At 71.6% G+C, this 56,655-nt stretch carries 53 protein-coding genes, 2 pseudogenes and 1 riboswitch (1 of these 56 only partly in view); of the genes and pseudogenes, 37 read left to right on the plus strand and 18 right to left on the minus strand.

Annotated elements, in window-relative coordinates; all coding sequences use genetic code 11:
- Positions 1-748, plus strand: a 748-nt coding sequence (locus RBJ65_RS20905) for a hypothetical protein (RefSeq protein WP_306332160.1), incomplete at its 5' end; no start/stop codon positions are given.
- Between the two features lie 10 nt (positions 749-758).
- Here the strand turns inward: RBJ65_RS20905 and RBJ65_RS20910 are convergent.
- From RBJ65_RS20910 to RBJ65_RS20925, 4 genes and pseudogenes are all read right to left on the minus strand, one after another.
- Positions 759-1,211, minus strand: a pseudogene (locus RBJ65_RS20910) (proton-conducting transporter membrane subunit); the annotation flags it as partial.
- Positions 1,186-2,127 (minus strand): aldo/keto reductase, encoded by a 942-nt coding sequence (locus RBJ65_RS20915; protein WP_306316971.1) that lies wholly within the window; start codon positions 2,125-2,127, stop codon positions 1,186-1,188. The pseudogene RBJ65_RS20910 and the gene RBJ65_RS20915, both read right to left, overlap by 26 nt.
- 104 nt (positions 2,128-2,231) lie before the next feature.
- Entirely contained in the window at positions 2,232-2,765 is a 534-nt protein-coding gene (locus RBJ65_RS20920; protein ID WP_306316970.1) for an SRPBCC family protein, read from the minus strand.
- A 49-nt stretch (positions 2,766-2,814) separates the two neighbouring features.
- The gene (locus tag RBJ65_RS20925; protein ID WP_306316969.1) at positions 2,815-3,402 is read right to left on the minus strand and encodes a TetR/AcrR family transcriptional regulator; all 588 of its coding nucleotides are present in this window, start codon (positions 3,400-3,402) and stop codon (positions 2,815-2,817) included.
- 184 nt (positions 3,403-3,586) lie between these two features.
- Between RBJ65_RS20925 and RBJ65_RS20930 the strand changes: the two genes are divergently transcribed.
- From RBJ65_RS20930 to RBJ65_RS20940, 3 genes are all read left to right on the plus strand, one after another.
- A complete protein-coding gene (locus RBJ65_RS20930; RefSeq protein ID WP_306316968.1) occupies positions 3,587-4,441 on the plus strand; it encodes an NAD(P)H-binding protein in 855 nt (284 codons plus the stop codon).
- A gap of 147 nt (positions 4,442-4,588) precedes the next feature.
- Positions 4,589-5,176: a SigE family RNA polymerase sigma factor gene (locus RBJ65_RS20935; RefSeq protein ID WP_306316967.1), complete on the plus strand. Its 588-nt coding sequence runs from the start codon at positions 4,589-4,591 to the stop codon at positions 5,174-5,176.
- Positions 5,169-5,882: a hypothetical protein gene (locus tag RBJ65_RS20940; RefSeq protein WP_306316966.1), complete on the plus strand. Its 714-nt coding sequence runs from the start codon at positions 5,169-5,171 to the stop codon at positions 5,880-5,882. Before RBJ65_RS20935 ends, RBJ65_RS20940 begins: the two co-directional genes overlap by 8 nt.
- Before the next feature lie 484 nt (positions 5,883-6,366).
- Here the strand turns inward: RBJ65_RS20940 and RBJ65_RS20945 are convergent, their stop codons facing one another.
- Positions 6,367-7,248 carry an SDR family NAD(P)-dependent oxidoreductase gene (locus RBJ65_RS20945; protein ID WP_306317159.1) on the minus strand — a complete coding sequence of 294 codons (882 nt, stop codon included), beginning with the start codon at positions 7,246-7,248 and terminating at the stop codon, positions 6,367-6,369.
- Between the two features lie 240 nt (positions 7,249-7,488).
- Here RBJ65_RS20945 and RBJ65_RS20950 point away from each other — a divergent pair, with 240 nt between their 5' ends.
- Positions 7,489-8,844, plus strand: coding sequence for a rhodanese-like domain-containing protein (locus RBJ65_RS20950; RefSeq protein ID WP_306316965.1), 1,356 nt, complete (start codon positions 7,489-7,491; stop codon positions 8,842-8,844).
- A gap of 35 nt (positions 8,845-8,879) precedes the next feature.
- On the opposite strand, the gene RBJ65_RS20955 is transcribed toward RBJ65_RS20950, so the two are convergent.
- A complete protein-coding gene (locus tag RBJ65_RS20955; RefSeq protein WP_306316964.1) occupies positions 8,880-9,167 on the minus strand; it encodes a metal-sensitive transcriptional regulator in 288 nt (95 codons plus the stop codon).
- Between the two features lie 143 nt (positions 9,168-9,310).
- Between RBJ65_RS20955 and RBJ65_RS20960 the strand changes: the two genes are divergently transcribed.
- Entirely contained in the window at positions 9,311-10,096 is a 786-nt protein-coding gene (locus RBJ65_RS20960; RefSeq protein ID WP_306316963.1) for an IclR family transcriptional regulator, read from the plus strand.
- Positions 10,097-10,165: 69 nt separating this feature from the next.
- Here the strand turns inward: RBJ65_RS20960 and RBJ65_RS20965 are convergent, their stop codons facing one another.
- From RBJ65_RS20965 to RBJ65_RS20980, 4 genes are all read right to left on the minus strand, one after another.
- On the minus strand, positions 10,166-11,290 hold the full coding sequence (locus RBJ65_RS20965; RefSeq protein ID WP_306316962.1) for a mandelate racemase/muconate lactonizing enzyme family protein: 1,125 nt from the start codon (positions 11,288-11,290) through the stop codon (positions 10,166-10,168).
- Between the two features lie 68 nt (positions 11,291-11,358).
- Positions 11,359-12,465, minus strand: a complete 1,107-nt coding sequence (locus RBJ65_RS20970; RefSeq protein WP_306316961.1) for an alcohol dehydrogenase family protein — start codon at positions 12,463-12,465, stop codon at positions 11,359-11,361.
- Between the two features lie 209 nt (positions 12,466-12,674).
- Entirely contained in the window at positions 12,675-13,448 is a 774-nt protein-coding gene (locus RBJ65_RS20975) for a CbtA family protein (RefSeq protein ID WP_306316960.1), read from the minus strand.
- A gap of 15 nt (positions 13,449-13,463) precedes the next feature.
- Positions 13,464-13,712 (minus strand): CbtB-domain containing protein, encoded by a 249-nt coding sequence (locus RBJ65_RS20980; protein ID WP_306316959.1) that lies wholly within the window; start codon positions 13,710-13,712, stop codon positions 13,464-13,466.
- 62 nt (positions 13,713-13,774) lie between these two features.
- Positions 13,775-13,857: riboswitch (cobalamin riboswitch) on the minus strand.
- Positions 13,858-13,980: 123 nt separating this feature from the next.
- Here RBJ65_RS20980 and RBJ65_RS20985 point away from each other — a divergent pair.
- Positions 13,981-14,541 (plus strand): histidine phosphatase family protein, encoded by a 561-nt coding sequence (locus RBJ65_RS20985; protein ID WP_306316958.1) that lies wholly within the window; start codon positions 13,981-13,983, stop codon positions 14,539-14,541.
- A gap of 55 nt (positions 14,542-14,596) precedes the next feature.
- Here the strand turns inward: RBJ65_RS20985 and RBJ65_RS20990 are convergent, their stop codons facing one another.
- Genes RBJ65_RS20990 through RBJ65_RS42135 form a run of 3 tightly spaced genes read right to left on the minus strand, consistent with a single transcriptional unit; the run spans position 14,597 to position 17,216 of the window.
- Complete coding sequence (locus RBJ65_RS20990; protein ID WP_306316957.1) at positions 14,597-15,853, minus strand: Xaa-Pro peptidase family protein; 1,257 nt, start codon at positions 15,851-15,853, stop codon at positions 14,597-14,599.
- Complete coding sequence (locus tag RBJ65_RS20995) at positions 15,780-16,637, minus strand: MFS transporter (RefSeq protein ID WP_306316956.1); 858 nt, start codon at positions 16,635-16,637, stop codon at positions 15,780-15,782. The genes RBJ65_RS20990 and RBJ65_RS20995 overlap by 74 nt, the downstream gene beginning before the upstream one ends.
- 45 nt (positions 16,638-16,682) lie before the next feature.
- Complete coding sequence (locus tag RBJ65_RS42135; protein WP_372341187.1) at positions 16,683-17,216, minus strand: MFS transporter; 534 nt, start codon at positions 17,214-17,216, stop codon at positions 16,683-16,685.
- Positions 17,217-17,525: 309 nt separating this feature from the next.
- Between RBJ65_RS42135 and RBJ65_RS21010 the strand changes: the two genes are divergently transcribed.
- A complete protein-coding gene (locus RBJ65_RS21010) occupies positions 17,526-18,347 on the plus strand; it encodes an SAM-dependent methyltransferase (protein WP_306316955.1) in 822 nt (273 codons plus the stop codon).
- 85 nt (positions 18,348-18,432) lie between these two features.
- On the plus strand, positions 18,433-19,407 hold the full coding sequence (locus RBJ65_RS21015; RefSeq protein ID WP_306316954.1) for an epimerase: 975 nt from the start codon (positions 18,433-18,435) through the stop codon (positions 19,405-19,407).
- Between the two features lie 17 nt (positions 19,408-19,424).
- On the opposite strand, the gene RBJ65_RS21020 is transcribed toward RBJ65_RS21015, so the two are convergent.
- Positions 19,425-20,609: a cytochrome P450 gene (locus RBJ65_RS21020; RefSeq protein WP_306316953.1), complete on the minus strand. Its 1,185-nt coding sequence runs from the start codon at positions 20,607-20,609 to the stop codon at positions 19,425-19,427.
- Between the two features lie 158 nt (positions 20,610-20,767).
- Between RBJ65_RS21020 and RBJ65_RS21025 the strand changes: the two genes are divergently transcribed.
- The 17 genes and pseudogenes from RBJ65_RS21025 to RBJ65_RS21105 all read left to right on the plus strand — a co-directional run bounded on the left by RBJ65_RS21025 (position 20,768) and on the right by RBJ65_RS21105 (position 41,109).
- Positions 20,768-20,902, plus strand: a complete 135-nt coding sequence (locus RBJ65_RS21025; RefSeq protein WP_306316952.1) for a hypothetical protein — start codon at positions 20,768-20,770, stop codon at positions 20,900-20,902.
- 188 nt (positions 20,903-21,090) lie between these two features.
- Positions 21,091-21,525: pseudogene (locus RBJ65_RS21030) on the plus strand (protein translocase subunit SecD); the annotation flags it as partial.
- Between the two features lie 116 nt (positions 21,526-21,641).
- On the plus strand, positions 21,642-22,868 hold the full coding sequence (locus tag RBJ65_RS21035; RefSeq protein ID WP_306316951.1) for a cupin domain-containing protein: 1,227 nt from the start codon (positions 21,642-21,644) through the stop codon (positions 22,866-22,868).
- Between the two features lie 2 nt (positions 22,869-22,870).
- Complete coding sequence (locus RBJ65_RS21040; protein ID WP_306316950.1) at positions 22,871-23,707, plus strand: fumarylacetoacetate hydrolase family protein; 837 nt, start codon at positions 22,871-22,873, stop codon at positions 23,705-23,707.
- A complete protein-coding gene (locus RBJ65_RS21045) occupies positions 23,704-24,348 on the plus strand; it encodes a maleylpyruvate isomerase family mycothiol-dependent enzyme (RefSeq protein WP_306316949.1) in 645 nt (214 codons plus the stop codon). The genes RBJ65_RS21040 and RBJ65_RS21045 overlap by 4 nt, the downstream gene beginning before the upstream one ends.
- A gap of 27 nt (positions 24,349-24,375) precedes the next feature.
- Positions 24,376-25,632, plus strand: a complete 1,257-nt coding sequence (locus tag RBJ65_RS21050; protein ID WP_306317157.1) for an FAD-dependent monooxygenase — start codon at positions 24,376-24,378, stop codon at positions 25,630-25,632.
- 16 nt (positions 25,633-25,648) lie between these two features.
- On the plus strand, positions 25,649-26,257 hold the full coding sequence (locus RBJ65_RS21055) for a TetR/AcrR family transcriptional regulator (protein WP_306316948.1): 609 nt from the start codon (positions 25,649-25,651) through the stop codon (positions 26,255-26,257).
- A 213-nt stretch (positions 26,258-26,470) separates the two neighbouring features.
- Positions 26,471-27,442, plus strand: a complete 972-nt coding sequence (locus tag RBJ65_RS21060) for a phosphotriesterase (RefSeq protein WP_306316947.1) — start codon at positions 26,471-26,473, stop codon at positions 27,440-27,442.
- A gap of 58 nt (positions 27,443-27,500) precedes the next feature.
- The gene (locus tag RBJ65_RS21065) at positions 27,501-28,457 is read left to right on the plus strand and encodes a phosphotriesterase (RefSeq protein ID WP_306316946.1); all 957 of its coding nucleotides are present in this window, start codon (positions 27,501-27,503) and stop codon (positions 28,455-28,457) included.
- 15 nt (positions 28,458-28,472) lie between these two features.
- On the plus strand, positions 28,473-29,666 hold the full coding sequence (locus RBJ65_RS21070; RefSeq protein ID WP_306316945.1) for an NAD(P)/FAD-dependent oxidoreductase: 1,194 nt from the start codon (positions 28,473-28,475) through the stop codon (positions 29,664-29,666).
- 5 nt (positions 29,667-29,671) lie between these two features.
- Entirely contained in the window at positions 29,672-30,598 is a 927-nt protein-coding gene (locus RBJ65_RS21075) for an alpha/beta hydrolase (protein ID WP_306316944.1), read from the plus strand.
- 5 nt (positions 30,599-30,603) lie between these two features.
- Positions 30,604-31,575 carry an MBL fold metallo-hydrolase gene (locus RBJ65_RS21080; protein WP_306316943.1) on the plus strand — a complete coding sequence of 324 codons (972 nt, stop codon included), beginning with the start codon at positions 30,604-30,606 and terminating at the stop codon, positions 31,573-31,575.
- Positions 31,572-33,305 (plus strand): CocE/NonD family hydrolase, encoded by a 1,734-nt coding sequence (locus RBJ65_RS21085; protein WP_306316942.1) that lies wholly within the window; start codon positions 31,572-31,574, stop codon positions 33,303-33,305. Before RBJ65_RS21080 ends, RBJ65_RS21085 begins: the two co-directional genes overlap by 4 nt.
- 160 nt (positions 33,306-33,465) lie before the next feature.
- Positions 33,466-35,106, plus strand: a complete 1,641-nt coding sequence (locus RBJ65_RS21090; RefSeq protein WP_306316941.1) for an alpha-L-fucosidase — start codon at positions 33,466-33,468, stop codon at positions 35,104-35,106.
- A gap of 95 nt (positions 35,107-35,201) precedes the next feature.
- Positions 35,202-36,626 carry a triacylglycerol lipase gene (locus RBJ65_RS21095; protein WP_306316940.1) on the plus strand — a complete coding sequence of 475 codons (1,425 nt, stop codon included), beginning with the start codon at positions 35,202-35,204 and terminating at the stop codon, positions 36,624-36,626.
- The gene (locus RBJ65_RS21100) at positions 36,623-38,623 is read left to right on the plus strand and encodes an ATP-binding protein (RefSeq protein ID WP_306316939.1); all 2,001 of its coding nucleotides are present in this window, start codon (positions 36,623-36,625) and stop codon (positions 38,621-38,623) included. The genes RBJ65_RS21095 and RBJ65_RS21100 overlap by 4 nt, the downstream gene beginning before the upstream one ends.
- Positions 38,620-41,109, plus strand: coding sequence for a WD40 repeat domain-containing protein (locus RBJ65_RS21105; RefSeq protein WP_306316938.1), 2,490 nt, complete (start codon positions 38,620-38,622; stop codon positions 41,107-41,109). The genes RBJ65_RS21100 and RBJ65_RS21105 overlap by 4 nt, the downstream gene beginning before the upstream one ends.
- Before the next feature lie 61 nt (positions 41,110-41,170).
- Here the strand turns inward: RBJ65_RS21105 and RBJ65_RS21110 are convergent, their stop codons facing one another.
- A complete protein-coding gene (locus RBJ65_RS21110; protein WP_306316937.1) occupies positions 41,171-41,656 on the minus strand; it encodes a MarR family winged helix-turn-helix transcriptional regulator in 486 nt (161 codons plus the stop codon).
- A 93-nt stretch (positions 41,657-41,749) separates the two neighbouring features.
- Between RBJ65_RS21110 and RBJ65_RS21115 the strand changes: the two genes are divergently transcribed.
- From RBJ65_RS21115 to RBJ65_RS21130, 4 genes are all read left to right on the plus strand, one after another.
- Positions 41,750-42,505: an SDR family NAD(P)-dependent oxidoreductase gene (locus tag RBJ65_RS21115; RefSeq protein ID WP_306316936.1), complete on the plus strand. Its 756-nt coding sequence runs from the start codon at positions 41,750-41,752 to the stop codon at positions 42,503-42,505.
- 44 nt (positions 42,506-42,549) lie between these two features.
- Positions 42,550-43,356 (plus strand): SDR family oxidoreductase, encoded by an 807-nt coding sequence (locus tag RBJ65_RS21120; protein ID WP_306316935.1) that lies wholly within the window; start codon positions 42,550-42,552, stop codon positions 43,354-43,356.
- A 108-nt stretch (positions 43,357-43,464) separates the two neighbouring features.
- A complete protein-coding gene (locus RBJ65_RS21125; RefSeq protein ID WP_306316934.1) occupies positions 43,465-44,877 on the plus strand; it encodes an amidase in 1,413 nt (470 codons plus the stop codon).
- A 101-nt stretch (positions 44,878-44,978) separates the two neighbouring features.
- Complete coding sequence (locus RBJ65_RS21130; protein WP_306316933.1) at positions 44,979-46,490, plus strand: MFS transporter; 1,512 nt, start codon at positions 44,979-44,981, stop codon at positions 46,488-46,490.
- Positions 46,491-46,556: 66 nt separating this feature from the next.
- On the opposite strand, the gene RBJ65_RS21135 is transcribed toward RBJ65_RS21130, so the two are convergent.
- Both RBJ65_RS21135 and RBJ65_RS21140 read right to left on the minus strand, forming a co-directional pair.
- The gene (locus RBJ65_RS21135; protein WP_306316932.1) at positions 46,557-47,069 is read right to left on the minus strand and encodes a nuclear transport factor 2 family protein; all 513 of its coding nucleotides are present in this window, start codon (positions 47,067-47,069) and stop codon (positions 46,557-46,559) included.
- A 58-nt stretch (positions 47,070-47,127) separates the two neighbouring features.
- Positions 47,128-47,982 carry an LLM class F420-dependent oxidoreductase gene (locus tag RBJ65_RS21140; protein ID WP_306316931.1) on the minus strand — a complete coding sequence of 285 codons (855 nt, stop codon included), beginning with the start codon at positions 47,980-47,982 and terminating at the stop codon, positions 47,128-47,130.
- A gap of 322 nt (positions 47,983-48,304) precedes the next feature.
- Here RBJ65_RS21140 and RBJ65_RS21145 point away from each other — a divergent pair, with 322 nt between their 5' ends.
- Positions 48,305-49,141 (plus strand): IclR family transcriptional regulator, encoded by an 837-nt coding sequence (locus RBJ65_RS21145; protein ID WP_306317156.1) that lies wholly within the window; start codon positions 48,305-48,307, stop codon positions 49,139-49,141.
- A 4-nt stretch (positions 49,142-49,145) separates the two neighbouring features.
- Here the strand turns inward: RBJ65_RS21145 and RBJ65_RS21150 are convergent, their stop codons facing one another.
- Positions 49,146-49,775 carry a flavin reductase family protein gene (locus RBJ65_RS21150; protein ID WP_306332161.1) on the minus strand — a complete coding sequence of 210 codons (630 nt, stop codon included), beginning with the start codon at positions 49,773-49,775 and terminating at the stop codon, positions 49,146-49,148.
- A gap of 287 nt (positions 49,776-50,062) precedes the next feature.
- Here RBJ65_RS21150 and RBJ65_RS21155 point away from each other — a divergent pair, with 287 nt between their 5' ends.
- The 6 genes in view from RBJ65_RS21155 to RBJ65_RS21180 are tightly spaced (at most 47 nt apart) and all read left to right on the plus strand, a layout consistent with a single transcriptional unit that may run on beyond the window.
- Entirely contained in the window at positions 50,063-50,929 is an 867-nt protein-coding gene (locus RBJ65_RS21155) for an alpha/beta fold hydrolase (protein WP_306316929.1), read from the plus strand.
- On the plus strand, positions 50,926-52,620 hold the full coding sequence (locus RBJ65_RS21160; protein ID WP_306316928.1) for an FAD-binding protein: 1,695 nt from the start codon (positions 50,926-50,928) through the stop codon (positions 52,618-52,620). Before RBJ65_RS21155 ends, RBJ65_RS21160 begins: the two co-directional genes overlap by 4 nt.
- Positions 52,617-53,657, plus strand: a complete 1,041-nt coding sequence (locus RBJ65_RS21165; RefSeq protein ID WP_306316927.1) for a ferredoxin--NADP reductase — start codon at positions 52,617-52,619, stop codon at positions 53,655-53,657. The genes RBJ65_RS21160 and RBJ65_RS21165 overlap by 4 nt, the downstream gene beginning before the upstream one ends.
- Before the next feature lie 47 nt (positions 53,658-53,704).
- Positions 53,705-54,622: an acetaldehyde dehydrogenase (acetylating) gene (locus tag RBJ65_RS21170; RefSeq protein ID WP_306317155.1), complete on the plus strand. Its 918-nt coding sequence runs from the start codon at positions 53,705-53,707 to the stop codon at positions 54,620-54,622.
- Positions 54,623-54,654: 32 nt separating this feature from the next.
- A complete protein-coding gene (dmpG, locus tag RBJ65_RS21175) occupies positions 54,655-55,719 on the plus strand; it encodes a 4-hydroxy-2-oxovalerate aldolase (protein WP_306316926.1) in 1,065 nt (354 codons plus the stop codon).
- A gap of 8 nt (positions 55,720-55,727) precedes the next feature.
- Positions 55,728-56,655 carry the 5' portion of an acyl-CoA dehydrogenase family protein gene (locus tag RBJ65_RS21180; protein ID WP_306316925.1) on the plus strand. The gene runs 257 nt beyond the window's last position, so 928 of the gene's 1,185 nt are visible here — the first part of the coding sequence; the start codon lies at positions 55,728-55,730; the stop codon falls past the right edge of the window.

The following is a 56,655-nucleotide window of genomic DNA, read 5'->3' on the forward strand; positions in this document are numbered from 1 at the left end:
TGTCACCTACGCCGACCTCGCCTCGTACTCGGGCGGAGGCAAGGACGAGGATCCGGTGATCCTGGACTGGCTGGCCGTCCTACGGGCCCTGCGGGATGCCTGCATGGATCCGCGCCAACCTGATCCGATGCTCCCGAAGGATTTCGCCGAGTTCAACCAGGTGCTCAACCTCGCCGCCCGGGGCGGGCGTCGGTGGGCCGAGCGGATGCCGTCGTCCGAGGTGGACTCTGGTGACTCCTTCCACATGGATGCCGACCGCCACGCGGAGGCCCGCATGGGCGAGATCTTCCAGACTTTCCTGCGCACTCTCCGCTCCCGGGCGCGGACTCGCCGTCGCTCTCGCCTCCTCGCGATCGACCACGCAGAAGGAATCATCGAGAACGACTTCCAGGCGGTGTTGTCACCACTGCTGCTGCGCTCCGTACAGGAGAACGACGACGAGTTTCCGCTACGGGTCTTGATGGTGACGCCGCAGAACTGGCCGGGGTTCAGGCATCTGAAGATGCTCATGGACAGCGCCCCGGTGGTCCTGACCGACTTGCCGGGGCACGAGTACAGGAGGCTCCGCCGGGAGTTCTGGGCGCGCCAGGTCCATGCCGGTCGGGTGCCCGCGGACGTGACGTTCAGCAGCTTCGAGGAAGTGCTCGACGCCATGTATCGAGGCGGTTCTGATTTCTTCACCGTCGGGGTGTACCAGCGGGTGCTGGACCTGTTGCTCCGCATGGACGGCACCACGCGATCGCCCTAGCCTCGCTCCCTCAGCGGGCCAACGCCCCGTCGAGGACACCAAGAACCGGCCCTCCCGCCACCCCCAGGACCACCGAAAGCGCCGCCGCCCCGTACGCCGTGCCCGCCGCCGTACGGGTCAGGCGCGGCGGCCGAGCCCCGGTCGTACGGGGTGTGGTGACCGTCGGGGCGATCCAGCGCAGGTAGTAGAAGAGGGAGGCGACCGTGTTCACGGCGGCGACGGCGGCGAGCCACGCGTAACCGCCGTCGAACGCGGCGCTGAACACCTCCAGTTTGCCGAGGAAGACGGCGGTCGGCGGGGTGCCGACGAGGCCGAGGAGGCAGACGATGAGCGCGGCGGCGAGGACGGGTTCGGTGCGGGCGAGGCCGCGGTAGTCGTGCCGGACGGGTTCGCGCGCCCCGCGTGCCCCGCGCGCCCCGCGCGGTGCGGCGCAGGTGTCAGCCCAGGCGTCCGCCGAGGCCACCGTCCGGGGCGATCTTGTTGATGTGGGCGAGGTCGGCGGCGGTGAGGGTGAGGTCGGCGGCGGTGGTGTTCTCGGTGACGCGGCCGGCGTCGCGGGAGCCGGGGATGGGGACGATGTAGTCCTTCCTGGCCAGCAGCCACGCGAGCGCCAGCTGGGCGAGGGTGGCGCCCTTGCTCCTCGCGAACTCGGTCAGCTCGCCGACGATGGCGAGATTCGTTTCGAAGTTCTCGGGCCGCCACCAGGCCATGTCCCGGCGCCAGTCGTCGGCGGCGAAGTGCTCGCGGGACTTGACCGCGCCGCTGAGGAAACCGCGGGCCAGCGGAGAGTAGGCGACGAACCCGATGCCGAGTTCCTCCAGGGCGGGGAACAAGGGATCGACGTCGTGCGGAGCGAAGATCGAGTACTCGTCCTGCAGCGCCGAGACCGGGTGGACCGCGTGGGCCCTGCGGATGGCGTCCTCGCCGGTGTTGGACAACCCCAGGTACTTGACCTTGCCGGCGTCGACGAACTCCTTCATGGTGCCGATGACGTCCTCGATCGGCACGTTCGGGTCGGGCGCGTGCTGGTAGAGCAGATCGATCGATTCGACGTTCAGGTGGCGCAGGCTGTTGTCGACGACCTCGCGGATGTGGTCGGGCCGTGAGTCCTGGCCCTGGGTGGGGGTGAGGCCGAACTTGGTGGCGATCGTCACCTCGTCGCGGATGGGGGCGAGCGCCTTGCCGAGCAGTTCCTCGCCCTCGCCCCAGCCGTAGAGCTCCGCGGTGTCGAAGTGGGTCACGCCGAGTTCGTGCGCGTGCCGGATCGCGGCGACGGACCGGGTGTCGTCGGAGGGGCCGTAGCCGATGGCGGTGCCCATCGCGCCGTAGCCGATCTCCGAGACGGTCAGACCCTGGCTTCCCAGGTGCCGCTGCTTCATGGAGGCCCCCTTTGCGCAGCCGAGCTGTTTGGTCTCAACGTACGCCCGCCCGGGGGAGTTGGACGCGGGCCGTGCGCGGCTCAGCGTGCGGATCAGTGCCCGGCTCAGTGCGCGGTGTCGTTTTCGCGTTCGGGTTCCTGTCCGCGTTCGAGCTCGCGCTTGAGGTTGCGCAGCGTCACCTCGATATTGCGCTTCTGGAACGTGGCGAAGGTCTTCCCCGACGTGGCGACACGGTCGAAGGCGTTCGCCACGAACGTCGGCCAGGCGCGCCGGTCGTCGGTCCAGGTCTCCGTCACGCGCGTGCCGCCTCCGGCCCGCTCGAACCGGTACTCCCAGGTGGCGATGGGGCCGCGCAGCAACGGCCGGTTGAGGCCGATCGCATGGACGCGGAACGCGAACCGCCGCCCCGGCTCGGCCGCCGTGACCGTGCACCGGGTGGACCACCGGAACCCACCGCGCTTGTTGCGGCCGACGAACGTGGTGCCGAGACCGGCGGGCCCGGCGGGTGACCCGCCCGACGTGCCGAGGTTCTCCGGGCTCCAACGCCCCATGTCGGCGGGGCGGCTGACGGCCTCGTACGCGGTGTCCGCCGATACGTCGATGGTGATGCTGTCGCTCACGGTGAAGACGCGGGCCACGGGATTCCTCCAACTGACCATTGCTGGCTGGCGACTTATGACGTACGGATCATGACGCGCGCCCTCGGATTCCGTCCAGGACGTACATGGTGCGGCGCTCGTAATCGTCCCGGGCGGGCCGCTCGCCGTGCTTGAGGGCAAGGGCGTTGTCGACGACGAGCGCGTGGAGGTCGTCCGCCGTGAACTCCGGCCGCAGCGCGCCGCGGGTCCGCGCCGCCGCGACGAACTCCTCGTTGGCCTCGCCTCCGACCCGGCAGATCTCCATGAGCTGCCGCGAGTGCGGATACGTCTGCAACAGGACGTCGTTGAAGGCGGGCTGGCGGTACTGGAGGTCGCGGATCGCGGTGAGGTAGTACGTGATCCGCTCGCCGGCGTCGTCGATGGTCCGCGTGTGGTCGATGACAGCGAACAGCTCCCTCGCCACGACCTCCTCGATGACGGCCTCGATGAGGCCGACGCGCCCGCCGAACCGGTTGAAGATCGTGGCCTTGCTGACCCCCGCCGCCTTGGCGACCTCCTCCAGCGGCACCGTCAGGCCCTGCCCCTGGAACGCGCCGATCGCGGCGGAGCGGATCTGTTCGGAATTGCGCCGGGCGTCGGCCCGCAGCCGGGTCCTCGAAGGCGCCGCACCGCCCATGCCTCTCACCGTCACTCTCTGTCGTCCACGTAATTTGACTCGCTGGGTCAGTTTACCTACGGTCGTCGACCGATGAGAAACTGACCTGCATGGTCAATTTACGGCTAGGTGCGCGGAACGCGCTCAGTAAGCACTCAGTAAGCACTCAGTAAGTACTCAGTAAGCGTTCAGAAAGGTCGAGAACATGATCGTTGTCACTGGCGCCACCGGTGCTCTCGGCGGCGCCACCGTCGAGCACCTCCTCAAGCGCATGCCCGCCGACCGGATCTGCGTCAGCGTCCGCGACACCGTCAAGGCACGGCACTTCGCCGACCGAGGTGTGCGCGTACGGCAGGGCTCCTACGAGGATCCGGCCGCGCTGCGCGACTCCTTCGCCGGAGCCGAGCAGGTGCTCCTGGTGTCCGGAAACGACCCGGCGGCCGACATGGTCGGCCTGCACCGCAATGCCATCGAGGCCGCCGTGGCGGCCGGTGCCCGGCGGATCCTCTACACGAGCCAGCAGGGCGCCGTCCCCGGCAACCCGTACCGGCCGTCGGACATCCACATCGCCACCGAGGCGATGCTCGACGCGTCCGGAGTGGCCTGGACCGCCCTGCGCAACGCCGCCTACGGGCCGCTCGACATGGTTCTCGGCCCGTGGCGGCGGACCGGCGAGGTCGCCCAGCCGGCAGACGGCCCCGTCCCGTACACCGACCGCGCCGACGTGGCCGAGGGCACCGCTGCGATCCTCGCCGCCGACCGCCCCTTCGACGGCCCCGTCACCCTGACCGCGCCGACCGCCGTCACCCTCGACGACCTCACCAAGATCGCCTCCGACCTCACCGGTCGCGCCGTCCGACGCGTCGTCCTGGACGACGAACAGTGGGTGGCCGACCAGATCGCGACCGGAGTCCCGGAGCAGGCGGCCCGTCTCATGCTCGGCTGGTACGAGGCGGCCCGTGCGGGCTACTTCGCCGAGGCAGACCCCCTGCTGACCCGACTCCTCGGCCGCGAGCCCCGCACCGTCGCCGACCGGCTCGCGGCCGACATCAGCGGCTGAGGCCGAGCGCCTTCTGGCCCCCCTGGAGCCGAGCGTCTCCTGATCCGGGCGCGTACCGGATCAGTGTGTAACGTCCTCGCCCTGCCACGCGTGTTGAAGGTGAGACGAGTCTGTCCGACCGGAGACGAGACGCCCACGGGGGGACGCATGATGACGGACGAAGGATATGGGCCAGGCGGCCGGGCGGGGCCGCAACAGCTGCAACAGCCGCAACATGGGGCCGATGGCTTCGACGCGTTCTACGCGGCCACCGCCAAGCGCCTGGTGTCCACGGTGTACGCCATGACCGGTGATCTGGCCGAGGCGGAGGACGCCGTGCAGGAGGCGTACGTCAGGGCCTGGCAGCGCTGGGACCGGCTGGTGCGCGAGGGGGATCCGCTGCCGTGGGTGCGCACCGTGGCCGCGCGGCTCGCGATCAGTACGTGGCGCAGAACGCGCGGTCGGCTGCTCGCCCACCGCAGGCACGGCCCGCAGGCGGACCTACCCGAACTCTCGGCCGACCGGGTCGCGTTGATCGAGGCGCTGCGCGAACTGACACCGCAGCAGCGGCAGGTGATCGTGCTGCACCATCTCCTCGACCTGCCGGTGGAACAGGTGGCTCGCGAGACGGGCGCCTCCAGCGGTGCCGTACGCACCCGTCTCAGCCGGGCCCGCAAGCTCCTCGGCGAGCGCCTGAGCGACATCGCACCGCCGCCCGTGAACACCGCCGCCAAGGAGGCCGCGCACCATGCCTGAGGTCGACGAACTGCTCGACGACGTGACGCTGAACCTGCCCGACGCGGCGACCGTCCGCGCACGTGGCGCGCGCCGCACCAGCCGGCGGCGGATTCTGGTGGCCGGGGGAGCGGCGGCGGCGGTGCTGGCCGGGGCGTTGTGGGCGGTGCCGGCGGCCGGGCAGCGGCAGGAGGCCGGGCCTGCCGACTCGCCGGGGACGAAGGTCTCGCAGAGCGCGGCGGCGTTCCCGAAGACGACCCCGTACCGCAAGAACGGCACGATTCGGCTCGGCCCCGCCAATGACCTTCCGCGGTACGACAGGTGGCGCTGGGTCCGCGAGGACAAGGGCGCGGTGGAGGAGGACTGGCCGCTGGCGTGGGTGGGCTTCGGCCCGACCGCCTGCGGCCCGGATCTCCTGCCGAAGGAGAAGGCGTCGCCCGGCGAACACAGGGGCGGCGGTTGGCACTACACCGGGACCGGTGGGGCGGTGGCCCGCCAGGTGTACCTGGAGTACACGACGGCCTACGACCGCATGACCGACCTCTCCGACCTGATCGACTCCCTGACCGTGTGCGGACTGACGGCGGGAGCGGCCGCGGGGTCCGAACCCAACCAGGTCTTCAAGGGCTCGGACCCCGACCGGCCGGGCCTGACGATATGGGTCGAGCACGGCTGGAAGTGGATCAGAGTGGTGCAGGAGCAGTCCAGCAGGACGTCCGGTTCCTGATGCCGCCGCGGTCGGGAAGGCATTCCAGAGGGCACGACGGTGACCGGATCGGCGGGGCACGACACCATCGTCGTGCACGGCACGGCACGGCACGGTCGCGGTCGCGGGAACGCGGGACAGTGGACCGGGCGGCGCGAAGATCACCATCACGGGGACCTCGGGCACGACCCAGAACTTCCAGGGGCAGCCGGGCTTCGCCTCCACGGGCCGAGTGATCGTCCAGGGCGGCGGCGAACTCACCGCCACCGGAGGCGACGCGGGCGAGCCGGAGCCCGTGGAGGGCAGGCCGCGCGCCAAGGGTGGACTGGGCGGAGTTGGCAACGCCGGTGGCGGAGTTGGCAACGCCGGCTACGTCACCGCCGGTCACGTCAAGGCGACCGGCGCGACCGTCGTTGCGCCAACGGCGGCACCGCCGACGGGCGCGCCCCGCCCGCCACGTCCAGCGTCTGCACGCTGAACGGCGAGAACGTGCACGGGCAACGTCTCAGAAGCCGCCCTGCAGTTGGGGGTCCGTGCGGGAAAGGATCATTTCGGTGCGGGGGCGGAGCATCGGGTCGAGCTGGTCCGGCTGCGGGACCACCCAGAAGCGGCCCTGTGCCACCTGCTCGAAGACGCGCCGGGCGTGTTCTTCGGGGGTGATGCCGTGTTCGTCGGCGAGGCGCTGCAACTGGCTGTTCATGGTGGCCACTTCGGGGGCCACGTTCGCGTCGGTGTCGCGCGCGGTGGTGAAGATCTCGCTCTTGACCGAGCCGGGTGTCACCACCGACACCTGGATCGGCGCCCCGCGCATCCGCATCTCCAGGTGGAGGCTCTCGGTGAGCGCGAGGTTGGCGAACTTGGTGGCGCTGTAGGGGGCCATCAGCGGGGCGGCAGCGAAGCCGCCCACCGAGGACAGGTTGAGTATCCACGCCCGGCTGCCGCGCTCCAGCATGCGCGGGACGAAGGCGTGCAGGCCGTTGACGACGCCTCCGGTGTTGATCCGCAGCATCGCCTCCCAGCGGTCCAGGGGGATCTCCCACGAGTAGCCCATCGCCATGATCCCGGCGTTGTTGATCAGCATGTCGGTGCCGCCGAAGACCTCGTCGGCCCGGTCGGCGAGGGCGGCCACCGCCTCCGCGTCGGACACGTCGGTGCGGACTGCCTCGGCCTGCGCGCCACCGGCCCGCAGTTCCTCGGTGAGTGCCCGCAGCGGCTCCTCGGCGATGTCGGCGAGCACGACGCGCATGCCGAGGGCGGCGGCGTGCCGGGCGAAGCCGGAGCCGATCCCGTTCGAGGCGCCGGTGATCACCACTGACTTTCCGCGGAAGACCTCCGCCGGGTCGTTCCCCGCGACCGCCTGCGCCGTGTCCGCGTTCTCCGCGTCCATCACGACCACCACACTCCCTCACGTGCTCTCCGGGGCGTCGGCGAGTGCCGGTGTCCCGAAGCCCACCCTACGCCCAGTGGCATGAATTGCCATGAGTGCGATCCGTGCCATCTGTGTCCGGCCATGCCGATCCATGCCGAACCACGGCGTCCGCGCCGAGCGCTCGGATATACCCCCGGGGGTAATGGTGTTACGGTGAGGCGCATACCCCGGGGGGTAAACCGTACGAAGGGAGTACTCGTGTTCTTCATCGACACCATCGGCCTGGAGGGGCTCGGTAACCGGAGCTATCTGGCAGGCGGGGAGCGCACCGCGGTCGCGGTGGATCCGCCGCGCGACATCGACACCGTGCTGCGGGCCGCAGCGCGGCGCGGGGTGCGGATATCCCACGTGGTGGAGACGCACATCCACAACGACTACGTCACCGGCGGGCTCGACCTCGCGCGGACCACCGGCGCCGCCTACCTCGTGCCCGCCGACGCCCGCGTCTCCTTCGCCCGCACCCCGGTCGCCGACGGTGACACCGTCGCGGTCGACGAGGGCCTCACCCTGGCGGCCGTGGCGACCCCGGGCCACACCCCGCACCACACCTCGTACGTACTCAAGGAGGGGGACCGGCCGGTCGCCGCGTTCACCGGCGGGTCGCTGCTGATCGGCGCCGTCGGCCGCCCGGACCTGGTCGAGCCCGCGCTCACCGAGCGACTGGCCCGGGCCCAGCACGCCTCGGCCCACCGGCTCGCGGACAGTCTCCCGGACGACACCCCGGTGCTGCCCACCCACGGGTTCGGCAGCTTCTGCTCCGCCACGCAGGCGGACGGCGACGCGACCACGATCGGCCGGGAGAAGGCGGTCAACTCGGCCCTCACCCAGGACATCGACACCTTCGTCGCCGCGCTCCTCGCCGGGCTCGACGACGTGCCCGCCTACTACACGCACATGGGCCCGCTGAACTCCGCGCGACCGGCCCCCGTCGACCTCACGGCCCCGGCCGTCGCGGACGCCGAGGAGATCGCCGCGCGGCTCGCGGCCGGAGAGTGGGTGGTCGACCTGCGCAACCGCGTGGCCTTCGCCCGTGGGCACGTGGCCGGTGCGTACAACTTCGAGGCGGACGGCAAGCTCGCCGCCTACCTGCCCTGGATCATGCCGTGGGGCAAGCCGGTCACCCTGCTCGCCGAGTCGGCCGAGCAACTGGCAGCCGCCCAAAGGGAGTTGGTGCGCGTCGGCATCGACCGCCCCGCCGCCGCGGCGACCGGCGGTCCCGGCACGTGGGTGCGCGAGGGCGAGCGCCCGGCCTCCTTCCCCCGCGCGAGCTTCGCGGACCTCGCCGAGCGGGGCCCGGGCACGGTCGTCGTCCTCGACGTGCGCCGCGACTCCGAGCGCGCGAACGGCTGGATCGACGGCTCCGTGCACATCCCGGTCCACGAGCTGTACCACCGGTCGGCCGAGGTGCCCGAGGGAACCGTCTGGGTCCACTGCGCCGGCGGCATGCGCGCCGCGATCGCCGCCTCGCTGCTCGCCGCGACAGGCCGTGACGTGGTCGCCGTCGACGACGCCTTCGACGCCGCGGCGCACGCGGGACTCGACGTACACGCCTGAAGCGCAGCCCGTTGCGCCGTCCCGCTACGCCGGGGTCAGGCCAGTGACAGGAAGAGCTTTTCGAGGCGGGCCCGCACCTCCTCGCGGTCCTCGGCGGAACCTTGCCCGTCCTCGATGTCCGTCAGGCACTTCTGCAGCCCCGTCGCGATGATCGCGAAGCCGGCGCGGTCGAGTGCGCGCGAGGCGGCGGCGAGCTGTGTGACGACGGCCTCGCAGTCCTTGCCCTCCTCGATCATCCGGATGACACCCGAGATCTGACCCTGCGCCCGGCGCAGGCGATTCAGGACCGACTTCAGTTCCGCACCCGCCAGTTCAAGTTCCATCAGCACTCCTCACGGCATACCCCCAGGGGTAAATGTACGCCCTGCGGCGCGGTGCGGGGCCTGCCTGGTGGGAGCACGGTGGGCATGCGATGGGCGTGCGGCGGGCCTGCGGCGGGCGGGCCCCATTCGATTAGTCTTCCGTCATGACCAGCAACGGGACCCGCGCACGAGACCGCTCCGTGCAGTCCGTCGACCGGGCGGTGTCGGTCCTGCAGGTGCTGGCCGCACGCGGCCCCTGCGGACTGACCGAGATCTCCGGCGAACTCGGTCTGCACAAGGCGACCGTGTTCCGGCTGCTCGCGACATTGGAGTCCCGGGGCCTGGTCGAGCAGCACACCGAACGCGGGCGGTACCGCATCGGCTATACGGCGGTCGAGCTCGCGGCGGGCGCCAGCCAGGTCAACGACCTGTCCCTGCTGAGCCGTTCCGTGTGCCAGGAGCTGGCGGAGGCGGTGGGCGACACCGTGAGCGTGGCGATCCGGGACGGGCGCGAGGCGGTCTGCATCGACCGGACGATGGGCGCGGCGGCGATCGCGAGCATGGACTGGGTCGGCCGGCGTTCCCCGATCCACGCCTCGTCGACGGGCAAGGTGTTCCTCGCGCACATGTCCCTCGCCGAAGTCGCGGGGATCTGCGAGGCCGGCCTCGACGCATGCACGCGGTACACCGTCGTCGACCCGGACCGGCTGGCCGGGGAGCTGGCCGAGGTCCGCAAGCGGGGCTACGCCACCACCAGCGAGGAGCACGAGCTCGGCCTGGCCGCGATCGCCGCCCCCGTCCGCGCCCTCGACGGCGAGGTCATCGGCGCGGTGAGCCTGTCCGGGCCGACGTTCCGCATCAACGAGGAGACCCGGGACGACCTCGCCGAGCAGGTGGTGGCGGCCGGGGACAGGATCTCCTGGCGCAGGGGGTACGTGAAGCGGGGCTGACGCGCCGTCGGCTCCCGCCCCGCCGTGCTTTTCCAGACACCCGCCCCGCCGTGCCTTCCCGGACGGGGCTCAGTCGCCCCAGCTCATCACCGGAGCGCCGAGCACCCCCTCGTCGACCGTGATGCCAAGCCCCGGCGCGCCCGTGGTGCGCACACCCCCGTCCGTGAACACGGCGTCGACCTCTGCCGTCTTCAGGGTCACCATGTCCTGGCAGTTGAGGACGCAGCGCAGCAGTTGCTCGGGGACGGTGGCGCCGAGCTGGAGGATCGCCGCGAAGGCGATGGCCGAGCCGACGGTGTCCTGCACGCTGACGGTGAGCCCGGCCGCCCGGCAGATGTCCCGGTGGCGGCGGCCCGGGGTGAGGCCGCCCGCCTTGGACACCTTCAGGCCGATCCCGTCGGCGATGTCCTCGGCCGCGATCATCGCGATGTCGCCGTCCGACTGGGCCAGTTCGTCGACCACGATCGGGTAGGGGAAGCGGCGGCGCAGCGACTTCGTCTCGCGCCACGTCGCGCACGGCGCCTCCAGGACGAAGTCCAGGCCGTCCGGCAGCAGCCGCGCCATGCGCATCGCCGTCTCGGGGATCATCCCGGTGTTCGCGTCGACGATGAAGAACTCGCCCGGCCGCCGGTCGGCGAGGCACGCCGTGATGCGCTCGGCGTCGAGCGCGGGCCCGCCCTCGCGGTCCAGCGCGCCGATCTTGACCGAGTGGCCGCGGTACCCCCGCGCCCGGTGGTCGGCGACGCGCGCCCGCATCTCCTCGGGGTCGCCCGCGTGGATCGAGGAGATCATCGGCATGGCCAGACCCGTGGACCCACCGAGGAGTTCTGAGGCAGGCAGGCCCACCGACTTGCCGAAGGCGTCCCAACACGCGACGTCGAGCGCGGTCTTGGCGTGCTGGTGGCCGAGCAGGGCGGCGTCCATCGCGTCGTTGATCCGCTCGGTCTGCCGCGGGTCACGGCCGAGGAGCGACGGCGCGATCTCCGCGATCCCGGCCCGCGCGCCCGCGGCGTGCGCGGCGATCCAGGTGGGCCCGAAGGGCGTGCTCTCACCCCAGCCCACGGTGCCGTCGTCGCAGGTGATCCGTACGATGGCGGCCTCGAACGACTCGTAGGTACGGCCCCCGGAGAGCCGGTAGACGCCGCCCGAGTACGGCAGGTCGACGCTGTGCAGGTCGATGCGTGAAATCTTCATGGGTCCTCTTCGGGGTGTGGCCGGACGCGGGTGTGGGAGCGGGAGCAGTCGCAGGTGAGGGAGCGGTGTTACGCGGTCGGCGCGGGCGACACCGGCGGCGGCGTGAGCACGAGCTTTCCGAGGTGCTTCTTCGTCAGGAACTCCTTCTGCGCGTGCGCGATGTCCTGGAGCGGATACGTACCGGAGACCACCGGCCGCACCTCGCCGCGCTCGACGTACCCGACGAGGTTGTCGAAGACCTCGTCCTCCTGGAACGTGCAGCCGAACAGGGACAGGTCCTTGAGGTAGACCGTGCGCAGATCGATCTCGGAGATCGGTCCGCCGATGGCGCCCGCGTTCGCGTAGCGGCCGCCCTGCCGCAGCACGTCGAGCAGGCTCGGGAAGGCGGGGCCGCCGACGAGGTCGAGCACCACGTCCACGCTGCCCGCGCCGAGCTCGGCGACCAGGTCCGCGTTCCGGTCGACGGTCCGGTCCGCGCCCTGCGCCGCGACGTCCTCGGCCTTGGCCGCCGAGCACACCGCGACGACGCTCGCGCCCCGGCGCTTGGCGAGCTGCACCGCGGCCAGGCCGACGCCGCCCGAAGCCCCGGTGATCAGCACGCGCTCGGCGCCGACCGACGCCCGGTGCAGCATGTTCTCGGCGGTCGAGTACGCGCAGGGGATCGCGGCGAGCTCCGCGTCGGACAGCTCGCTGCGCACCGCGTGCGTCTCCCGCGCGGGCGCGACCGCGAACTGCGCGAACCCGCCGTCGCACTCGCTGCCGAACGTCCAGCACTCGTAGGGCCGGTAGTCGACGGGCGTACGCAGCATGTTCCGCACCAGGACGCGCTCGCCGACCCGCCCGGCGTCGACGCCCTCGCCCACGGCGACGATGTGCCCGCAGACGTCCGCGCCCTGGATCCGCGGGAATGCGAGGGCGGTGCCCGACCAGCCGGCGTCCACGTCGTCGACGGTGTCGAAGCCGGTGGCGCCGCCCTCGTTGGTGGCGGAGTCGACGGCCTTGGAGTACCAGCCGATCCGCGTGTTCACGTCCGTGTTGTTGATCCCGGCGGCGGCCACCTGGATCAGCACCTCGCCCTTCGCGGGCTCGGGGACGGCGACGTCGGTGCGGTAGTCGAGCTTTTCGAGGCCGCCGTGTCCGGTGAGGAGTACGGCGGACATCGTCGTGGGGAGCAAGGTCCTTCCCTTCGTGTGTGCGGTGTTCCGTCGGCCAGCCGTTGTTCGCTGTTTCGCATTGCGCAACTATTTCGCAATCCGGATAATGACCTTGGCGGGCCGAGGGCCCGTGCGTCAAGGCGACAGCCCGAGGCCGAGCCGTGCGACGGGACACGGAAGGGCCACCGGGCGCGCCCCCGGTGGCCCTTCCGTGTGGATGACGCGGAGCGTCAGGCGACGGGGGTGTGAACCCGGTCAGTCGTCGCTTGGTCCTTCGTCCGTTCCGGCGCGGTCCTCGGTTCGAGGACGCGCTCCGCCAAGTAGCCGAAGACGAGCCCGAATCCGGTCCACAGCACCGCCTGGACGCCGATGGACGCGAGCCGGAACTCCCACAGGTCCTTGGCGGGGAATCCGCGCGGGATGTTGTCCCCTGACGGCAGGAAGACCATGGCGAGCGCCACGGCCGCCGCAAACGCGAGACCCGCCGCGATCGAGGCGTTCCAGTTGCCCCACCGGGGCGCAAGGCGGCGGCCGAGCAGGACCGCCGCGATGCCCAGCAGGACGGTGAGCGCGATCATCAGGAAGAACAGCGTGGTCCGCTCCCCGATGGTGTCGGGGTTGCCGACCGCGGGCGGGTTCGCCGGGTACTTGAGCATCGGCACCAAGTAGACGGTCAGGAACGCGCCCAGCGCGGTCAGCGCGGCGGTGGCCCGTGCCGAGAACCGGCCGACGCGGCCCAGGGCGAAGCAGAACGCGAGGGCGGCGATGCCGCCGACCGCGACGCCGAACACCAGCGTGCCGGTGGCGAGTCCGGCGGTGGACTGCACGGTCCGGCTCACCAGCTCCTCGCCGCCGTGCTCGTGGGAGTTGGCCGACTCGAAGGAGATCGCCGCGTCGACCGGTCCCTCACCGGCCAGGTAGGCGTAGGCAAGGGCGGGTATCGCGGCGAGCAGCCCGGCCAGCATTCCGCGCACCAACAGGGTGCGTACAACAGTGGAGTTCATCGTCGTCCCGCCCTCTCAGTGGCAGGGAAAGCCGAGCAGATGGCGGGCGTCGTGCACCCACTCGTGCACACCCTCGCCGGAGACGACGGCGGTGGCGCCCTGTTCGGCGCCGACGAAGTACAGCAGGACCAGCATCAGCACGCCGAAGAAGACCGCCCAGGGGGCGAGGGTCTTCAGGGGAACCGGCGCGACCGCGGGCCGACCGGTGGTGGGAGTGGGAGTGGGGGTGGGGGTGGGGGTGGGGGCAGTGGTGGACTGCGCCATGGCGAGACCTCCTCGGGAACTACGCGTCCCGCATCGTGTGGAGCACTCGACGACAGCGTTGGGTCTGACTCGCCGTCAACTCCGCTGGCGTGCGGAGGCGATGGCACACAGTGGCGCGACCGTGCCGGAGTTTCACCGGGCTTCCGTGGCGCCGTCGTCCTTGTCGACCCATAGGGTACGGGGGCGCCGCAGGTCGGCCAACATGGCGTACGCCACCTACGATGGCGCGACCGTGGTGAACGAGGGGACAAGGGGACAAGGGGGGCGCATGACCGTCAGGCTCACGCTGTTGTGCGCTGCCGCCGCGGCGGGCCGGGACGTGCGTTTCGGCGGCGGCGCGCTCGACGAACGGGCCGTCGGCGAGGCACGCGCCGTCGCCCCGTCCCTGCCCACGGGTTCCGTGCGCCGCACCGGGCCCTCGCCGTCCTGCCGCGGCACGGTGGAAGCCCTGGGCTGGCGCGACGCGGTGGTGGAGCCCGAACTGCGCGACGTGGACATGGGCGGCTGGGACGGCAGGTCGCTGGACGAGGTCGCCGCGGCCGAGCCCGCCGCGCTGGCGACGTGGCTGTCCGACCCGCGGTCGGCCCCGCACGGCGGCGAATCGCTCGCCGATCTGTGCGCGAGGGTCGACGCGTGGCTGACTCAACTCCCCGAGGACACGGGCCGGTTGACCGCCGTCGTCGAGCAGGGTGTGGCCCGGGCCGCGGTGCTGTGCGCGCTGTCCGCGCCGACCGGGTCCTTCTGGCGCATCGACGTCCCGCCGCTGGCCACCGTCCAGCTGACCGGGCGGGCCGGCCGGTGGAATGTGCGCTGGGCGGGACCGGCATGACCTAATCCACCTAACCCACCTAATCCATCTAACCCACCTGACCCATCTAACCCATCTAACCCAAGAGTTCCTCTTCGAACGGGAATCGCGAGAGAACCTCGGTGCCGGTTTCGGTGATCAGAAGCTGCTCCTCCAGTTTGACGCCTTCGTCGCCGCCTTCCAGGCCGATGTAGCTCTCCACGCAGATCGTCATTCCGGGCACGATCTCGCCGTCGTAGCCGGATTCGGGGAAGTCGCCTGCGTGGTAGAGGTACGGGTATTCGCCCGTCATGCCGCAGCCGTGCGCCGACAGGTAGTACCGGTTCGCGTAGTACTTCTCGGGAATGTCCCACGCTTCCCTCGCGTAGTCCCGAAAGCTCATTCCGGGGCGCAGGATGGACATGTTGTGGTGCAGCTGTTCGTACGCGACCTGGTAGAGCGTCTTCTGTTCGGGAGTCGGATTTCCGGGGCCCGAGTGGAAGGTCCGGGAGAAGTCCGAGTAGTACCCGTGACAGCCCACGACGTCGGTGTCGAGTGCGATGAGCTCATTCGCCCCGATGACGTTCTCGCTCGTTTCCTGGAACCAGGGGTTGGTCCGCTGCCCGGCGTTCAACAGTCGCGTTTCCATGTAGTCGCCGTTCTGGGCGATGACCGACTGGTGCAGGACCGACCACAACTCGGCCTCGCTGAGGCCGGGCCGGATGGCGTCGCGCAGGGCGCCCACGCCGCGTTCCGTCGCCCGGAGCGACGCCTTGACGCACTTCAATTCCTCGGCGGACTTGACGGCTCGCGCCATTTCCACCGCGTACTGGGCGTCCACGACCCGCATTCCGGCGGCGTTCAGCTCGATCGCGGCGCCCGCGTTCAGCCGCTCCAGGCCCACCGTGGGGCGCTCCCCGACGAGGCGGGTGATCTCCTTGGCCATGTCCTGCGCCCAAGCGCGCTCGAACGCGGCGATATGCGGTCCCGCGGCGACGAAGCTGGCGGTCTCCGCCTGGCGTACCTCGTCGATGGTTTCGAGGCCTTCGGCGAGGTGCAGGCAGCCGGTGAACTCGTGGAGGATGGAACGCTCTTGGGTGAGGAGCAGGTAGCGCGAAGGGGCGTTGCGCATGGAGAAGACCTGCATGTTCCGCGCCCCGGTCGCATAGCGGATATTGACGGGGTCGGACAGGACCAGCGCGTCGACGCCGAGCTCCGCCATCTGGGACCGGACTCTGGCCAGCCGGTAGCCGCGCACCGCTTCCAGGTCGATTCCCTCGTCAGCGGGTTCCCGGTCCAACTGGGCCATGCCCTCCAGGTCCGCGCGTTCCGCGTGCCAATCCAGTTCCGCCATTGTTCCGTTCCTTTCCGGGGGAGTCGGGTATTTCGGAGAATTCTTCGGGTGGGTCAGCCCGCGGCTTCGGCGCTCGGGACGGCCGTTTCGCGGCCTTCCCGGGAATTGTGTTCCGTCGTTCCGTCGTTCCGGCGGACGCCTCGGTGAGACGCCTTCCGTTGGTTTCGGGGGCCAGCCATTGGGAGAGCGCTGCACCGACCGCCGCGACACCGGCGGCGATCAGCATCGTGACCGTGGTGCCGAGGTTCGTCATCGACCACGGCAGCAGGAAGGCGCCGAGTGCGGCGCCCAAGCGGCTGATGGCGGAGGAGAAGCCCGTTCCTGTCCCGCGGATCTCGGTGGGGAAGACCTCACCGGGATACACGCTGGTGAGCGTGCCGTACACCGCGGTGAAGAACGAGAACGCCAGGAACAGGGACAGCACGGCGATCGGCGGGGCGCCCGCCCACAGGCCGATGAGGGCGAGGAGCGCGGCGCAGATCCACTGCGGTGGGACGGTCAGCGCACGGCGGCCGAGCCTGTCGATCAGCAGCACCGTGATCGTGACGCCGACGACGGAGACCGCGGAGAGCCCGACCCCGCCGGCGAGCCCGCCACTGAGGCCGTACTTCCGCAGCTCGCTGTCCGCGAAGGTGGCGATCGCGAAGTACGGGGTGACGGCGCAGAACCAGAACCCGGAGGCGAACAGCGTGGTCCGCCAGTACTGCCGGGAGAACAGCATCCCGAAATGGCCCGTCTTGGTGTCCTCGTGCTCGACGTCGGTCATATCTGCGGCGCTCTCCATGCACTGGTGAGCAATGTCGAGGGCCTCCTTCTTCCGCCCCTGGCTTCACAGCCAGCGCGGCGACTCGGGCAGACCGAGCAGCCGGCCGCGCAGGCGGGCCGGGGCGAACTCGGCCATCAGCGGGAATCCGATGGAGTACTCGCCGCCGATCGCGATGCCCATCAAGAGGCGCACCACGAACAGCTCCACGGTCGAGTCGACGAAGAACTGCAGCGACGACGCGACCACGAACAGCCCCATGTCGACCAGGAACATCGGCTTGCGGCCGAACCTGTCGGTCGCCCAGCCCCCGAGTGCTGGGCGTAGGCGCGGGTCGGGGGCCGCCAGGAGCAGGAGCAGGAGCAGGAGCAGGAGCTGGGCGGTGAGGGCGAACGGGCCGCGGAAGTTGCTGCCCAGCTGGAGCTCGAAGCCGTCGGCGGTCTCGGTGCGCTGGGGCACGTTCATGACCCCGGCGTTGTTCAGCAGGAGGTCGAGCGGGGTGCCGTCGGCGCGCAGGTCGTCGGCGAACGCGCGGGCCGAGGCGAGGTCGGCGAGGTCGAGGCGGCTGACCTCCACCCGCGCGATCGCCGTCCGGCACAAGCGCCTGACAGTGCACCCGCCCATCGGAAGCCGTGCTCGCCGCCTACGCCTACGCCTACGCCTACGCCTCCGACCCCGAACCGGCCGCCATGCGCCTGGACTTCACCGACCTCGTCCGCCGCACCACGGCCGTCACCGCCTCGGGGCTTGCTCGCCCGGCACAAAGCGCGAGCCCGCGCCCAGCCTGTGCGGCCGACGGTGGGTGGCGGCTGAGGGGGCCGTCCGTCCCGGTGACGGGAGGTGCTCACCTCACTACGCTGGCCACCGGCACTGACGGTGCGTCATACGCGATCGCGATGAGAGGTGCGGATGTCACCGGAAAGCGAAGTGGGACCGGAGAGCGCCGTCGTCCTGGACGACGGCGTTCCGACAGCGGCACGTGTCTACGACGTGATGCTGGACGGCAAGGACAATTTCGCGGCCGACCGGCAGGTGGCCGAGGCGAGCCTCGCGGTCATGCCGGAACTCAAAGAAGTCGCGCTGCACAACCGGGCGATGCTGCACCGGGTGGTGCGCCACCTCGCGGCGGAACGGGGGATCACCCAGTTCCTCGACCTCGGCTCGGGACTGCCGACCGCGCGCAACACGCATGAGGTCGCGCAGGAGGCCGCCCCGGACGCGCGCGTGGTCTACGTCGATGTCGATCCGCTCGTACGCGTCCAGGGGCGGGCGCTGTTGCGGAGTGACACCAACACGAGGGTCGTCACCGCCGATGTCCGTGCGCCCGAGCAGGTACTCGCGCACCCCGAGGTGCGGCAGCTGATCGACTTCGGCAGGCCGGTGTGCGTGATGCTGGTCGGGATCCTCCACCACCTGCTCGACGAAGAGGACCCCGGCGGCATCGTGGCCGCGCTGCGCGACGCCGCGCCCATCGGCTCGTACTTCTTCATCACGAACTTCACCCGGCTCGGCGACTCGCCGCAGAGCGCGGAGCTTGAGCGCGTGCTGCTGTCCCAGCTCGGCACGGGGCGCGTCCGCACGCCCGCCGAACTGGCCGCGTTCTTCGACGGGTTGGAGCTGTTGCCGCCCGGCATCGTGCCGCTGCCCCTGTGGCGCCCCGACACGGCCGTCACCGACGCGACGACCGTGGGTGTCCGCTTCATGACGGGCGGCGTGGCCGTGAAGGGGTGACGGCGGCGTCCGTCCGGTGGGGGCGCCTGGGCGGGTCGTACGCTGGTTGTGTCGTGTGTGACGCCGGACGTCAGGGGGCGAGCCCGTGAAGATTGTGCTGCCCGGTGGGACCGGTCAGGTCGGCGGTGTGCTGCGGCGGGCGCTGGCCGCAGCGGGCCACGAGGTCGTCGCCCTGACCCGACGCCCCGTGCGGGACGGCGACGTCCAGTGGGACGGCCGGACGCCCGGCCCCTGGACGGAGGCGGTCGACGGCAGCGACGTCGTCATCAACTTGGCGGGCCGCAGCGTCAGTTGCCGCTACACCGACGAGAATCTGCGCGCCATGATGGACTCGCGCGTCGACTCCGCACGCGTCGTGGGCCAGGCGATCGCCGCCGCCCGGAAGCCGCCCGGCGTCTGGCTCCAGATGAGCACCGCCACCATCTACGCCCATCGCTTCGACGCGCCGAACGACGAGGCGACCGGCGTGATCGGCGGGGCCGAGCCCGGTGTCCCCGGCTACTGGGCGTACAGCGTCGAGATCGCGAAGAACTGGGAGCGGGAGCAGGAGCGGGCCGCGACCCCGCACACGCGCAAGGTGGCGCTGCGCTCGGCGATGGTGATGAGCCCCGACCGCGGTGGTGTCTTCGACTACCTGCTGTGGCTGTCGCGGCTCGGCCTCGGCGGGCCGGTGGCGGGCGGCGCGCAGTACGTGTCCTGGATCCACGACCGTGACTTCGTACGCGCGGTGGAGTTCCTGATCGACCGCGACGACATCGGCGGCGCGGTGAACCTCGCGGCTCCAAGGCCGCTGCCGCAGCGGGAGTTCATGCGCGCGCTGCGCGCCGCCTGGGGCATGCCGGCCGGGCTGCCCGCGACGCGCTGGATGGCCGAGATCGGCGCCTTCGCCCTCCGCTCCGACACCGAACTCCTCCTGAAGAGCCGCCGCGTGGTGCCAGGACGCCTTACGGACGCCGGTTTCACCTTCGAGCACGGCGACTGGCCGCAGGCGGCGGCCGACCTCGTGGCACGGACACGTCGTGAGCGGTCCCGGTCCCGACGCGCGGCGGCACGTGTCTGACTGCCTCCGCCTTCCGGTTACGTGTCCGCCTCGGTGCGGACCGTGACCTCCAGGTGTTCAAGGCCGCGCAGCCCGTTGTTGAGCATCGGGGTCGAGGACACCGTCTCGAAGCGGGTGACCCGGTCGGCGAGGTGGTTCAGGAGGGCGGTCATTTCGAGGCGGGCCAGATGCATGCCGACGCAGACGTGTTCGCCGCGGCCGAAGGCGAGGTGGTCGGAGGGGCGGCGGGTGATGTCGAAGCGCTCCGGGTCGGGGTAGTGGCGCTCGTCGCGGTTCGCCGAGCCGTAGAGCAGGGCGACCCGGCTGCCGGCGGGGAGGGCGACGCCGTCGATCTCGTGGTCCGCGGTGAGGACCCGGCTGAACTGCGGGACCGGGCTCTCCAGGCGCAGCGACTCGTTGATGGCGTGCGGGACGAGCGTCCGGTCGGCGCGCAACAGGTCCCACTGGTCCGGGTGTTGGGCGAAGAGCGCGATCGTGTTGGCGATCGCGAGGATGGTGGTGTCGAGGCTCGGCGTGACGTAGTCGAGCATCAGCGCAGGGCACTTCTCGCGCGGCAACTCGCCGCGGTCCGCCGCCCGGTAGAGGTGGGCGGCCCAGCCGTCGGGGTCGATGCGGCCGGGGACCGCCTCATCGGCGACGTACGCCATGAACTCCTCGACCACGGGCGCCGCGTTCGTGAAGCGTTCGTCGGCCGGGCCCTGCATGTCCCACATGGCCGCCGCCCACTCCAGCATCTTGTCGCGGCCCCGGTCGGGCAGCCCGACGAGGTCGGAGACGACGGCCATCGGCAGGTGCTCGGCCAGTTCCGTCGCCGCGTCGAACCGGCCCCGGTCGACCAGCTTCGTGACGATCCGCTCCGCCTCCGCCTCGATGGTGGGCGTGATGTCGCGCATCCGGTCCTGGCGCAGCGGATGCCCCAGGACGGAGCGCATCGCGGTGTGTTCGGGCGGATCGCTGCACAACGTGATCCCGGACAGTTGGGCGTTCATCTCCGGGTCGACGAAGACCCCGCGCGCCGAGGAGAACGTCCGCCACTCCATGAGCGCCGTGCGTACGTCCTGGTAGCGGGGGAGGGCGTAGAGGTCGTAGCGGGACAGGCGCACCACGGGTCCGAGCGCCCGTAACTCCTCGTACAGGGGGTACGGGTCGGCCCGCGCCCCGGGTGTGTAGAGATCGACGTCACTGACCGGAATCGCGGACATGCACGCTCCAGGGGACGGAGGGGCCGGGCGCCGTTCGGCCCGGCCCCCGGTTCGTCATCGGGCTCGTCATCGTGCGGGTCGTCGTGCGGGTCGTCGGACACGAGGTCCTCGTGATCCTCGCACGCCGTTCGCGGTCGTGTGCGGGGTTATACGTAGTTGTGGGCGCGCTCCCCGTCCACGTACGAGGCGAGCACCGGTTCGCCGTCGCACTCGTCGGGCTCCTCGGCCTGCTCGCCGTCCTGCTGACCCTGCCGATGTCCGGCGCCGGGGCCGACCCCCAACCGGCCCCGTGACGGGTTACGCCGAGCGGCCCGACGCCACCAAGGGCAAGGCCACCGGGCCCGACCCCGCCCCGTCCGGCGAGCGGGTCCTGCCCGACGGGTCCGGGCAGCGCCTGCGTCTCGAACCCGCCGCGCTCACCGGCCAGGACGTCAAGGGCGCCGACGCCCGCATCAACCAGCGGAACGGCGCGGGCTGGCACGTCACCGACACCATCAACACGCTCGGCGGCCGGCCGACGAAGACCCGTGACGAACTCATCGGACCGAGCCTCGGCGAGGAGCTGCGCAACAGTGTGCTCATCGCCCTCGCCCACGACGTGATCATCCTGGTCGGCGTGTTCGCCTGGCTCGGCAAACCCGTCGACGGAGTGTTCCTCGCGGCGCTGCTCACCGTCATCGGCTACTCCGTCAACGACTCGGTGGTCCTCTTCGACCGCACCCGCGAGCTCCTCGGCCGCGCCGGCCGCCGGGCACCGTTCGCCCGCCTCGCCAACGACGCGATCCTGCAAACGCTCTCGCTCACCGACTTCGCCCTGGCCCTGCTGATCGGCGTGGGCGTGGGCACGTACTCGTTGGTGTTCACGGCGTCGCCGCTGGCGATCGCGCTGTGGCGGAAAAGGGGCACGGGCGACTGAAGGCGGTACTGAAGGCGGTACTGAGCCGGTACTGAGGTGGTACTGAAGGCGGCCCGTCGGATTCTGCTCTCAAGAATCCGCATGTACGGACGGCGGGCGCGCTGCACGCTGAACCTGTGACCGACACCGAGACCCCTTTCACCCAAGACACCGCTGTGGGCTCCCCGGTACGGCTGCGGGCCGTCACCGCGCAGGGGCAGCCCGAGGTCACCCCGGCGCTCCACGAGCTTTACCGGGGCTTCGAGCAGGAACTGCTCATTCCGCTGTGGACCGAGATCGGCGGCCTCATGCCGGAGCAGCCGCGCTCGCGCGCCGTGCCGCACCTGTGGCGTTGGGAGAAGCTGCGCGAACTGGCCGCACGGGCAGGGGAGTTGGTGCCCGTGGGGCGGGGCGGCGAGCGGCGTGCCATCGCGCTGGCCAACCCGTCCCTCGACGGGCGCCCGTTCGCCACCCCGACGCTGTGGGCCGCCATCCAGTACCTGATGCCCGGCGAGGACGCCCCCGAGCACCGCCACACGCAGCACGCCTTCCGCTTCGTCGTCGAAGGCTCCGGCGTGTGGACGGTCGTCGGCGGCGACCCCGTCCCCATGAACCGCGGCGACTTCCTCCCGCAGGCGGGCTGGAACTGGCACGCCCACCACAACGCGACCGCCGAACCGATGGCCTGGATCGACGGCCTCGACATCCCCTTCCAGTACGTCACCGAGGCGCAGTTCTTCGAGTTCGGCCGCGACGAGATCAGCGCCGCCGAGCGCACGACGCCCGAGCGCTCGCGCTCCGAACGGCTGTGGGCCCACCCCGGCCTGCGCCCGCTGTCCGCCGCCCCTGTCACCCCCGGCAGCCCGCTGCTGGCCTACAAGTGGGAGTACACCGACGCCGCGCTCGCCGACCAACTCCTGCTGGAACGGGAGGGGTTCGGCGGCACCGTCGAGCCCGGCCACGCCGCGGTGCGCTACTCCAACCCGCACGACGGCTCCGACGTGCTGCCGACGATCCGCGCCGAGTTCCACCGCGTCGCGCGCGGCGCCGAGACCGCGCCGGTGCGCGAGACCGGCTCCTCCGTCTACCAGGTCTTCGACGGCTCCGGCACCGTCACCGTCGGCGCCAAGTCGTGGACGGTGACGCGCGGCGATCTGTTCGTGGTGCCGTCCTGGGAGCCGTTCTCCGCCCGCTCCGAGGCGGGCGCCACCGACTCCGACTCCGGCGGCCTCGACCTCTTCCGCTTCTCCGACGCGCCCGTCTTCGAGGCGCTCAAGCTCAACCGCACCCGGACCGACCGCACTGAGACCGACCGTCCCCAGACCGACCGCACCCAGCTCGACCGCCCCCAGAAGGACGCCTGACCATGAAGCTCGCCACCCTCCGTACCGCCGACGGCACCCGCGCGGTCCGCCTCGACGGAGAGGTCCTCGTCGACCTCGGCCACACCGACCTGGGCGAGCTGTTCGCCACCGAAGGCTGGCAGGCCACGGCCGCCACCGCGAACAGCACCACGCACCCGGTTCACCCGGTCTCGGGCGCCGACTTCGCTCCGGTCGTCCCCAACCCCTCCAAGGTCGTCTGCGTCGGCCACAACTACACCAACCACATCAAGGAGATGGGCCGGGACCTGCCCAGCCACCCCACCCTCTTCCCCAAGTTCGCCGAGACCCTGACCGGCGCCAACGACCCCGTCGTCAAGCCCGCCGAGACCGAAGCGCTCGACTGGGAGGTCGAGTTGGCCGTCGTGATCGGACAGAAGGTGCGCCGCGCCGACGAGCGGCAGGCCGCCGACGCCATCGCGGGCTTCACCGTCATGAACGACATCTCGCTGCGCGACTGGCAGTTCCGCACCATCGAGTGGACGCAGGGCAAGATCTGGGAGGCCACCACCCCGGTCGGCCCCTACGTCGTCACCCCCGACGAGGTCGGCGGCGTCCGCCCCGCCCTCGAAGTGACCACGACCGTCGACGGACAGGTCATGCAGCGCGACGACACCGGCACGCTGCTCTTCGACCCGGTCTTCCTCGTCCAGTACGTCTCCACCGCCATCACCCTGAACCCGGGCGACATCATCGCCACCGGCACCCCGGCGGGCGTCGGCAACGCCCGCGACCCCAAGGTGTTCCTGGCCCCCGGCCAGAGGGTGGTCACCGAGATCGCCGGGATCGGCGCCTGCGTCAACGAGGTGGTCGCGGCATGACCGCCACCCAACCCCAACACACCTCCACCGACGTCCGCGCCTGGGCCTGGGCCCGCACCGGCACCGGCCTCCTCCTCGACGCCGCCGCGGCCCTCGACGAGGACGCCTTCCGTGCCCCGAGCACGCTGCCCGAGTGGTCGCGGGGGCACCTCGTGGCCCACGTCGCCGCCAACGCCGACGCCCTGTGCAACCTCGTGCACTGGGCCGCCACCGGCGAGAAGCGCCCGATGTACGCATCTCCGGAGGAGCGCGCCGCCGGTATCGCCAAGGGGCCAACGCTGTCCGCCGACGAGCTGCGCACCTGGCTCACCGCGTCCGCCGAGCGCCTCGCCGAAGGGCTCGACCGGCTCACCGACGAACAGTGGCGCCGCGAAGTCGTCACCGCGCAGGGCCGCACCGTCCCCGCCACCCAAATCCCATGGATGCGCGCCCGCGAGGTGTGCGTGCACGCCGTCGACCTCGGCACCGGCATCACCTTCGCCGACCTGCCGCACGGCTTCCTGGCCGCGCTCACGGACGAGATCCGCGCCAAGCGCGGTCTTGGCGAGCTCCCCGAGGACCCGCTGCCCGAGGTCACCGCCTGGCTGGCAGGACGGCCCCACGCGCTCGCCGACGCCCCCGAACTCGGCCCCTGGCTCTGAGAGGTGAACCCCGTGACCCCACCTGATGTGATCGTCGTCGGCGGCGGCATCGGCGGCCTCGGAGCCGCGTACTCGCTCACCCGCAAGGGCCTCGCCGTCCGCCTCCTTGAGAGCGCCCCCGCCTTCGGCGAGGTCGGCGCGGGCATCCAGCTCGCCCCCAACTGCACCCGCATCCTCGACGACTACGGTCTCCTGGACGAGGCCAAGAGCCTCGGCGTCGTCCCGGACGCGATGGTCATGCGCGACGCCGTCGACGGCGACGAACTGACCCGCCTCGACCTGCGCGACCTCGAACGGCGCTACGGCTACCCGTACTTGGTCATCCACCGCAGCGACCTGCACGGCCTGCTGCTGCGCGCCTGCGAACGCGCCGGTGTCGAGCTGATCAACAAGGCGCAGGTGACGTCGTACGAGAACACGTACGAGAACACCGAAGGCGGCGCCCGCGTGACCCTCGCGGACGGCGGCACCCACGAGGCCGCCCTGGTGATCGCCGCCGACGGACTGCACTCGGCGGCCCGTCGGCAGTTCATCGACGACGAGCCGGTCTCCTCCGCGTACGTCGCCTACCGGGGCACCGTCCCCGCCGAGCAGCCGCGCGTACGGTCCGTCGACCTCGGCGAGGTCGTCGTCCACATCGGCCCCGGCTGCCACTTCGTCCACTACGGGCTGCGCGGCGGGGAACTCCTCAACCAGGTCGCCGTCTTCGAATCGCCCAAGGCCCTCGCGGGGGCGGAGGACTGGGGCACCCCCGACGAACTCGACGCCGCCTTCGCCGACACCTGCGAGTTCGTGCGCGACGGTCTGCCGTTCATGTGGCGCGACAAGTGGTGGCGGATGTTCGACCGCGACCCCGTCATGAACTGGGTGCACGGACGGATCGCCCTCCTCGGCGACTCCGCGCACCCGCCGCTCCAGTACATCGCCCAGGGCGCCATCATGGCCATCGAGGACGGCTGGGTGCTCGGCGAGCACGTCGGCCGCCATCGCGCCGGGGACGGCACCGTCGACTGGACCGCCGCGCTCACCGCGTACGAGGCCGTCCGGCCGGAGCACTGCCGCCGGGTCCTGACCACGTCGCGCAAGTGGGGCGAGCTGTGGCACCTCGACGGCGCCGACCGCGAGCGACGCAACGTACTGCTGCGCGCCCGGGACACGTACGACTACTCCTTCACGGACTGGCTGTACGGGCCGACCGCGCTGACGCCGGACGAGGAGCCGGAGATGTTCACGCCCATCCCGCTGGCCTCGGCGGACGCCCAGGAGGGGCGGTGCGTGGCGTGACGTTAGGATTTCCGCCATGGCGAACCTTCGACAGGCGCAGAAGCAGATGACGCGCCGCCTCCTGCTGGAGTCCGGCCTCGAACTGTTCACGTCGAAGGGGTACGCCGCCACCAAGGTCGACGACATCGCGACCGCCGCGGGCACCACCCGCGTGACCTTCTACGCGTACTTCCCCTCCCGCACCGACCTGATGAAGGCGCTCATCGACGAGCGGCTCAACGAGGCGCTCCAGCGCGTCCGTTCACCCGAGCACGGTTCGACGGCCCAGGACCTCGTCGCCACCGTGGCCGACGGGACGGCGGAGGGGATCGGGGCGTGGCTGCGCCGCACCGCCGACAGCTGGCCCGAGATCCGGCCGATCATCCGCGTCGGCCGGGACGCCGCGGCGATCGACCCGGAGCTGCGCGACCTCGTGGACCGCTGGATGGAGGAAGCCATCAGCGACATCGAGGACGGCCTGACGCGGGCCGGCCGCTTCGAGCCCCACCAGCGCCGCTTCAAGGGTGTGCTGGCGATGGCCGAGCTGGACTACGTCGCCCAGCACTGGGGCGGCGCCGACTGGAAGCTCAGCCGCGAGCAGCTGCTCGACGAGCTGAGCGCCAGCTGGGTACGCCTGCTGACCTGACCTGACCTGACCTGACCTGACCTGACCTGACCAGACTCGCTCTCTCCCCTTCAGATCGCACGCTCCGATCAAGGCTCCTCCGAGGCCCTCCACTGCCTCGGAGGAGCCTTTTTTGCTCACACACCACACCCCCGACGCAACGCCCTGACCAGTATTTTTTCGTGGCGTTCGTTTCCTTGACGCTATGTAAAGCGAATCGCTAGCGTGACGACCATGAACAGCACCACCGTGAACACAGTCCTTGGGCCGGTGCTCGCCGACGAGTTGGGCGTCGTCTCCGTCCACGAGTCGCTGCTCTCGGTGCTCCCCGGCGCCGAGCACGCCTTCGACATCACCCTCGACCGCGCCGAGATCTTCGAGGCGCTCGCGAGCAAGCTGCGCGACTTCCGTGCCCACGGCGGCGGCACCGTCGTCGACGGCACCGGCATGTTCCACGGCCGCGACCTGCCGCTCTACGAGGCCCTTTCCCGCGCCACCGGCGTGCACATCGTCGCCTCGACCGGGCAGGGCCCCGAGGGACTGCTCGGCGGCTACTTCCTCACCCCGCAGACCAACCCGCCCACCCCCTGGCCCGCCGAGAAGTTCGCCGACCTCTTCGCCCGCGAGGTCACCGAAGGCATGGTCGTCCCGCGCGTCGAGCGGCGCGGCCCGGCCGGGCTGATCGCCACCGCCGTCACCCGCGCGGGCATGACCGCCACCGACGAGAGCCTGCTGCGCGGCGCCGCCCGCGCCGCCCTCGCCACCGGCACCGCCGTCACCTTCCGGCACGGCGCCGACGCCGTACGCGAACTCGACATCGCCCTCGACGAGATGCTGCCGGCCGATCGCGTCGCTGTCGGCGGCCTCGACCGCAGGGACGCCGTCGCCTCCGGTGCACCCGAGTCGATCGCGGCCCGTGGCGCCCACGTCCTCCTCGACCGCGTCGGCACCGAGGACGCCGAACACCTCACCGACGCCGAACGCGCCGCCCTGGTCGCCGACCTCGTACGCGCCGGACACACCGACCGGATCCTGCTCTCCGTCGGCGCGACCGGCGTCGCCAAGGGACACCCCGCCAACGACCTTCCGTACAGCCACCTGCTGACCACCTTCGCGCCGCTGCTGAACGCGCACGGCATCGGAGACGGCGACGTACGACGCATCCTCCGGGCCAATCCGCGCGAACTGCTCGCGGTGCGCCGCTGAGCATGCGCCCCGAACCCACCGTCAAGAACTCCGCGTACCCGAAGGCGAGTTGAGAGCTGTGTCCCGAGTGAACACCGTCCTGGGGCCGGTCCCCGCCGAGGAGCTGGGCTTCGTGGCGATCCACGAACACATCGGCTACGGCATGCCAGGATCCGAACTGGACACGCAGTGGTGGAAGGCCCCCGAGCTGCGCTACGAGGAGACCGTCCCCAAGCTGCGCCGCTTCCACGAACTGGGCGGCGGCACCTTCGTCGACGCGACCGGAATCTGCAACGGCCGCGACGTCGACCACTACAAGTCGCTCTCCGCGAAGACCGGCGTGCACATCGTCGCCTGCACCGGCTTCGTCGGCGGCGACACCGCACTGCCGCACTTCGCCCGCGCCGAAGTCGACTACCTGGCACGGCAGTTCGTCCACGAGATCACCGTAGGCATCGGTGACACCGGCAGCCGTGCCGGTGTCATCAAGGTCGGGGTGAGCCGGGGCGGCCGCATGACCGACCTCGACAAGCGGATCTACCGCGCCGCCGCCCGCGCCGCGCTCGCCACCGGCGTCCCCGTCCTGACCCACCTCGCCATCGACGCCGAGAACGCCGTCGCCATCTTCAACGAGGAGCAACTGCCCCTGGACCGCGTCCTGTTCGGACACGTCGACGACGGCGTGAACGCCGACAAGACCCGCGACGTGTGGATCGCCGAGCAGGGCGGCCGCATCGGCTTCGACACCTTCGGCTACGAGACCGAGCTGCCCGACCCGCCGTTCTGGGCCCGCCCCCGCCAAGAGCGCCTCGACCACTTCCTGCGGTTCGTCGACGGGGGTCGCCGCATCGGCCGGGTCCTCGCCTCCGCCGACGCCAACTGCTCCCCGCTGGGCTGGCCCGGAGTCAAGGGCCACACCGTCAACTACCTGTTCGACGAGCTGCTCCCGGACCTGCGCGCCGCCGGACTCGACGAGGCCGCCATCCGCACCGTCTTCGTCGACAACCCGGCCGAATTCCTGGCCATCCAGAAGTAGGAGAGACCCCATCTCATGCAGGACCTGAAAGATCACAAGGACCTCAAGGACCTCAAGGACCTCAAGCACCTGAACGACCTCAAGATAGCCATCGTCGGGGCCGGTTACGGCGGCGCCGCCGCGGCCAAGGCGCTCGGACTGCTCGGCGCCGACGTCACCGTGTACGAGCAGGCGAGCCGGATCCGCGAGGTCGGCGCCGGCATCGGCCTGCGGCCCGTCACCATGAACCGGTTCCGCGAGTGGGGGATCTTCGACGCGATCGCCCAAGTCAGCTCGCCCAGCGAGTACTTCGAGATCCTCACCCCCACCGGCGAACCCATCATGCGCGAGGCATGGCCCGCCGACGGCGAGCAGACCCGTACGCACCTCATCCACCGCGGCGACTTCATCGACGCCCTGCTCGGCGCGCTGCCCGAGGGCATGGTGCGCCTCGGCCACCGTCTGGAGTCGGTCAAGGACAAGGGCGGCGGCCGCCCCGTCCTCACCTTCGCCGACGGCAGCACCGCCGAGGCGGACCTCGTCGTCGGCGCCGACGGCATCAAGTCGGTCGTGCGGCAACGGCTGTTCAGCGACAAGGGCCCGGTGTTCTCCGGCGAGCACGCCTACCGCGCCGTCATCCCCGTGGCCGACGCCCACGGCATGGTCACCGACGACAACCTGCGCATGTACGTCGGCCGCGGCACCAAGGTCTACCTGCTGCCGCTGCGCCACCGCGACCAGGTGTCCTTCGACATCACCGCCCGCTGCGAGGACGGCACGTGGACGCCACGGGTCACCAAGGAGGACATGCTGGCCACGGTCGAGGGCTTCGACGAACGCCTCGTGGACATCACGCGCGGACTCGACATGGACACCGTGAACATCCGCGCCGTCTACGACATCGACCCCATCGACACCTGGCACTCCGACTCCGTCGTCCTCCTCGGGGACGCCGCGCACTCGATGCTCCACCACCAGGGCCAGGGCGCCAACTCGGCCATCGAGGACGCCGGAGCGCTCGCCGACGCGCTGCGCGAGGCCAGTTCCGTACGAGAGGGACTCGCCCGCTACCAGGCCGCCCGCAAACCGGTCACCGACCGACTGCAGGCCGTCTCGCGGCAGGGCTGGGCCGAGGACGGGATCGACGAGGTCTTCCCCGGCCAGAAGCCCGCGACCACCACCGCGTCCGCTACGACACCCACCGCGACGCCCGCCGCGACCAAGGAGTAGGAACCATGCCGCTGCACCCCGAGATCGCGAAGTTCCTCGCCACCCTGCCGACCCCGCCCGAGGGCCCCCTCGACCCGGCCGCGATGCGCGCCGACGAAGAGACACACGTACCTCCCGTCGGCGAACGCCTGCCGCTGCACTCGGTGGCGGATCGGACCGCACACACCGCCACCGGCGACGTCCCGGTGCGCGTCTACACACCCACCGACGCCGACCGCCACGGCCTGCTCGTCTACTTCCACGGCGGCGCGTTCTTCCTCGGCAGCCTGAACACCCACGACCACCTCGCGCGCTCGCTCGCGAAGGAGACCGGCCTGAAGGTCGTCTCCGTCGGCTTCCGCCGGGCACCGGAGTCCGCCTTCCCGGCCGGACTCGACGACTGCCACGCCGTGACCCGGTGGGCTGCCGAGCAGGGGGAGAACGAACTGGGCTGGGACGGCGCGACCCTCGCTGTCGCGGGCGACAGCTCGGGCGGCACCTTCGCCGCCGCCGTCGCGGCCCGCGCACACGACGAGGGCTTCGACCGCGTCACCCACCAGATCCTCTACTACCCGTCCCTCGACCTGGACTTCGACGAGGACCGCTACGCCTCGCTGCGCGAGAACGCGGTCGGCTACGGCCTGGAGACGGCGGGGCTGAGGCCGTTCAACGCCTTCTACGTCGACAGCGGCGCCGACCCCGCCGACCCGCTGGTCTCCCCGGTCAAGCGCGCGGATCTGAGCGGACTGCCGCCCGCCCTGGTCGTCACCGCGGAGTTCGACCCCATGCGCGACGAGGGAGAGCTGTACGGCCGCCGCCTGCGGGAGGCCGGAGTGGCGGCGACGGTGAGCCGCTACGAGGGCGCGGGCCACGGCTTCGTCCAGCACTTCTCCTGGATCCCCGAGTACCACCAAGTCTTCGCCGAGACCCGCGACTTCCTCGCCGGGCGCTGAGATACATGGCCCACGACGACATCACCGTCCACCCCCTGTTCTCACCCTGGGGCCGGTTCGGCCTCTACAGCTTCTACGTCGACGCGCCGGAACCCGCGATCGTCGACACCGGCATCGCCACCTCGCCCGCCGAGGGCATGGCACCTGCGCTCAAGGCCATCGGGCGCCGCATCGAGGACATCCGCTGGATCCTGCTGACACACGGTCATATCGACCATGTCGGCGGCGCGCACGCCCTGTGGGAACTCACAGGCCGCCGGGCGCAAGTGGTGATCCACGAGGCCGACGCCCCGATGCTCCGCTCCCGGCAGGCACACGTCGACGAGTACCGCGCGGGACGCGGCCGCTACCTCCACGACGCCGCCCCTGACGGCGAGGACAAGGTGGCGGCGGCCACGAAGGCCGTCATCTCGGGGGAGTTGGAGCCCACCCTGCTCGTCACGGGCGGCGAGACACTCTCCCTCGGCGGCGACGTCACCGTCTCCGTGCACGCCCTCCCGGGCCACACCCCGGGTTCCGTCGGCTACGTGATCGACGGGCAGCGCGCGGCGTTCGTCGGCGACTCCGTGCAGGTCCACGGCGCCGCCAACGGCTTCCCCGGCTACACCGACCCGCCCGCCTACCGCGCCGCCCTCACCCACCTGCGCGACGAGGTCCGCCCACGCCGCCTCTACCTCGGACACCCCTACCGCCGCGCCGACGGCACCCCGTACGGCGTCGAACTCGACGAGACGCAGGCCAGGGAGGCCATCGACGAGTCCCTCGCCGCCGAGTCCTGCGTCGCACGGGCCGCCTGCCGCTGCCTCGACGCGGGCCTCACGCACACCGACTCCCCGTACTCGCCGTTCGCCGGGGCCGCCGAGGAACTCGGCTACACCGGCGACCCCACGCTCGAACCCTCGCCGTTCTTCACCTCGATGCACGCCTACCGCACGCGCGGCGAGAACGCTCGACACAGGAGCACACCCCAGACATGACCGACCAACACACCATCCGGGCGGGCGCGCAGCCCATCACCGTCCGCAAGGACCTCCGCGTACCGATGCGCGACGGTGTCACGCTCGCGGCGGACACCTACGGCCGCGCCGACGACGACACACCACGCCCCGCCCTCGTCGCCCTGAGCCCGTACGGCAAGGAACTCCAGGCCCTCGCCCTGACCACGCCTCCGCAGCGCCGCCCCAGCCCCCTGTGGGACGGCTGCGTCGAGGCGGGTGACATCGCGCGCGTCGTGGCGGAGGGCTACGTCCATGTCATCGGTGACCTGCGCGGCTCCGGCGCCTCCGAGGGCACGCACATCGGCAACTACAACGCGGGTGGCGTGCCCCTCGGCCAGGACGCGTACGACTTCATCGAGTGGGTCGCGGCGCAGCCTTGGTGCGACGGCAACGTAGGCATGATCGGCATCTCGTACTTCGGCTCCATGCAGGTACTCGCGGCGGCCGAACGCCCGCCGAGCCTCAAGGCGATCTTCGTGAGCGGCGGCCACTACGACTTCTACGAGACGACGTACCACGGCGGCATCATGTGGCTCATGCCGCGCGCCGCCCGCGAGGGCCGGGGAGGGGACTCCGGCTGGGCGTTCACCGACGGAGTCAAGTCCCGGATGCTGGAGACGTACCCGCCCGAGGAGATCGAGCAGCGGGTGGCCGAACGGCTCCGCGACCCGGACGTGGCCGCCTGGCCCAACCTCGTACACGTCCTCAACTACCCGAAGAACCACGAGGCTTGGTTCGACATCGTCATGAACGAGGTCGACGGCGACTGGTACGAGGAACGCAACCCGATCACCCTCGCCCCGAACATCGACATCCCGGTATGGCTCCAGATCGACCAGGGGCGCGGCTGGACGATGGACGGCACGATCGAGCTGTTCAAGGCGCTGAAGGGCCCCAAGAAGCTGGACATCGGCCCCTACCCGCCGATGCAGTCACGGCCGTTCGTCGAGGAGCACGACAAGATGTTCCGCTGGTACGCGTACTGGCTCAAGGGCATCGACAACGGCGTCATGGACGAACCGGCCGTCACCGTCCACGTGGAGGGCTCCCGCGAGACGATCGGGGCCGCACAGTGGCCCCCGAAGCCCGTGGCACACCGTCCGCTCTATCTGCGCCCACGCCGTCAACTCTCCTACGATCCCGAGTCGTTGGGTACCGAACACGCCGCCCCCGACGGCTTCTACCAGGCACCCCTCACGGTGACCGACAAGGTGGAGATCCTCCACTGGAGCACCGCCCCCTTCACCGAACCCACCGAGATGATCGGTCAGGGCGCGGCCCACCTCTTCGTCGAGATCGACCAGCCCGACACGAACCTCATCCTGCGCCTGTGGGACGAGGCCCCGACCGGCAAACGCCAACTCGTCACGACGGCCTACCTCAAGGCCTCGCACCGGGAACTCGACGCGCGACACACCACCGAGGGCGACCCGCACCACCCCCACACGCGGGCGGTCCCGGTCGAGCCGGGCCGCATCGAGGAGTACGTGCTGCGGATCTACCCGTTCGCGGCGACGTTCCTGCCGGGCCACCGGCTGGTCGCGGAGCTCTCCAACGACGAACCCCTCGCCGACGAGCACAACGCGCTGCTGCCGCCGGACGCCTTCCACCTGCCGGTGGGCCGCCCCGTCACGCACAAGGTGTACCGGGACGCGGCGCACCCGTCGCGTCTTGTGCTGCCGTTCACGGGCGCGGCGACGACCCGGTAGCCCGGGCCGGCGCGGGAATCGACATCGCCGTCGCGCGCACGGGCGTCGTCGCCGCCGACGACGACGCCCGACACCAGGGCGTTCCGGTGCGGCCCTTACCGAAAATCCGTTACTGCGTCATGATCCGCAAGTCCGAACAGCTTGCCTGTAGGAGTGATTGATGACGTCTCGACGCCAGATCCTCGGTGCCCTGGGAGCCGCCCCCGCGATCGCCGCCCTCGGCAGTACGAGCGCGTACGCCGCCGCCAGTGCCCCGCCCGGCAGCGCCCGCCCCGCCTCGATCATCCCGGTCACCGGGGACGACACCCCCGAGCAGATCATCGCCAAGGCCGCGAACGTCGTACCCAGGAAAGGGCAGTTGGCGTGGCAGCGGCGCGAGATCACGGCGTTCACGCACTTCGGGATGAACACGTTCACCGACCGCGAGTGGGGCTCGGGCGCCGAGGACCCGGCGACGTTCGCGCCGACCGCCGTCGATGCCGACCAGTGGATCCGCACGTACCGGGCCATGGGCGCCGAGCTCGCGATGATCACCGCCAAGCACCACGACGGGTTCACGCTCTTCCCCAGCCGCTACACACCCCACTCGATCCTCAAGAGCCCCGGGCGGCCGAACGTCGTCCGCGCGTACGTCGACGCCGCCCGCGCCCAAGGGATGCGCGTAGGGATCTACCTCTCGCCCTCCGACGGCGGCGAACTGCCGCACGCCTGGCACGCCGAGTGGATCGAGTCACTGCGCGAGAAGCAGTCCGAGGGCGGGAAGCTGACCTCGGTGGAGCAGACCGCCGTCGACGACGGTGACCGTGCGCCCGGCGGTCTCGGCCGGTTCGGCAACGGCAGCGCCGTCAAGGAACACACCATCCCCACCCTCGTCGAGGACGACGACCGGGCCGACGCCGTGCGCTCGGGAAAGCTGCCCACGTTCACCGTGCACGTCAACGACTACGACGCGTACTACCTGAACCTGGTCTACGAACTGTTCACCGAGTACGGGCCGTTGGACGAGTTCTGGCTCGACGGCGCCAACCCGTGGGCCGACGCCGGGATCACCCAGGAGTACCGCTTCGCGGAGTGGTTCCGGGTGATCGAGGCGCTGTCGCCGGACACCGTGGTCTTCGGCGGACCCGCCGGCGTGCGCTGGGTCGGCAACGAGGACGGGATCGCCCGCGAGACCGAGTGGAGCGTCGTGCCGACGACCGCCGACCCGCGGACGTACCACGGCGAATGGCTGCTCCCGCACGGCCCTTCCGCCGCCGACCTCGGCTCCCGTGACCGGCTCACCGAACCCGGCGTCACCCACCTGTCCTGGTTCCCCGCGGAGGCCGATGTCTCCAACAGGCCCGGCTGGTTCCACCACGAGGACGAGAAATCCAAGACGGCGGCCCAGCTCTTCGACCTGTACGAGAAGAGCGTCGGGCGGGGCGCGACGCTGCTGCTGAACGTGCCGCCCTCGAAGGCGGGGACGATCGATGCCGCGGACGTCGCCGAACTGACCGCGTTCGGGCAGCGGGTACGGGAGGTGTACGGGCGTCAGGTGGCCGAGAACGCCGACGGGACGACCACCTTCGACCGGGTCGCGGTCCGCGAGGACATCGAACACGGGCAGCGGGTCGAGAAGTTCGCCGTAGAGGCCGAGAGCGGTGGTTCCTGGCGGCGGATCGCCACCGGAACCACCATCGGCCACCAGCGGATCCTGCCGCTGGACGCCCCCGTCACCGCGAGCCGGGTCCGCGTCAAGGTGCTCGCCTCCCGCGCCGAGCCCCACTTGGGACCGACCACGCTCCACCGGGCGACCGGCTGACCCGAGTACCCACGATCCGGGCGCAGATCGCGGACCCGCGCGCTTCCAACTGGACCTTCGCTAACGTGTGTTGTCCAACGAAACGGGGAGGGCGCATGGGGCCGACCGCCACGTCCGACGCCAGCCGGGACGCGGTCATGGTGCTGCCCGGCATCATGGGCAGCGAACTCGTGGACGCCGAGTCGGGACGTACGCTGTGGGGACTCGGCGACGCGCGCTGGTACGCACGCGCGTGGACCACAGGCGCGTCCCTGGCCGCGCTGCGCGTCACCGACGAGGAGCGGCAGGGGCGGACGGGGCGGATCGTGGCGACCCGGCTGCTGCGGTTCCCCGCCTTCGCGCCCGTCCTGCGCGGCGTCGAGCCCTACACGGCGCTGACCGCGGGGATCCGGCGGGTGACGGCGCACGCGGACGCCGTGGCGGAGTTCCCCTACGACTGGCGGCTGCCGGTCGAACTCAACGCGAAGCGCCTCGCGTCGGCGGCCGAGCAGCACCTCGACGCCTGGCGCGCGCACCCCAGCGGAAGCCGTCAGGCGCGGCTCGTGCTGGTCGCGCACTCCATGGGCGGCCTCGTCGCCCGGTACTTCACGCATGTGCTCGGCGGGGGAGCGGAGGTACGCACCGTCATCACGCTCGGCACGCCGTACCACGGGGCGGTGAAGGCGGTGCAGATCCTCAGCGGCGGGCGCGGTGCGCCACTGCCGTTGCCGCGCCGCCGGCTGCGTGACCTCGCGGCGACGCTGCCGGGCCTGTACGACCTGCTGCCCAGCTACCGCTGCGTGGACGAGGGCGCGTCCGCGCGGCGGCTGGTCGCGGGTGACATCGCGGGCCTCGGCGCGGACGGCGCCCTCGCCGCCTCCGCCCTCGCCGCCCGCGAACGCCTCCTCACCGCGACGGCGGGCCCGCACACCCGCCCCCTCGTCGGCGTCGAGCAACGCACCGCGCAGTCCCTGACCTTCCGCGACGGCGTCGCCGAGGGGCACGACCACGTGTGCGAGGACGGCGACGACGGCACACCGCGCCGCGTCGACCGGCGCGGCGACGGCACCGTCTACCGGGACGCGGCCCGCCTCGACGGCGCCGAACCCGTCCACCTGCCGCAGACCCACGGCGCGATGTCCCGCACCGGCGAGACACTCGCCCACGTACGAGCCGTCCTGACGGAGCGCCGCCTTGGGCCACCGCTCGGCGCCACCGGCACCGCCCTCGTGGTTCCCGACGTGGTGCCCGCCGGACAGCCCTTCGACATCGGCGTCGAGCCACAGACCGACCCGGCGTCCGTATCCGTACAGGTGACGGCCGCGCACACACCTCAACCCCTGGCCCGCCCAAGGCTCTTGCCACGCGAGGGCACACTCGCCGCCCAGGTGACCCTGCCCGACGCGGGCCTGTACCGGATCGAGGCCAAGGCCGGCGGCTACTCACCCGTCACCCAACTCGTCCTGGCCACCCGCCCGGAGGACCTGGCGGCCCGCCCCGATGACCTGGCGGCCCGCCCCGATGACCTGGCGGCGGAATGACCGAGAGGACGACGGCGTACGACGCGACCTCCCCGAACGGCGACGGCGACGGCGACGGCGACGGCGAGGGAGACTGCGGCGGTGGCCGAGGTGCGGCCCGCTTCCCGGTCGTCTGCCTGCCGATCGGCCGCTACCGCCACCACGCACCCCTCGAAGCCGACGCGGCCGCCTCCCAAGTCGCCGAACTCTTCGCCGAGTTGGGAGGCCGGGCCGAACCCTGGTCGGTGCCGGGCAGTGAGCGCGACCGGTCCGCCGTCGAGGAGCGCCTGGAGCGGTGGGCCGGGCCGCCCGCCGCGCGCAGCTCGGTCCTGTACTGGGCCGGGCACGGCGAAGCGGCGCCCGACGGAGCCTGGCTCGCCGTCCACGAGACACCCGGTTCGATGCGCACGCGCGGGCTGCTGCCCGAGACCCTCGCCGCGTTCATCGACGCCGAGTGGTCGCGCCGCATCGCCGACCCGCACGCCTGGACCGTCGTGGTCATCGAGGCGTGCGGCGCCGAACGCTTCGCCGACCTGGTCGCCGTACGGCTGCTCAGCGGCGACAAACCGCGACGCCTCGCGATCGTCGGCGTAGGCGGCTACGGGGCGGGCCACCTGGGCGAGTTCGCCGACGCGCTCGCCGGGGCACTCGCCTCGTACACCGACAACGACGCGTCCATCCGGCTCGCCGACCTGATGCTGCGCCTGCACGACCGCATGCGGGTCGGCAGCATCCACGCCGACGCCTTCGACCTCCACCTGGCACCCCCGCTGCCGCGCCCCCGCCTGCTGCCGTCCGATGTCACCACACCCCTGGACGTGTACGCCGAACTCCAGGAATTCCTGGCCGAGTTGACACCCGACGAACGCGGCCACTTCATCCCCAAGGCGCAGGGCGCCGAACAGGGCGAACCGGCCTGGTACTTCGTCGGCCGCGACCGGGAGCGCGCCGACATCGCCCGCTGGCTGCGCACGGAGCCGTCGGGACTGCTCGTCGTCACGGGCCGGGCCGGGGCGGGCAAGTCCGCGCTGCTCGGCAACGTACTCGTGCACACCCACCCCGAACTGCGTGAACTGCTCGCCAGAAGCGGGCACTTGCCCGCGCTCGAAGATGCCGAAGAGCGGCCACCCGACCGGGTCTTCGACGCCGTCATCCACCTGACCGGGGCGTCGATGGGCGAACTCGTCGCCCGGATCGCCGAGTCCGCCGGGCTCGGGGAGCGGACCGAGGTGGCGTCCACGGCGCAGGACATCGAGTGGCTCACCGCCGGGCTCGGCCGCCGCGCAGAGCCGTTCACGCTGCTCGTCGACGCCCTCGACGAGGCCCAAGAGCCCCTCGACATCGCCGGATCACTGCTGCGCCGACTGGCCGCGCTGCCCCGCGTGCGCGTCGTGGTCGGCACCCGTGCCTCGACCCGCGAAGGCCCCGACCAGCCCGAGACCGAGGACCGCGACCTCATCGACGCGCTGGGCGCGGCGCACGTCGTCGCCGTACTGCGCGACCCGGAAGCGCTCGGCGCATACGTACGACTGCGGCTTGGCCGCGCCCTCGCCGCCGCCGACCCGGTGGCCGTCGACGCCGCCGCCCGCCAGATCCAGGCGTACGACCGGCACTTCCTGTACGCACGGCTCGCCGTGCACGAGATCGTCGCCGACCCGCGCCTGATGACACCCGAAGGCAACGGAGCGCTCGTCGAACTGCTCAGGCGCGACCACCGCGCCCTGTTCGCCGCCGCCGTCGACCGGCTCGCCCGCTGCTCCCCGGCCGCCGCTCCACTCCTCGAAGCGCTCGCCCTCGCCCGGGGCCGCGGACTGCCACGGGCCGACCGGATCTGGGCCATCGCGGCCGGGGCACTCTCCGACAGCGGCCCGGTGACCGACCTCGACATCGACGACCTCCTGGCGGCCGCCGCCCCCTACGTCATGCTCGACTCCGAACACGGGCAGAGCGTGTACCGCCTCGCCCACCGCACCTTCCAGGAACACTTCCTCAACCCGCCGCAAGGGCAGGCGAGATGACCCGGTCACCGGCCGAACGCCACCGCAGGATCGCCCAGAGCCTCATCGCCGCCACCCCGGCCGATTCCCCCAACCCGTACATCACCCACCACCTCGCAGGACACATCGCCGAGGCCGGTGCATGGCAGGACCTCGCCGACGCACCCGACGTGCTCGACCGCCTCGAACCCCGGTCCGTCGCGGCCGAGGCACTACGGGCCGGCTACGGGCGCAGCGGCCTCCCCGACCCCATCACCGCCACCCTCGTCGCCCGCGACCTGCTCGCATCGGCCGCCCCCGAGGACCGGGCCACCGTCCGCGCCCTCACCAGCGCGCGCTTCGTCGGCACCCCGGCCGCGGCCGAGACACCCCGCGCCGCCGCCACCTGGTCCGTGCGCTGGACCAGGCTGCGCCGCGACCTCCTCCCGGCGATCGTCACCGACTGCGCGAGCCCGGTGGCGGCGCTGCGCGCGTTCACGCTGCCGGACGGGCGGCAGCTCCTCGCCGTCGGGACGCAGGACGGAAGGGTGCGGCTGTGGGACTCGGATTCGGTCCTCGACACCGCCCTGCCTCCCGTCGAGGAACTGTCGTACGAGGGTTCCGTCCACACCCTGGAGATCGTCGCGAGGCCGGACGGCTCGCAGCTGCTGGCCTCCGGGGTGGGCCGGACCGTCCACCTGTGGGACCCCGTGACACGCTCGGCGGTCGGCGCCTCCGTACTGGACACCGAGGCCGGCACCGACGGCGGTCCCGGGAGACGCGCGTTCCGGGAGCCCGCCTGGAAGGCGGTGAGCCTGCCCGAGGGCCGCCCGCTGATCGCGGTCTGCGACACCAACAACGTCCGCTTGTGGGACCCGTTCACCGGTGACCCCGTCGGCCCGCAGCTCATCGGCCCCGAGTCGCTCACCGTGGAACAGGCCATCACCGAGGGCTCGGACAGCCTGGACGGGGTCCTGTCGCCGGTGACGCTGCCGGACGGACGGGTGCTGCTCGTCGTCGGAGGCACGTCCCGGGTCCTCGACTCGATCGACGGCTCCACCGACTTCGCGTTCGGGCGGCTGTGGGCGTGGGACGTCGCCACGGGCCGCCTGGTGTGGGGCCTGCGCACCGGGTACAGCGGCACCCTCACGGCCCTCACCACGGTGTCGCTGCGCGATGGACGGGAGGCCCTCGCCACCGCGGGCGGCGGCGGGGTGGTACGCCTCTTCGACCCCGCGGGCGGCATCCAGGTGGGGGAGTGGCTGCACGGCAACGGCGCCGACGTCGTCGGGGCCTCCACCGTGCGCCTGAAGAACGGGCGCACCGCGCTGGTCACCGTCGGCGACGACCGCACCGTACGCGCCTGGGACCCGGCGACCGGCACACTCCTCGGCGCGCCGATGTCCGCCCAGAACAGCGGCGTACGCGCCCTCACCGGACTGCACCTCTCCGACGGCCGCTCCTTCGTGGCGGGCGGCGGCGAGGACGGCACCGTACAGCTCTGGAACCCGGAATCGGCGGGACACATCGACGACCCGCTGGCAGGACCCGTCGACCACCTGGTCCCGCTGCCGGCCCGGCCGGGCGCCATCCTTCAAGGCAGACCGCAGCTCGCCTCCGTGAGCAACGACCACACCCTCCAACTCTGGGAGGCCGACAGCGGACTGCCCATGGCCCGGCCCCTGCCGGACGCCCCCGGCCGACCGGTCGCGGTACCGACGCCCAAGGGCCCGATCCTGCTCGCCCTGGGAGACGGCGACGAGCCGATGCGGCTGTGGGACCCGGAGGCCCACCGCGTCGTGCGCGGCATGACGAGCCTGAACCCGCTGCGCCGCATGGGGCTGATCGACCACGCCACGGCCGTGGCGGCGGTGCCCTGGCGCGGGCGCACGGCGGTCGCCGTCAGGGCCGGTTCGATCGTCACGCTGTGGGACCCGGCCTCGGGGCGGAGGATCAACAACCGGCGCTTCCCCATGGGCGTCGACCCGCTGGACGCCGCGACGACGACGCTCCGCGACGGGCGGACGGTGCTGGTCACGGGATCGAAGTGGGGCATCAGGGTCTGGGACCCCAGGACCGGCACGCGCCTCGCGGAGTGGACCCACGAACTCGTCCACCCCACCACCGTCACCCCCGTGACCTGGCCCGGCGCCCACCCGCTGCTGGCGGTCACCGACGAGACGAGCACGCGCCTGGTGGACCTGTTCTCCGAGGACGCCCCGCGGGACCGGGTGCGTACGACACTGGCCGTGGGCTCCGAGCCCCCGATGACACGCGGCGACCGCCCGAGGATCTACGGCAGACATCCGCACGCGGTCACGGGATGCCGCACGCGCACCGGCCGCCGGATGGTGGCCACCGGCGGCGACGAGGGAGTGCTCCGCCTGTGGGACCCGGAGACGGGTGAGCGGGAGACGGGCGAGCCGGCGCACGCGCTGCCCGTCGGGGCTCCGATCAACGCGCTGGTGGTCGTGGACGGCTTGCTCGTGATCGGGTCACGGGACGGGCTGATCGCCTTGGAGTGCTGAGCGGCGTCGGCGCCGCGTGTCACGTGTCACGTGTCACGTGTCGAGCATCGCGTGTCATGTGTCATGTGTCACGTGTCGAGCGTTCCCATGCGAGCCCTTCGAGCCGCTCGATGCCGTGGTTGAACTCGACCATCATCGTGAGGAATTGCTGGGTACGCTCGCCGTCCCAGCCCGCCGCCTCGATCAGCCGGGCCGCCCCCGCCCGGCTGATGGCACGGTCCGCCTCCAGCCGCTCCAGGCCAAGCGGAGTCGGGCGGAAGGTGCGTGCGCCGCCCTTGGCGGTGGCCTCGATCCGCTCGACGAGGCCCTGCTTGAGCATGGCGGCGATCTGCCGGTTGATGGTGGACACGTCGGCCTGGAAGGTGTGCGCCAGCTCCTTGAGCGTGAGCGGATCGCCCGATTCCAGGCGGGTCAGCAGCACGTAGGCCGAGCGGTCGAGGCTCTGGCCGATGCGTGGGCCGCGGGCCGCGATGAAGTGCCGGGACAGGAGGGTCAGTTCCCGTTCCAGGTCTCCCAGGCGGCGGTCCTGCTCGCTGGGCTCGGTCATGGTGCCGTGTTCCTTTCCTCGTGGGTGTGCGCGTTAGTGTGTATGTAACATGCACATCATAGCTCGCGGAGACTCGCGGAAAGGTGTGTGGTCATGAGCTTCCCGACCCTGCAAGGGAAAACCGCCCTCGTCACCGGCGGAGCGTCCGGTATCGGTGGCGCCGTCACCAGGCTGTTCGTCGAGCGTGGCGCCCGCGTGGTCGTCGTCGACCTGCAAGAGGAGGCGGGGGAGGCGATCGCGGAGGAGCTGGGTGCCGCCGTCGCCTTCCTGCGCGGTGATGTCTCCGACCGGAAGGTCGCCGACGCGGCCGTGGCCACCGCCGTGGACCGGTTCGGCTCCCTCGACGTGCTGGTGAACAACGCGAGCGTGTCACGGCAGAAGCCGTTCGAGGAGCAGACGGACGAGGACTGGGACCTGGCGATGGGCACGGGTCCGTACGCGACCCGCAACTTCATGCTCGCCGCCCTGCCGGAGCTCAAGAAGACGGGCAACGCCAGTGTCATCAACTTCGGCTCAGGCGCGGGCCTGAACGGCCAGCCCAACCAGGCTTCGTACGCAGCCGCCAAGGAGGCGATCCGCGGCCTCAGCCGGGTGGCCGCCAACGAGTGGGCGCCGTACAACATCCGGGTCAACGTGGTCTGCCCGATGGCCCTCACGTCCGGCGTGGCCGCCTGGGCGGAGGCCCGCCCCGAGCAGTACGCCCGGTCCGCCGCCTCGGTCCCGCTCGGCCGCTTCGGCGACCCCGACCGCGACGTCGCGCCCATCGTCGGATTCCTCGCGAGCGACGACGCGCGGTACATGACCGGACAGACCGTGATGGCCGACGGCGGAGCCGTGAAGCTGCGCTGAGGCCGCGCCCGACCAACACCACCGAAACACCAAGGGAGTTCACCATGGGAACCATCGCCGTCACCGGAGCCGCCTCCGGTATGGGAGCCACCATCGCCGCCCGGCTCGCGGAGGAGGGGCACCGTGTCATCGGGGTCGACCTGCGCGGCACCGATGTCTCGGCCGACCTGGGCACGACGGAGGGGCGGACCGCCGCGGCGGCCGAGGTCACCGGGCTCGCCGACGGCCGGCTCGACGGACTCGTGCCGTTCGCCGGAATCTCCGGCGGCACGGGCCGGGCCGCTAGCCTGCTGGTCTCCGTCAACTACTACGGCGCCATCGGCCTGTTGGAGGAGCTGCGCCCGGCCCTGGCCGCCGCGGGCGAGTCCTCCGTCGTCCTCGCCTCCTCCAACTCCACGACCACCCAGCCCGGTTGGAACCCGAAGCTCGCCGAGGCGTGTCTCGCGGGCGACGAGGAGGCGGCGCGCACCCTCGCCGACTCCCTGGGAGACGAGGGCGGACGGCTCACCTACCCGGCCACCAAGGCCGCGCTCGCCCACTACACACGTACCCGCGCCGCCGACTACATCGCGGACGGCATCCGCCTCAACGCCATCGCGCCCGGATTCATCGACACCCCGATGACCCGGGACGGCCGCAAGGACCCGCAGATCGCGGCGGGCATCGAGGCGTTCCTGAAGTCGATCCCGGCCGGGCGGGCGGGCCGTCCGGAGGAGGTCGCGGAGCTCGTGCTCTTCCTGCTGTCCGCCAAGTCGGCTTACTGCGTCGGTACGTTGATGTACTGCGACGGCGGCCTCGACGCGCAGCTGCGCGGCCTCGACTGGCCGAAGGTGCGGACGACGCAGGGCTGAGCCCCGGCGGGGGCCCGACGGGAGTCGAGGCTCCCGCTCAGTGGGACGCCCGCCATGGGCGCGGGCCACGGGTCGTAATTTCCCCTCTCCGAGCGTGAGGAGAATCCCGTGACCGACAGGTGGGACGCCGTCGCTACGGCGTCCGCGACAGCGGGCGGTGAGGTGAGCGCCCGCGAGGTGGCCGAGGCCGCGATCGCCCGTATCGAGAAGCTCAACGGCGAGCTCAACGCCGTCATCCACACCCGGTTCGACGAGGCGCTGGCCGAGGTCGACGCCGGACTGCCCGAAGGCCCGCTGCGCGGAGTGCCGGTGCTCGTCAAGGACCTCGGCATGGAGGTCGCCGGGCTGCCCGCGACCGGCGGCAGCAGGCTCTTCGCCGGCGTCGTCGCCGACCGCGACAGCGAACTCGTCCGGCGCTACCGGCGCGCCGGAATGGTCGTCCTCGGCACCACCAACACCCCCGAACTGGGCCTCAACGCCAGCACTGAACCGACGCTGTACGGCCCGACCCGCAACCCCTGGGGCAGGGGCCACTCGCCCGGCGGTTCGAGCGGCGGATCGGCCGTCGCCGTGAGCGCCGGCATGGTGCCCGTCGCGCACGCCAGCGACGGCGGCGGCTCGATCCGCATCCCCGCCGCGGCCTGCGGGCTCTTCGGGCTCAAGCCCGCACGCGGCCGGATCTCGCCCGCGCCGCGCCCCACCACCCTGTCCGGACTGGTCTCCGGCCACCACGCCGTGACCCGCACGGTGCGCGACAGCGCGCTGCTCCTCGACATCGCCGCGGGCCCGCTCCCCGGCGACGCCTACGCGGCGCCCGCCGCGGCCGACTCGTTCGCCGCCTGCGCGCGGCGCGACCCGGGGCGGCTGCGGATCGGCCTCGTCACCTCCCTGCCGAACGGCCCCGCGGTGCACGCCGAGCCCCTGCGCGCCGTACTCGAAGCCGCCGGAGTGTGCGAGGAGTTGGGGCATCAGGTCGTCCACGTCACGGCCCCCTACCGGCCGGAGGAGGTCGGCGCCGCGTCGGGCACGCTCATGGCGGCCGACGCCGTCGCCCAGATCGACGCCCGGCTCGAACAGCTCGGCCGGCCGCTCGCCGACGACGACATCGAACCCTTCACCCGGGTCATCTACGACCACGGCCGCACGCTCTCCGCCGCGGACGTCAGCCGTGCGCTGCGGAAGGCGCAGGAGATCGGCTGGCGGGTCGGCGCCGCGTTCGAGGAGTACGACGTGCTGCTCACCCCGACCCTCGCGCACCCCACGCCCCGGCTCGGCGTCCTCGACACCCGCCGCCCGGAGACGATCTACGAACACGCCGCCGTGCGGTCGGCGTTCACCAGCGTCCACAACGTCACCGGCATGCCGGCCATGTCCGTCCCCTTCGGACACGACAGCGACGGGCTGCCGCTGGGCGTCCAGTTCGCCGCCGTCAGGGGCGAGGGACTGCTCCTCGCCGTGGCCGCACAGCTCGAACAGGCCGCGCCCTGGGACACCGACACCCCACCTGCCGCCCGTAGTTGACGGGCCGCCAAGTCACCAAGTCACCAAGCCACCAAGCCACCAAGCCACCAAGTCACCAAGCCACCAAGCACGGTTCCGCACCCCCCGGACAAAGGAACACGATGGCAGACAACAACGTCACCCCACGCCCCGCGGTGGTCTCCAAAGGGAGAGCAGTGGCCGTGCTCGCCTTGGTCATCCTCCTCTCGGAGGCCGCCACCTTCGAGGTCACGATGGTCTACCCGGCGATGCCGGACATGGCCAGGGAGTTCAGGACCCTGAACATCGCCTGGGCCGCCTCTATCGTCACGCTGGCCGGCGCCACCGTCATGCCACTGATCGGCAAGGCCGCCGACAAGTGGGGCAAGAAACGGGTCATCGTCCTGCTCGGCCTGATCTTCCTCGCGGGCAGCGTGATCTGCGCGCTCGCCTCCTCCTTCGCCATGCTCCTTGTGGGGCGGGCCGTGCAGGGCTGCATCGTCGGGATCGTCTCCCTCTCGTACAGCCTCGTACGGGACATCATGCCGCGCTCGTTCGTGCCCATCGCGCTCGGCACCGTGGTGACCGGCGTCGGCATGGCCGCGCTCGTCGGCCCCTTCCTCGCCGGGTGGCTCGTCGACGCCCACGGACCGGAGGGTGTCTTCTGGTTCCTCGCGCTCTACGCCGTCGTCCTGCTGCCGTTCTACGCCTTCGTCATCCCCGAGAGCCCGCTGCGCGTCGACCGGCCCGTCGACTACCTCGGCACACTCCTGCTCGGCCCGGGAATCGGTGTGCTGCTGCTCGGCATCACCCAGGGCAACGCGTGGGGCTGGACCGCCGGATCCACCCTCACCTTCCTCGTGCTCGGCGCCGCGATGCTGATCGCCTTCGCGGCGTGGGAGCGGGTCTGCCGGTACCCGCTGATCTCGCTGGACGTCCTGCTGGGCCCCCGGTTCGGCCCCACTGTGCTCGCCGTCGGGTGCGTGACGTACATGATGAACGCGCACGCGCTGATCAGCCCCACCATGCTGCGGACACCGGAGGGCATCCCGGGCATCGGCTACGGCGCCGGGCTCTCCGCCACCGAACTCGCCGTGTGGACCTGCCCGTTGGGCATCGCCGCCATGTTCGTCGGCCCCCTCGGCGGCTATCTGACCACGAGGATCGGCGCCCGCAACGTGCTCCTCGCGGGCGCCGCGTGCTACCTCCTGGTCATGCTCCTCGGCTCCCAACTGTTCACCGTGCAGTGGCAGGTCGGGCTCATGGCCCTGGCGGGCGGCTGCGCCAACGGCTTCCTGCACTCCTCGAACGCCAACCTGCTCCAGGACTCCCTGCCCGCCTCGCAGAACGCGGTCGGCAACTCGGTGGCCGGGATGACCACGCTGCTGGCCTCCGGCATCGCCACGTCGCTCACCGGCGTCGTCATGTCCGGCCATGTGCTGAAGGTCGACGCCGCCACCAGTTCCGTCGTGTACGCGGACGGCGCCCTCACCCATGCGTACGCGTACGCGGCGGTGGTGGGCGCGGTCGGCGTGGTGGTCGCTCTGCTCATGAAGCACGGCCGCGCCCCTGCGCGGGGCGGCCTCGCCGAACCGTCGGAGGGTGTCCCGCCGGTCGGGGAGGCCCGGGTACCGGCGAGCGGGGCGGCGGGCTGAACTACCCCAGGGCCATGAGTGTGTGGGGGAGCGGGGGGGGGGGCGGATGTTATGCGGGGCGGTGGTTCATGCCTCCTGCGTCGCCCCGTCGTCCGCCACACCGGAGGCCAGCAGCTCAGGTGACTCGGCGCGGCCGTCCAGGACGCGGTTCGTGCGGACGGTCACGCGCCAGCCGTCGGGGCCCCGGCGCAGCCGCCAGTGGTTCGCCGTGGCCCGGCGCAGCACGAAGGCGTCCGCCTCCGGGTCACGGACGATCATGGTGGTGTAGCAGACGGCCACGGCCTCGTCGCCGTCCACCCGCACCCGCGGCGCGCCCACGACATGGGCGCAGCCCCGGCCGATCCACCGTTGGTGGTTGGGGGAGCGGACCATGGCCTCGATCTCCGTACGTCCGGTCATCAGCAGTTCGTCGACGTCGTAGACGCCGTCCTCCTCCCACAGTGCGGCCACGGCCTCGGCCTGCCCGCTGTCGACCAGCGGACCGTAGGAGAGGATCAGCGACGTGATGGCGGCCTCGTCCTCCAGGCGGGACAGCCGCCGTTCCAGGTACTCCAGGCGCTGGTCGGTGGTCGGGCTCAACGGGCGTTCCCTTCGGTCGGGTTGAGGGGTGTAGCGAGGGCTGAGGATTGGGGGGCGATCAGAGCTCGGCGGCCAGGGCGTGGAGGGCTTCGAGTTGCTCGCAGTAGTGCTCTGCCGACCGTGCCGAGACGGAGGCGGACAGCAGCGTGGCCCCCGCGTCGCGCAGCCGGGTCAGGGCGGCGGCCGTGTCCTTCGGTGCCCCGCCGGGGTCGAGGGGGCGGCCGGGCGCGAGGACGACCTCGAAGCCGTTCGGGAGTTCGGTCCCGGCGAGCATCCCGCGGAGCCGGTCGGGCGCGAGGCCGAACGGCACCCAGCCGTCCGCGAGCGACACGGCCCGGCGCAGCGAGCGCGGCGTCCGGCCGCCGACCCACAGCGGGACCGGCTCCTGGACGGCGTGCGGTTCGACGACGAAGTCCGCGAACGAGTAGTGCTCCCCGTGGTACTCCGGCACTCGCCGGGACAGCGCGGCGCGCAGGGCCCGCAGGGCGTCGTCGGCGCGTGCCCCGCGGCCGGTGAACTCGGCGCCGAGCAGCTCGAATTCCCCGGCGAGGCTGCCGACTCCGAGCCCGAGCGTGACGCGTCCGCCGCTGAGCCGGTCCAGGGTGCCGTAGCGCTTGGCGATCTGGAGCGGGTGGTGGTAGCCGAGCACGAGCACCTGGGTGGTCAGCCGGATGCGGCTGGTCACCGCGGACAGATGGCCGAGCGTGGCCACCGGGTCCCAGTACGTGCCGCCGCGTTCACGGGCGACGTCGACGGGGACCGCCACGTGTTCGCTGCACGTGAGGTGGTGGAAGCCGAGCCGGTCGGCGGTGCGCGCGATCAGGCTCAGCTCGTCGATGCCCGCGTCCGCCTCCCAGGGCGAGGCGGCGCCCGGCAGCCGCACCACCACGGGCGTTGTGATCCCGATCCGCATGGACTCTCTCCTCGTTCCGTCGGCGCCGTGCGTGCTGTCTGTCGAGGCGATTCGTAACGCAGGAGCGGGACATGGGGGCGGGCGGATCCCGCTGATCGGGAGGCCGGGGCAGGTGTGCGCGGAGGGACGGCGGTGGAATCCCGTGCAGACCTCTTCCTCCCCGTCGTGCGCACTGCTAGCTTCCAAAAGTAGAATTCATTTCAGAAAGAACTGGAGGTGCCCCATGACGGTTGTCAACGACGTGGCTGCTGTGGACGCGCCCGCTCGTGGGGGCGCGCCCGCTCGTGGGGACACGCCCGCTCGCAAGGAGCTGCCGCCGTCGATGGTCGAGCGGATGACGCTGATCATGGACGCGTTCACCGGACGCACCACGCGGCTGTCCCTGGAGGACGTGGCCCGCCGCACCCACCTGCCGCGCTCCACGGCCCACCGCATCCTCGAACAGCTCGTACGGCTGCGCTGGTTGGAGCACACCCACGTCGGCTACGGGCTCGGCCGTCGCGCGCTGGGGCTCGGCGGTGGCGACGGCGCCCATGCCGAGATCCGCGCCGTCGCCGCCGGGCGGCTGCACCAGCTGCAGATCCGTACCGGTCTTGTCGTGCACCTCGCCGTGCTCGACGAAGGGCAGGTGCTGTACCTCGACAAGGCCGGCGGACGGTTCGCCGCCGCGGTCCCCTCCTGGGTCGGCGGCCGGGCCCCGGCGCCCGCCACGGCGCTCGGCAAGGCGATGCTGGCCTGGCTGGAGCCGGAGGACGTCGAGTCCAGGCTCGGCGACACCCTGGGCAAGATCACCCACCGCACCATCGCCGACCTGCCGACGCTGCATCAGGAGCTGCACCGGATCAGGCGGCGCCGCGGCCTTGCCTTCGAGCACGGCGAGTTCTTCCCCGGCGTCGCCTGCGTGGCGGCGGCCGTGCGTGGACCGGAGGGGCCGGTGGCGGCGATCTCGCTGGCCGGGGAGCCGCGCACTCCGCTGGAGAAGGTGGCGCCGCTCGTGGTCGACGCCGCCAGGCAGGTCTCGCGGGAGCTGTTCCCCTGCCTGGACGGCAACGACCGGCACGGCAAGGCGAGGACCGTGGCCGCCGACCGGGCGGACACCTGGTCGGCGCAGACCATGGACCGGCTGCTCGCGGCAGGGCAGGACGGCGACTGGCTCTGACGTGTTACCCCCAGAGGTCGCCCATGCCCCAAGTGAAGGGCCCCGCAGGGGGGTTGGGGTGCGCGGGTGCTTCGGCCTCGACGCCGAAGTGGCCGCGGAAGAACAGCATCGGCCGTCGCCCGTCCTCCGTCTCCAGGCCCAGGACCCGGCCGATCACCACGTCGTGGTCGCCGGTCGCGCGCACGTCGACCACCTCCGCGTGCGCGCGCATCAGCACGCCGCGCAGCGCGGGTGTTCCCCAGCGCGAGAGGTCCCAGCCGAGCCCCTCGAACTTCGCGCCCCTGCTGGAGCCGAAGCGTTCGCACAGCCCGGACTGCTCCTCGGCCAGGACGTTGACGCAGAACCGGCCCGTGTCCCTGATGCGTGGCCAGGCCCGGCCGCGGTGGTCGGCGCAGAAGAGGACCAGCGGCGGATCGAGCGAGACGGACGCGAAGGACTGGCAGGCGAAACCGACCGGATCGCCTTGCGGGTCGAGGCCGGTCACCACGGTCACCCCGGTCGCGAACACCCCCATGGCCCGGCGCATTTCGGCCGGCGTGGGCGCGGCGCCGCCAGGTGCCCCGGCTGTCACGGGTGCCTCGGACGCGCCGGGCGCCCTGGGTGCCTCGGGCGTTGCGGGCGACTGCGTTCTCATCGTGTTCACCTCAAGGGGGACGTCGCGGTGTCGTGCGCGGTGGGCGAGCGGAGACCGAAGCTAGGCCCGGGCCGGACGGCGCAGAGCGCCGCTCCCGATGAGTGGAACCCGTTCCGGGGTGGCCGGGCTCCCGGCGGCGTCCCGGTGGTCACCACCCGCACGTCCCGCTGATCGGGACTTCCCCCGTCCCGCCCTTCGGCCCCGGTTACGTTCCCGGCGTCGACCACAGAACGGCCACACGGGACGGCCACACAGGACGGCGACACAGGACGGCGAAAGCGGGAGCCATGACGGAGCTGAGCCGCGAGTCCACCGCGCGTGAACTCGCCACCGACCAGGGCGTATTGAGGTACCACGAGGCCGGTGACGGGCCGCCCCTCGTGCTGCTGCACGGATCGGGCCCCGGCGTCACCGGCTGGCGCAACTACCGCGGCAACCTCGCCACCTTCGCCGAGCACTTCCGCTGCCTCGTCCTGGAGCTGCCCGGATTCGGCGTCAGCGACCCCGTCGAAGGCCACCCCATGGTCACGGCTCCGGACAGCCTCGGCCGCTTCCTCGACGCCCTCGGCCTCGACCAGGTCGACGTCATCGGCAACTCCATGGGCGGCATCGTCGGCACCCAGTACGCGCTGCGCCACCCCGAACGGATCCGCAGGCTCGTCACCATCGGCGGCATCGGCCGCAACCTGTACAGCCCAGGCCCCGGCGAGGGCATCAGGCTGCTGACCGAGTTCACCGACCACCCCTCCCGCGAGGGCCTGGTCCGCTGGCTGCGCTCCATGGTGCACGACCCGAGCCTCGTCACCGACGAACTCATCGAGGAACGCTGGGAGTTGGCCAACGCCCCGCAGGCCCTCGCCAACGCCCGCGCCATGTACGGGAGTTCCGCCTTCGCCGCCCGCGCGAGCGCCGCCGCCTCCTCCGACCAGCCGCCGTACTGGGCGATGCTGCACCGGCTCAGGGCGAAGACCCTCATCACCTGGGGCCGCGACGACCGGGTGAGCCCCGTCGACATGTCCATCGTGCCGATGCGCACCATCCCCGACGTCGAACTGCACGTGTTCCCCGACTGCGGTCACTGGGTGATGATCGAGCAGAAGGCGGCCTGGGAGAGCGTCGTACTGGCCTTCCTGACCCGCAAGGAGTCGGCATGACCGCCGCGCCTTCCCCCACCCCTGCCCCCGCGCCCACCCCTGCCCCGGCCTGGGACCACGAGTTCGACTTCGTCGTCGTCGGCAGCGGCGGCGGTGGCATGACCGCCGCGCTGACCGCCGTCGACGCCGGACTGTCCACCGTCGTGGTCGAGAAGGGCGCCATGTACGGAGGCACCACCGGCATCTCCGGCGGCGGCATCTGGATCCCCAACAACCCCGTGCTGCGCGCCAAGGGCCACGACGACAGCCGCGAGTCCGTCCGCCGCTACCTCGACCTGCTCACCGAGGGCCGCGTCCCGGCCGCCCGCCTCGACGCCTACGTCGACGAGGGCCCCGCCGCCATGGAACTGCTGTGCCGCAGCAAGTGGATGCGCTTCACCTGGACCAAGGGCTACTCCGACTACCACCCCGAGTACGAGGGCGGACGCCCCGAGGGCCGCTCGGTCGAGGCCGTCCCCTTCGACACCCGCAAGCTCCGCGAGGACGAGAAGTACCAGCGGCCCAACAGCCTCAAGGGCCCCCTCGGCCTGTGGGTCACCGGCAAGGACTACCACGACCTGGCGATGGTGAAGCGGACCTGGCGCGGCCGCTGGGCCTCCGTCGTCGCAGCCTGGCGGGTCTCCTCCAACGTGGTGCGCCGCCGGCACATGTCCACCGGCGGACGCGCCCTGGTGGCCCGCATGCGCATGGCTCTCAAGGACGCGGACGTACCGCTGTGGCTGCGCACCCCGATGACCTCGCTCGTCACCGACGACGACGGCCGGGTCACCGGCATCGTCGCCACGCGCGACGGCAAGACCGTACGCGTCGGAGCCCGGCTCGGCGTGCTGCTCGCCGCCGGCGGCTTCGACCACAACCAGCGGATGCGTGAGCAGTACCTGCCCGACGGCGGAACCCAGGACTACAGCGCGGGCGCGCAGGAGAACGTCGGCGACGGGATCCGCGCCGGGCTCGAACTCGGCGCGGCGGTCGACTTCATGGACGACGCCTGGTGGATGCCGTCCGTACGCCACCCCAAGGGCGCGACGATCCCCCTCGTGTCCGAGCGCTGCATCCCGCCCTCCGTGATCGTCTCCGCGCACGGCAAGCGATTCACCAACGAGTCGTCCCCGTACACGAACTTCGTCCACGACCAACTCGCCGGGAAGCACGTCCCGGCCTGGTTCGTGATGGACGCCAAGGCCCGCGCCCGCTACCCGTTCGCCCAGGTGCTGCCCGGCATGCCCTTCCCCCGCGGTTTCTACGACGCCGGGATCGTCCACCAGGCCGCCACCATCGCCGAGCTGGCCCGCGCCATCGACGTACCGGAGCGCGAACTCGCCGCCACCGTCGAGCGGTTCAACGGCTTCGCCCGCACCGGAAAGGACGCCGACTTCGGCCGCGGCGACAGCGCCTACGACCGCTACTACGGCGACCCCACCCTGCCCAACCCGAACCTCGACGTCATCGACAAGGCCCCCTTCTACGCCGTCCGCCTCGACGTCGGAGACCTCGGCACGAAGGGCGGCCTTGTCTGCGACGAGCACGGCCGGGTGCTGCGCGAGGACGGCGGCCCCATCGACGGCCTGTACGCGACCGGCAACACGTCCGCGTCCGTCATGGCCAACGAGTACGCGGGCCCCGGAGCCACCATCGGCCCGTCCATGGTCTTCGGCTACATCGCCGCACGGCACGCCGGTGCCGCCCGGTGAGCGGCACCCGCCTCTCGGTCCGGGTCGTCGAAGTGGTCCGCGAGACCGCCGACGCGCACTCGCTCGTCCTCGAACCCGTCGACGCGCCCAAGGAGCGACTCGGCTACCGGCCGGGCCAGTTCCTCACCGTCCGCGTGCCCACGGAGCGCGCCGGGGGAGCCGCCCGCTGCTACTCGCTGTGCAGCTCCCCGCACCGCGACGACAAGTTGAAGATCACCGTGAAGCGCACGGCGAACGGCTACGGCTCCAACTGGATCTGCGACCACGTCGTCGAGGGTGACACCCTCGAAGTCCTGCGCCCGGCGGGGACGTTCACCCCCGACACACTCGACACGGACGTCCTCCTCCTCGCGGCGGGCAGCGGCATCACGCCGGTGATGTCGATCCTGAAGTCCTGCCTGCACGCGGGCACCGGAAACGTCGCCCTCGTCTACGCCAACCGCGACGAGCACTCGGTCATCTTCCGCAGCGAACTCGTCGCGCTCGCCAAGGAGTTCGGCGACCGGCTCACCGTGCTGCACTGGCTGGAGTCGGTGCGGGGACTGCCCACCGCGCCCGCCCTGCGCGCCCTCGCCGGTCCGTACGCCGGACGGCAGACGTTCGTGTGCGGACCCGGCCCCTTCATGGCACTGGCCACCACCGCCCTCGCCGACATGGGTGTGCCGGAGGACCGGGTGCGCGTCGAGCGGTTCACCTCGCTGACCGGGGACCCCTTCGCCGTCGTCCCGGAGACACTCTCGGAGGACGAGGCGCCGGGGCGGGTGGCCGAGGTCGAGGTGGCGCTCGACGGAGACACCAAAACGCTCGCGTGGCCGGGCGACCGCAAGCTCCTCGACGTACTCCTCGCCGGCGGACTCGACGCCCCGTACTCCTGCCGCGAGGGCAACTGCAGCGCCTGCACCTGTCTGCTCGTCGAGGGCGAGGTGTCGATGGAACGCAACGAGGTGCTCGAAGCGCGCGACGTCGCCGACGGATACGTACTGGCCTGCCAGGCGCTCCCGATCAGCGAGCGCATCAGGATCACTTACGACGGATGAGGTTCGAACCCGTGACCACCGCGACCACCGCGACCACCGCGACCACCGTGACTACCGCGCCGAAGGCGACCGCCGCCATCGTCGGCTCCGGGAACATCGGAACCGACCTGATGTACAAACTGCTCCGGTCCGAGACGATCGAGCCACGCTGGATGATCGGCGTCGACGAACAGAGCCCGGGTCTCAAGCGCGCCGCCGAGGAGGGCCTGGTGGCGAGCGCCGACGGCGTCGACCCCCTCCTCGCCGAGGACGTCCGGCCCGACCTCGTCTTCGAGGCGACCTCGGCCCACGTGCACCGCGCCAACGCCCCCAAGTACGCCGAACTCGGCATCCAGGCCATCGACTTGACGCCCGCCGCCCTCGGCCCGGCCGTCGTCCCCGCCGTCAACCTCGGCGCCCACCTGGACGCCCCCAACGTCAGCCTGATCACCTGCGGCGGACAGGCCACCATCCCGATGGTGCACGCCGTCTCCCGCGTCACCGAGGTCGCGTACGCCGAGATCGTGGCCAGCGTCGCCTCGCCCTCGGCAGGGCCCGGAACCCGCGCCAACATCGACGAGTTCACCCTCGCCACGGGCCGCGGCATCGAGACCATCGGCGGCGCCGCGCGCGGCAAGGCCATCATCATCCTCAACCCGGCCGAGCCACCCATGCTGATGCAGGACACCGTCTTCTGCGCCGTCCCCGCCGACGCCGACCGCGCGGCCATCACCGCGTCCGTCCATGACGTGGTGTCCCAGGTCGCCTCGTACGTGCCCGGCTACCGGCTGCGCGCCGAGCCGCAGTTCGACGACCCGGACACCGTCAGCGGCGGCCTCGCCCGGGTCGCGATCTTCCTGGAGGTCGAGGGCGCGGGCGACTTCCTGCCGCCGTACTCCGGGAACCTCGACATCATGACCGCCGCCGCCACCAAGGTCGGCGAGGGCTTCGCCCGGCGGATCACCGCCCGGCGCGCCGCGGCCTGACCCACCCCTCCACGACCAAGGAGTCCCCCGTCATGCCCTTCAGCGCAGACCTCGACATCCGCGTCACCGACTCCTCGCTACGGGACGGCTCGCACGCCAAGCAGCACCAGTTCACCGTGGCGGAGGTGCGGTCCGTCGTCGGCGCGCTCGACGACGCCGGGGTCCCCGTCATCGAGGTCGCCCACGGCGACGGCCTCGGCGGATCCTCGTTCAACTACGGGTTCAGCCACACCCCGGAGCAGGAACTCATCAAGGAGGCGGTGCGGACCGCACGGCGGGCGCGGATCGCGTTCCTGATGCTGCCGGGGCTGGGCATCCAGGACGACATTCGCGAGGCCGCCGACAACGGCGCCGCGATCTGCCGCATCGCCACCCACTGCACCGAGGCCGACATCGCCGCTCAGCACTTCGGTCTGGCCCGCGAACTCGGCCTGGAAACCGTCGGGTTCCTGATGATGGCGCACAGCAGTCCGCCCGAGGCCCTCGCCCGGCAGGCCCGGATCATGGCCGACGCGGGCTGCCAGTGCGTGTACGTCGTGGACTCGGCGGGCGCGCTGATTCTCGAAGGCGTCGGGGACCGCGTCGCCGCGCTCGTCGCCGAACTCGGCGAGGACGCCCAGGTCGGCTTCCACGGGCACGAGAACCTGGGGATCGGCGTCGCCAACTCCGTCGCCGCCGTACGGGCCGGTGCCTTGCAGATCGACGGGTCCGTGCGCCGGTTCGGGGCCGGGGCGGGCAACACCCCCGTCGAGGCGTTCGCGGCCGTCGCCGAGAAGCTCGGCGTCCGTACCGGCATCGACATCACGAAGATCATCGACGCCGCCGAGGACGTCGTCCTGCCCGTCATGGGCGGCGACCGGCTGCTCGACCGGATGTCGTTGACCATGGGTTACGCGGGCGTCTACTCCAGCTTCCTCGCGCACGCGGGTCGGCAGGCCGCCAAGTACGGGGTCTCCGGCACCGAACTCCTCCTGGAGGCCGGACGGCGGGGGCTCGTCGGCGGCCAGGAGGACCAACTCATCGAGATCGCCGCCGGGCTCGCACAGAGGGCGCGTACGGCGAAGGACACGAACGGGCCGCTGCCCGTGGGGAAGTGAGCACAGCCATGCCCAATCCGGTACTCGACGCCGTCGTCGAACGCGCGGAGGAGATCCGCGCCCTGGGACCCGCCAACGAATCGCTCGGCCGGCTCGACGACCAGACGGCCAAGGTGCTGCGGGAGACCGGGGCGATCCGGATGCTCCAGCCGAAGAAGTACGGCGGACTCGAACTGCATCCAAGGGAGTTCGCCGAGACCGTCATGGAGATCGCCGCCTGCGACGGCTCGACCGGGTGGGTCACCGGGGTCGTCGGCGTCCACCCGTGGGAGATGGCGATGGCCGACCCTCGGGTGCAGGAGGAGATCTGGGGCGAGGACCCCGACACCTGGATCGCCTCCCCGTACGCGCCGATGGGTCTGCTGCGGCCCGTCGACGGCGGCCATGTCTTCAACGGCCACTGGCAGTTCTCCTCCGGCACCGACCACTGCGACTGGATCTTCCTCGGCGCCTTCCTCGCCGACGAGAGCGGCGAGCGGCTGAACCCGCCGCGGTCCGTGCATGTGATCCTGCCGCGCTCCGACTACGAGATCGTCGACGACTCCTGGGACGTCGTCGGCCTGCGCGGCACCGGCAGCAAGGACGTCGTCGTCAAGGACGCCTTCGTACCCGCCCACCGGGTCATCGAGTACGCGAAGGTGGTCGACGGCAGCCTCGCCGAGGAGGCCGGACTCACCAACCCGACGTACCGGCTGCCGTTCTCGGCCGCCTTCCCCCTCGGCATCACCGCCTCCGTCATCGGCATCTGCGAGGGCGCTCTCGCCCACCACCTCGCGTACCAGCGCGACCGGGTCCAGATCACCGGCACCGCCGTCCGCGACGACCCGTACGTGCTGTACGCGGTCAGTGAGGCCGCCGCCGAGATCGCCGCGTCCCGCGCCGCCCTGCTGGACAACATCAGCGGCCTGTACGACAAGGTCGCGGCCGGCGAGCGGA

Source organism: Streptomyces sp. KL109B (genome assembly GCF_030766935.1).
Classification (GTDB): Bacteria; Actinomycetota; Actinomycetes; order Streptomycetales; family Streptomycetaceae; genus Streptomyces.

Coding starts and splice junctions, on each gene's coding strand:
- RBJ65_RS20925 (WP_306316969.1), bottom strand. CDS start 3,402: ATGGGCGGTGCGGCGCCTTCGAGGACCCGGCTGCGGGCCGACGCCCGG.
- RBJ65_RS21155 (WP_306316929.1), top strand. CDS start 50,063: ATGACGGAGCTGAGCCGCGAGTCCACCGCGCGTGAACTCGCCACCGAC.
- RBJ65_RS20960 (WP_306316963.1), top strand. CDS start 9,311: ATGACCAGCAACGGGACCCGCGCACGAGACCGCTCCGTGCAGTCCGTC.
- RBJ65_RS21130 (WP_306316933.1), top strand. CDS start 44,979: ATGGCAGACAACAACGTCACCCCACGCCCCGCGGTGGTCTCCAAAGGG.
- RBJ65_RS21070 (WP_306316945.1), top strand. CDS start 28,473: ATGCAGGACCTGAAAGATCACAAGGACCTCAAGGACCTCAAGGACCTC.
- RBJ65_RS20965 (WP_306316962.1), bottom strand. CDS start 11,290: ATGAAGATTTCACGCATCGACCTGCACAGCGTCGACCTGCCGTACTCG.
- RBJ65_RS21080 (WP_306316943.1), top strand. CDS start 30,604: ATGGCCCACGACGACATCACCGTCCACCCCCTGTTCTCACCCTGGGGC.
- RBJ65_RS21055 (WP_306316948.1), top strand. CDS start 25,649: ATGGCGAACCTTCGACAGGCGCAGAAGCAGATGACGCGCCGCCTCCTG.
- RBJ65_RS21140 (WP_306316931.1), bottom strand. CDS start 47,982: ATGCGGATCGGGATCACAACGCCCGTGGTGGTGCGGCTGCCGGGCGCC.
- RBJ65_RS21150 (WP_306332161.1), bottom strand. CDS start 49,775: ATGAGAACGCAGTCGCCCGCAACGCCCGAGGCACCCAGGGCGCCCGGC.
- RBJ65_RS21110 (WP_306316937.1), bottom strand. CDS start 41,656: ATGACCGAGCCCAGCGAGCAGGACCGCCGCCTGGGAGACCTGGAACGG.
- RBJ65_RS20990 (WP_306316957.1), bottom strand. CDS start 15,853: ATGGCGGAACTGGATTGGCACGCGGAACGCGCGGACCTGGAGGGCATG.
- RBJ65_RS20935 (WP_306316967.1), top strand. CDS start 4,589: ATGATGACGGACGAAGGATATGGGCCAGGCGGCCGGGCGGGGCCGCAA.
- RBJ65_RS21045 (WP_306316949.1), top strand. CDS start 23,704: ATGACCGCCACCCAACCCCAACACACCTCCACCGACGTCCGCGCCTGG.
- RBJ65_RS21040 (WP_306316950.1), top strand. CDS start 22,871: ATGAAGCTCGCCACCCTCCGTACCGCCGACGGCACCCGCGCGGTCCGC.
- RBJ65_RS21115 (WP_306316936.1), top strand. CDS start 41,750: ATGAGCTTCCCGACCCTGCAAGGGAAAACCGCCCTCGTCACCGGCGGA.
- RBJ65_RS21020 (WP_306316953.1), bottom strand. CDS start 20,609: ATGTCCGCGATTCCGGTCAGTGACGTCGATCTCTACACACCCGGGGCG.
- RBJ65_RS21120 (WP_306316935.1), top strand. CDS start 42,550: ATGGGAACCATCGCCGTCACCGGAGCCGCCTCCGGTATGGGAGCCACC.
- RBJ65_RS21145 (WP_306317156.1), top strand. CDS start 48,305: ATGGTCGAGCGGATGACGCTGATCATGGACGCGTTCACCGGACGCACC.
- RBJ65_RS20930 (WP_306316968.1), top strand. CDS start 3,587: ATGATCGTTGTCACTGGCGCCACCGGTGCTCTCGGCGGCGCCACCGTC.
- RBJ65_RS21090 (WP_306316941.1), top strand. CDS start 33,466: ATGACGTCTCGACGCCAGATCCTCGGTGCCCTGGGAGCCGCCCCCGCG.
- RBJ65_RS21085 (WP_306316942.1), top strand. CDS start 31,572: ATGACCGACCAACACACCATCCGGGCGGGCGCGCAGCCCATCACCGTC.
- RBJ65_RS20980 (WP_306316959.1), bottom strand. CDS start 13,712: ATGGCGCAGTCCACCACTGCCCCCACCCCCACCCCCACCCCCACTCCC.
- RBJ65_RS20995 (WP_306316956.1), bottom strand. CDS start 16,637: ATGGAGAGCGCCGCAGATATGACCGACGTCGAGCACGAGGACACCAAG.
- dmpG (WP_306316926.1), top strand. CDS start 54,655: ATGCCCTTCAGCGCAGACCTCGACATCCGCGTCACCGACTCCTCGCTA.
- RBJ65_RS21160 (WP_306316928.1), top strand. CDS start 50,926: ATGACCGCCGCGCCTTCCCCCACCCCTGCCCCCGCGCCCACCCCTGCC.
- RBJ65_RS20945 (WP_306317159.1), bottom strand. CDS start 7,248: ATGGACGCGGAGAACGCGGACACGGCGCAGGCGGTCGCGGGGAACGAC.
- RBJ65_RS20940 (WP_306316966.1), top strand. CDS start 5,169: ATGCCTGAGGTCGACGAACTGCTCGACGACGTGACGCTGAACCTGCCC.
- RBJ65_RS21010 (WP_306316955.1), top strand. CDS start 17,526: ATGTCACCGGAAAGCGAAGTGGGACCGGAGAGCGCCGTCGTCCTGGAC.
- RBJ65_RS21075 (WP_306316944.1), top strand. CDS start 29,672: ATGCCGCTGCACCCCGAGATCGCGAAGTTCCTCGCCACCCTGCCGACC.
- RBJ65_RS20915 (WP_306316971.1), bottom strand. CDS start 2,127: ATGAAGCAGCGGCACCTGGGAAGCCAGGGTCTGACCGTCTCGGAGATC.
- RBJ65_RS21060 (WP_306316947.1), top strand. CDS start 26,471: ATGAACAGCACCACCGTGAACACAGTCCTTGGGCCGGTGCTCGCCGAC.
- RBJ65_RS21100 (WP_306316939.1), top strand. CDS start 36,623: ATGACCGAGAGGACGACGGCGTACGACGCGACCTCCCCGAACGGCGAC.
- RBJ65_RS20955 (WP_306316964.1), bottom strand. CDS start 9,167: ATGGAACTTGAACTGGCGGGTGCGGAACTGAAGTCGGTCCTGAATCGC.
- RBJ65_RS21105 (WP_306316938.1), top strand. CDS start 38,620: ATGACCCGGTCACCGGCCGAACGCCACCGCAGGATCGCCCAGAGCCTC.
- RBJ65_RS20975 (WP_306316960.1), bottom strand. CDS start 13,448: ATGAACTCCACTGTTGTACGCACCCTGTTGGTGCGCGGAATGCTGGCC.
- RBJ65_RS20985 (WP_306316958.1), top strand. CDS start 13,981: ATGACCGTCAGGCTCACGCTGTTGTGCGCTGCCGCCGCGGCGGGCCGG.
- RBJ65_RS21095 (WP_306316940.1), top strand. CDS start 35,202: ATGGGGCCGACCGCCACGTCCGACGCCAGCCGGGACGCGGTCATGGTG.